The sequence below is a fragment of the Rhizobium sp. RU36D genome (genome assembly GCF_900176345.1).
Classification (GTDB): Bacteria; Pseudomonadota; Alphaproteobacteria; order Rhizobiales; family Rhizobiaceae; genus Allorhizobium.
Map to the genome: position 1 here is coordinate 113822 of NZ_FWXU01000002.1, position 56322 is coordinate 170143.

Consider the following 56322-nt stretch of genomic DNA (forward strand, 5'->3'; position numbering starts at 1 on the left):
CGGCGAGTTCTACTGGTACGATTCCTCCGAGGCCGCAGAGCATATTGCCCATCACGGGCTGGCAAGCGACCCGGTCTGCTGGATGCAGACGGGCTATCCGAGCGGCTATACCAGCACGCTCTTCGGCCGGCCGGTGATCTTTCGCGAGCTGGAATGCTCGGGCATGGGCGCGCCCCGCTGCTATGTGGTTGGCCAGAACGCCGGGGAATGGGGCGAGGATGCGCCGGAGCGGGCCTATCTCGGCCTGGAATGGCCGCGCTCGCGCCGCGTTGCACGCCGCACTTCCCCTAAAGAGACGAGGCCCGATGGGACAGCGGTCACCGGTGCGGGATTGCCAGGCGGCGAGCCGGTCGTCGGGGTGTCTGCAAGCTTCCTCAAGGCGCGGCTGATGGTGGAGAAGGTTGCCGATACGGAAGCGACCGTTCTTCTGGTTGGGGAGTCTGGTGTCGGCAAGGAGCTCTTCTCGCAGCAGCTTCATCGGCTGAGCCACCGTGCCGCCAAGCCCTTCGTGGCGATCAACTGCGCTGCCATTCCCGAAACGCTGGTCGAATCCGAGTTGTTCGGTGTCGAAAAGGGCGCGTTTACCGGCGCTGTCGCCTCGCGTCCCGGATATTTCGAGCGAGCGGCCGGCGGCACGCTGTTCCTCGACGAGGTGGCGTCGCTGGCCTATGCCGCACAGGGCAAGCTGCTGCGCGCCATCCAGGAGCGGGTGATCGAGCGGGTGGGTGGTTCGAAAACGATTGCGGCGGATGTGCGGGTAATCGCGGCGTCGAATGTCGATCTTGCCGATGAAGTGCGGGCAGGACGGTTTCGCCAGGACCTCTATTTCCGTCTCTGCGTGTTCCCCATCTCCATACCGCCGCTCCGCGAGCGTCGAGACGACATTCCCCTGCTTGCCGATCACTTCCTGCGGCTGTTTCGCGAGCGACACCGCCGCGATGTCATCGGGCTGACCCGCCGGGCCATGGATGCGCTTCTCGCCTACGACTTTCCGGGCAATATCCGAGAGCTTCAGAACCTCATCGAGCGCGGGGTGATCTTCGCCAATGCCGGCGGCTTTATCGACCTGCAACACCTGTTCACGGCCAACGAGCCGTTTCCAGCGCTGCACTCTTCGCTGACACGGGATGGACGTGTCTCCTTATCTTCACGTCCCTTGGCCGCCTCCCCTCAAGCCGGTTCGGATTTCCTGTCTTCCACGACGGAGCTTCGCAGTGCTGAAATCGAGCTCTATCGCCAGGCGCTGGCGGCCAGTCGCGGAAACATCGCGGCCGCTGCCCGAAGCCTCGGCCTTACCCGCGCGAAACTGGAATATCGCCTGCGGAAACATGGTCTCTGGACCTGATATGGCAGGATGAACCCGACCTGAATGGTCTCTTCAGCTTCTGTTCCAGCGGCGGTCTCTACAAGGGAGATGTTCAACCGCGGTCAAAGCCGCCTGAGGAGACAAAGTCATGAACCGCACGTCTTTCATCGCAATCGCACTCGGCACTGTCGCCACCATCATGGGTGCTGCGCCCGTCATGGCCAATGACGTGCGCATCGAGCAGTATGGCTGGTCGAACTCGGCAGGCGGCGCGCAGCGTGGCTATAGCAACCGGATCAGGACCTACCAGAACGGCAACTACAACCGGGTGACCGGACATCAATATGGCGATCGCAATCTGTCGGCTGTTGGCCAGGAAGGCTACAACAACTACGGCGCGACGACCCAGCGCGGCAATGGCAATGTCGCCGGCATCGGCCAGTTCGGCTCCAATCACACGACGATCCTGACCCAGGATGGCAATGGCAACATCGCCGCCGGCGTTCAGGTCGGCCGCGGCTGCGATGCCAATCTCAGCCAGGGCGGCAGCGGCAATGTCGCAGCCTTCGTCCAGGTCTGCGACTGAGCGACCTAGCCACTGACGCCGCACCGGTGAAGATCAAAATGGCAGCTTAAGGGGAGATCACCCATGCCAAATAGCGTCCGACATTCTCGCAGCCTCATGACACTTTTCGCGCTGTGCCTGCTTCCGGTCGGCGCCTTCACCGAAATGGCGACCGCCGCGCCCACGCAATCCTCCAAGCTGTGCGAAATCAAGGTCACGCCCCGCGCCGGCCTTGTCAGTCTCGAGGCGATCGTCCGTGCCGACAAGACCACCGACGGAAGCTATACGTTGCGCATCGACAAGACAGGCGGTGGCGGCAGCTCCAGCATCACCCAGGGTGGCGATTTCGAGGTGTCCGCCGGCAAGGCCGCCACGCTGGGCTCCGTGACCCTGGATTCGAGGGGGAGCAGCTACAAGGCCGTGCTTGAGGTGATCAGCGGCGGCAAAAGCCATCGCTGCACGAAACAGGTCAGCGACGACTGACAGTTTGCCAGCTATCTGACGCATGTTTTGGAGGGTGCCGGTTCGTTCCGGCGCCCTTTCGCGTTCAGGGTCGAGATCGCGGCCCGTGAATAGCAGATGAACGGTGAGTTCCGGCTGCGTTCAGGAGGACGATGCCATTATGCATCATCAGCCAAGGCAACCCGCCCTCAGGAGATCATCATGAAAAAGACCGTGTTCACGCTTATCAGCATCAGCCTTCTGGCCGGCAGCCTGGGGCAAGTCGTGATGGCTGTACCGGCCCAGGCGGGTGGCAGCATCTCGTTCAATGTCGCCCCGCGCTCGGGCGCGGAAGCCGATCTCCTGGCCACAGGCCTTCGTGCCTATTCGCTCTATCGCGATCTCAAGGGCGGCGATATCCGGCAGCTGGGCAACGGCAATTCCGCCGGCATCGCCCAGGGCGGACGCCGCAATCTCGGTTTCATCCGGCAACAGGGCGACGGACATTCCGCCACCTTGCAGCAGAACGGCAACGACAATGCCTATGGCATCTTCCAGTATGGCCGCAACACCGACAACAACGTCGTACAGCGGGGCAATAACGGCATCGGCGCCACCTTCAGCTATGGCTGGTAGAGGCGGCTGACCCATCCGCGCGTCGATGCATGGATTCTCGGGCAGTCTGATTGCCCGAGAATATCGCAACAACTCGCTCCCGGACTATTGGCGGAAGAGGTCTTTCTCGACGCCTGCCTTTTCGAACAGATAGTCGCGGCTTGCTTCCAGTTCGGAGCGCAGCTTGGTGATGTCATGGCCGATGAGGCTGCCCTGCCATTTCAGCACCTTGCCGGCGCAGATGACGGTGGAGACATTCGACCGCTCCATCAGCGTCACGACGGCGCCCGGCACGTGATTCAGCGGCGCGACGTTGAGCGCCGTCGCATCCAGCAGGATGATGTCGGCCTCCTTGCCCGGTGTCAGCGTGCCGGTCTTGTGGTCGAGCTTCAGCCCGCGTGCACCTTCGATCGTGGCGAAGCGGATGGCATCCATCGCCGAGAGCAGCTTCGGATAGTCCTCGCCGCGCAGCGCCTTTTCATTGGCAATCATACGCTGCAGGGTCACGGCAGAGCGCATCTGTGTGAACATGTCGGCCGTCATGGTGCATTCCACATCCGTCGACAAGGAGGGCTGGATACCGAGGTCGAGCGCCTTCTGCAGCGGCGGCTCGCCATGGCGCATCTGCATTTCGATCGGCACGGAGAGCGAGACATGGGCGCCTGCATCGGCCACCTTCTGCCAGGCCATGTCGCTCATGCCGGTCATGTGGATGAAGATGTTGTCGGGCCCAAACTTGCCGGCCATTGCCAGGCCATCAAACGTCGGCTGCATGCCGAAGGTGCCGACGACATGCAGCGCAATCGGAATGTTGAGTTCGCGGCCGATCGCCCAGGCCTCCTCATGGAAGGGCAGGTAGATTTCGCCGCCCATCACCATGGTCAGCAGTTGATCGTCGCTGGCAAAATGCTCTGTCTTGAGGCGACGTGCGTCGCCGGGATATTTGGCCGCATCGCCCCAGCCCTCGAAATAGCCGAACACGCCGCGCCGGCCGGCCGCCCGCAATGCCGAGACGGCCGCATCCGAATGCTCAGGCGAATGATGGATCTGGCTGACATCCATCACGGTCGTCACGCCGGCATCGATCTGCGAGATGCCGCCGAAGAGTTCGGATATGTAGACATCCTCCGGACGGTACAGCATCGAGAATTTCTGCAGCATCCATTCGTAGTAATTGGCGGTGCTTTCCGGCCGGCCGTCATTGATCAGGATGGCATCCGACAACAGGCTGCGCAGGGCGGTTTCAAACTGATGGTGGTGGGTATCGATAAAGCCGGGCATCACGATCATGCCGGACGCGTCGATCACCTGGGCATCGCCGGCGTCGATGGAGGCGCCGACCGAGAGGATCTTCGAGCCCTCGATCAGCACGTCGCCGACGGAAAAATTGCCGACGCTCGCATCCATGGACAGTACAGAGCCGCCCTTGATCAGGGTTCGGCGCCCGGCAGCGCCAATGCCTTCGGGCACCGGCGAGAAGACCGGCCGCGCTTTTCCCGCCAGTCCGCCACCCAGTTCCGCTGGTGCGCGCGTCCGGGGATCACAAAATCTGCACATGATATCCTCCCTTTTCGTATGTCGAAAAAATATTCGAATAAATTGCACGCCAAGCGGATACTCTAGGCGGACGTCTCCACCCCGCTCCGTCAGTTTCCGTTCAGAACAGCCGAAAGCGCAGGGGCCCGCGCCGAGGCGGCGGTGATGCGGCCGGCGGCGATGCGCAGATCCTGCAGCCGCTCGGCGACCATCTGGTCCGCGCTGACAAGGCCGGAATAACCGGAGGAGTTAACCGCCGCCGTGATGCGGCCATCGGCATTGCGGATCGGCACGGCAAGCGCGGTGATGCCATAGTCCAGCTGATCCACGGTTGTCGCATAGCCCGTTTCCCGCACCTTCCAGATCAGCCGGCGAAGTTCTTCCTTGGAAACGACCGTCCTTGATGTCAGCGCCTTGGGCTCCACCGACTCGAAATAGCGATCGAGTTCGGGGTCGCTGAGACCCGCCAGCAGCACCCGTCCCAGCGATGTCGCATGGGCGGGATAGCGGGCACCGACCACGGCGGTGGCGCGCCGCGCGCGCTGGGTGGAATGATGGGCGATATAGATGACATCGTGACCGTCAAGCATCGCCACGGATGCCGCGTCGCCATGCGCCTCGACGATCTGCCTGAGTTCCGGCAGCAGCAACTCGTCGATCCGGGCTGCGAAATAGAAGCCGGAGCCGAGCGTCATGACTTTCGGCCGGAGGTGATAACGCTTCCCGGAGAAGCCGACATAGCCGAGGGCCGACAGGGTGATCAGGCTGCGCCGGGCAGCGGCTGGCGACAGCCCCACCCGGCGGGCGATTTCGCTGAGCGTCATGTCGGAATGGGCGGCGTCGAAGCATTCGAGCACCGCGATACCCTTGGCCAGGGCCTCCACGAATTCCGCCGGGCGCGTCTCGTCGTCCACCATGATCCCCAGGTCCATCAAGGGCTTAGCCTTCGGGCGCGAGCACGAAGTCGAAGCGACATTTCGCATCCGGCCGGGTCTCCAGCGCGAAGGCGAATTCCTCGTTTTTCTTGACAGGTTCGAGTTTGGCGATCAACGATTTTCGCACACCGAAAACAGCGTCATTGTCGATATATTCGGTATTCTCGAAAAACAGTTCCGTGGTTATGGCCCGCATGCCGGGAGCGCGCACGATGTAATGCAGGTGCGCAGCACGCCAGGCATGGCGGTTGCCGGCGCGCAAGAGATCACCCACCGGGCCGTCATAAGGCACGGTATAGGGCTTGGGCAGCACGGTCGTGTAGTAGTATTCGCCCTTTTCATTGGCCGTCATCTTGCCGCGCAGGTCGAACTTGTCCTGGCCGGACGCCTGTTCCTGGATCGGATAGGTGCCGGTTCCGTCGGCCTGCCAGGTATCGACGATGGCGCCTGGCAAGGGGTTGCCGAGGCTGTCCCGCACGATGCCGTGGACCAGAAGGGATGTCCCGTCGCGGCCGCGGGCGAGATCGGCGCCGAGCTCGAGGATTGGTGCGTCATCGAGATAGAACGGCCCGAGATTGGAGCCTTCCGTGGCGCCACCGCGGGTGTTCAGCATATCCACCAGCGCGGAAAAGCCCAGCACGTCGGAGAGCAGGATGAACTCGTGGCGTTCGGGCGTGGAGATCTTTCCGCAGTCATACAGAAAGTTGAGAATGCCCATCCATTCCTGGTGGGTCATGTTCACTTCCCGCGTGTAGTCGTGCAGGTGGGTGATGAAGCCTTCAAGGAGGAATTTGAAGCGGCTTCCTTCCTCGGTCTTGAAGCTGTCCTTCACGGCGTCCGTGATGGTGAACTGGTTTATCTGGCGCATGCGCTCCTCCTCTTACCCCAAAACTCTGTCTCAAAAGCCGGGTTGACGCAAAGCTAAAACAGGTCCTATTATTCGGCAAGTGAATTTTTCTTCGCTGTGCGAAAAAATAGGACCTGATGATGCGGATTGGAAAACAGGACAATGCCTTTACGGCTATTGCCACCTCGGACGACCACTCGATCACCGTGCGCGGGCATGACCTGTGCCGCGACCTGATCGGCAAGATCGATTTCACCGACTATTTCTGGCTGCTGGTCTGCGGCACCAGGCCAACCGCAAAACAGACCGCCGCCATGAATGCCTGCCTGGTGGCCATTGCCGAACACGGGCTGGTGCCCTCGGTACAGGCCGCGCGCATGACGCTGGTGGCCGCACCCGAGGCATGGCAGGGCGCCATGGCGGCCGGCCTGCTCGGCATGGGCACCGTTGTTGCCGGCTCGTCCGAAGTTGCGGGCCGCTATCTGGCAGAGGTCGTCGCCGCCGGCGGTGACGAGAGGGCAGCGATCGCTTCGCTCGAAGCGCTGAAGGCCGCGCGGAAAAAGGTGCCGGGCCTTGGCCATCCGCAGCACACCGCCGGCGATCCGCGCGCAGACCGTCTGCTCGAAATTGCCGATGAGCTTGGCATTTCAGGCGCGCATATCGCCGCGCTTCGCCATCTGGGCGCCCATGCGCCCACCATCATGAACCGCCCGCTGCCGATCAACGTGTCCGGCGCCATCCCAGCCGTGATCCTGGACGCCGGCTGGCCGTTGGAGGCGCTGAAGGCCGTGCCGCTGCTGGCCCGCGCTGCCGGTCTCGCCGCCCATCTCTACGAGGAAAGCCAGCGGCCGATCGGTTTCATCATGTCCCATCAGGCCGACCAGGCCATCGCATATGACGGAAAGGCCGCAGAATGAAACCGCTGAAGTCCATCCGCGTCATAGAAATGGGGACCTATATCACCGGACCGGCGGCAGCCATGCAGCTTGCCGATCTCGGCGCCGATGTGATCAAGGTGGAGCGGCCGGGCGAGGGGGATCCCTTCCGCGCCTTCAAGGGCGGGCTCTATTCCCCGCATTTCCAGACCTATAACCGCAACAAGCGCTCCATCGCGCTCGATACCCGCAATGCCGACGATCTCGCGGTTTTCCTGGATCTGATCGCGTCAGCGGATGTCTTCATCCAGAATTTCCGTCCTGGTGTCGCCGAAAAGGTCGGTGCCGGAGAGGAGGATCTGCGTCGGCTCAATCCGCGCCTGATCTACTGCGCCATTTCGGGCTTCGGCACCTCGGGGCCGGCCCGCGACCGGCCGACCTATGACACCGTGGCCCAGGCGGCGAGCGGTTTCCTGCGGCTCGTCACCCCGCCCGAAAAGCCGAGGGTCATCGGCCCGGCGCTGGCCGATGCCGTGACGGGCCATTATGCGGCAACCGGCATTCTGGCGGCCCTGATCGAGCGCGGACAGACCGGCAAGGGCCGGCGGCTTGACATCTCCATGCTGGAGGCCATGAGCCACTTCAACCTGGATAGTTTCACCCACTATTACAGCGAGGGCGAGATCATGGGGCCGCTGTCGCGCCCCGTCGTCAGCCAGTCCTATACGTTTGAATGCGCTGACGGAAAATGGATCGCCTTTCATCTGTCCTCGCCGCCGAAATTCTGGGAGGCCTTGCTGGAGGCCACGGGCCAGCAGGCGCTGGCATCAGATCCGCGCTTTGCCGAGCGGCTGCAGCGCATCAACCATCAGGACGATCTGATCGCCATCCTCACGCCCGTCTTCCGCAGCGCCTCGCGCGCGGAATGGTGCGCGCGGCTTGAAGCCGCGGAAGTGCCCTATTCGCCGGCCTATGACAGCAACGAGGCCCTGGAAGATCCCCAGGCGCAGCACCTGCGGATTGCGGTGACCGTGCCCCATGCGACGCGGGGCGAGTTCACGACGGTTCGCGCACCCTACAATTTCGATGGCGAGGCAGACATGGACCTGTTGCCGCCGCCGACGCTGGACCAGCACGGACAGGAGATCCGGGCCGAACTCGCGCGCCGCAAGGCAGGTTGATCGGGTCTTCGACTTTTTGGGAGGAAAGACATGACCGAAGCGCCACAATCTCTGCCCGTGCCCGCCGTGATGGAGGCGAGCAAGGCCATGCTGCAGAAGCAGCTCTACGCCATCTTCACCACGCCGACAGGCGATATGGCGCCAATACTCCGGCATCTAGAGGAACATCTGGCCTTCCAGGTGAGCCTGGAGCGCGACGGCATCCTATTTGCGGCAGGGCCGATGTGGACCGATGACGAACAGGAATGGCGCGGCGACGGCATGGTCATCGTGCGCGCGCAAAGCCGTCAAGCGGCCGAAGAGATTGCCGCCCGCGACCCGATGCACCGGGCCGGTGCGCGAAAATTCACCGTCAGGCCGTGGATGATCAACGAGGGCAGCATGACGCTCAGGATCGATCTGTCCAGCCAGAAAATCAGCATGATTTGAACCACATCACATGTGTCAGGGAGAGAGAACATGAGATTTTTAGCCACTTTTTTGACGACCGCAGCCCTGGTGCTGCCCTTTAACGCCCTAGCCCAGGAAACGGTGAAGCTCACCGTCGCTTCCTCGCATCCGACCACGATCCCCTGGATCGGCATGATTCAGACCCATTTCATGAAGGAAGCGGAGCGGATCCTGGCGGTAAAGGGCGCCTACAAGATCGAATGGCAGGAGGCCTTTGGCGGTACGCTCTACAAGGCCAACGCCACGCTGACCTCCGTCGAGGAAGGCGTCACCGATATCGGCTGGGTGTTCTCCTATCTCGAAGGCGCCAAGATGCCGCTGAGCCAGGTCACGGCCTACACGCCCTTCTCCACCAACAACGTTCCCGCCCAGCTCCTGACGATGCGCGAGCTGTTCAACACGGTGCCGGAATTCAAGAAGGAATGGGAGCAGTATAATCTTGTCTTCCTCGGTGCCACCGGCTCCGACAGCTACGACATCTATACCAAGAAGCCGGTGACCAAGCTCGAAGACCTGCAGGGCATGAAGCTTTCGGCCCCCGGCACGCTCGGCACCTGGCTGCGCGGCACCGGCGCCAATGCCGTGGATGGCGCGCTCACCACCTTCTATACCGATATCCAGACCGGCGTGTCGGATGGCGTGGTGTCGCTGGCACTCGGCGCCCTGCCGGCCAAGCTCTACGAAGTCGCCCCCTATATCACCCGCGTGGACATGGGCGTCGTCTTCTCCGGCGGCCTTGCCATCAACAAGGATAGCTGGGACGGACTTCCGGAAGAGGTGCAGCAGGCGCTGCTCGCCGCCGGCGATTTCTATTCCAAGGCCCATGCCGAGGACCTGATGACGCGGCACGAGGTGGCGCTGAAGAAGATCGTGGAACTGGGAGCCAGCCAGAACCCGCCGGTCACCGTCACCCCGCTTGATCCTGCCGAACGCCAGCGCTGGGTCGACCAACTGCCCGATCTCGCCGGAGAATGGGTCGCCGCCGGCGAGAGCCGCGGCCTGCCGGCCAAGAGCTTCCTCAAGGCCTATATGGACGGTCTGCGCGCCCGCGGCGAAAAGCCGGCCCGCGCCTGGGACGAGACCAAGTGAACACGGGTCTTCCACACCAAGCCTCCGCCCATCCAGGGCGGAGGATCCTCAGGGCCTGGGCCATGCTGGTGGATGGGCTGGCGGCGCTCGGCACAGTCATGATCGGCGTGCTGATGGTCGTCATCTGCGCCGACGTGATCGCCCGAAACCTGATGGGCTCGTCGCTGCCGCTGATTTCCGAATTCGGCGCGTTGCTGCTTGTCATGATCGTCTATCTGCAGCTCGCCACGACGCTCCGGCATGATCGCATGCCGCGCTCGGATTTTCTGCTGATCGCGCTGGAGCGGGCTTCGCCCCGCCCGGCCCGCTTGCTCAGGGCGCTTTTCGATCTCGTCACCGCCATTGCGCTCGGCGTCATCGCCTGGTCGACCCTGGGCATCTTCGGCCGTGATCTTTCGGCCGGAGATTTCATCGGCATTACCGGGGTCGCGACCCTGCCCGTCTGGCCCTTCCGGGCCGTCATTCTCATCGCGATGACCGTCGCCTGCATCCAGGCGCTGCTGCAGGTCGCGATGGGTACAGAACCACATTCTGGGGAGCGGATGGAATGAGCGGCGTTGAAATCGGCATCCTGGCCGTCGCGGGCCTGATCGCGCTGATCCTGATGGGCCTGCCCATTGGCGTCGGCATGCTGGTCGTCTCTTTTGCCGGTGTCGCGGCCATCCGTGGTGATGCGGTCGCCTGGCGCATGGCGGGCTCTGTCGGCAATGATGCGCTTCGCGAATATCTCTATGCGGTCGTTCCGCTCTTTGTCCTGATGGGCCTGCTCGTCACCGCGTCAGGTGTCGGCAAGGATACGTTCGACGTGTTCCAGCAATTGCTCAGACGGGTGAAAGCCGGCCTCGGCGTCGCCACCGTCTTCGCCAATGCGGTCTTCGCCGCCATCACCGGCATTTCGGTGGCCTCGGCCTCTGTCTTCGCCCGCATTGCTGTGCCGGAAATGCGCCGCCATGGCTATACCCGGTCTTTTGCCACCGGCGTGGTGGCCGGCAGTTCGGTATTGGGCATGCTGATCCCGCCCTCGCTGCTGATGATCGTCTATGCCGTGCAGGCGGAAGAATCCGTCGGCCGCATGTTCCTGTCCGGCATCGGCCCCGGCATTCTGCTGGCCCTTCTCTTTGCCGTGACGATTGCGCTGCTGGCCTGGCTGAAGCCGGGTGCAGTGTTCGAAAAGACGGTTGCAGGACAAGAGACCGGCCCGCTCTACACCGTGCCGCAGATGGCATCCAAGGCCGTGCCGATCCTGATCCTCGTCTTCCTCGTGCTGGGCGGCCTCTATGGCGGGTTCCTCAACCCGACCGAAGCCGGCGCCGTCGGTGCGCTCGGTGCGCTGATGATCGCCCTGTCGCGGCGAACGCTGACCCCCGGATCGTTCTGGCGGCTGCTGCTGGAAACAGGCCAGATCACGGTCTCGGTGCTGTTCCTGATCCTGGCTGCGACCTTCTTCTCGCGCATGCTGGCCATGTCCGGCCTGCCGGCGGCGGTGGCGGAAGCGCTTCTATCCGGCCCGATCGGCCCCTTCGGCTTCCTGATCATTTATCTCGCACTGATCATCGCGCTGGGCTGCCTGATCGATTCCATCTCGATCATGCTGATTGTCCTGCCGATCGCCCTGCCGGTGGCAGAAGCGGCCGGCTTCGACCTGATTTGGTTCGGCGTCTTGACTGTTGTTGCAGTCGAGATCGGTCTGCTGACCCCGCCCTTCGGGCTGTCGGTCTTCACCATCAAGGCGGCCTTGAACGACCCGACGGTGAGCCTCGCGCATATCTTCCGCGGCACGCTGCCCTTTATCGCGGCCATGATCGTCTGCCTAGCGCTGATCATCCTGTTCCCCTCCATTGCGACCTTCCTGGCGAGGCTCTGACATGCATTTGCTCGGCATTTCCGGCAGCCTGAGGGCTGCCTCTTCCTCCACCGCGCTCCTGATGACGCTTGCCGAGCGTATGGCGCCTGAGATCACCATCGAGCGCGGGCTGATCGGCGACCTGCCGCTCTACAATGCCGATCATGATGGCGGGCCGGCAGTCGCACGGCTGAAGGCTCAGATCGCGGCCGCCCCCGGCCTCGTCTTCGTCACGCCGGAATACAACAATTCGGTTCCGGGCGTGCTGAAGAACGCCATCGACTGGTGCTCGCGGCCAGCCTACGAGTCCGTATTCAAGGGCAAGCCCTGCCTCGTGATCTCGGTCTCCGGCGGCGCGCTCGGCGGGGTCCGCGCCCAGGCTCATCTCAAATACATCCTGAACGGCATGCTGGCCGAGGTTCCGCCGACCATGGAAATCGTGGTGCCCCGCGCGCCCGCGTCCGTCAGCGAAGGGCGCTTCACCGACGAGACGGTGCTGGACTTTGCGGTGAAGGGTATCCGCGGTTTCGCGGCCCGCATCGGCGGCTGACTGATCGCCTTCCGTAAGCCGGTTTCTCTCGCGCCCCAGACGGCAATATCATGCCCGTTCGGCAAAGCTGCGGGATTGTTCCACGATCCGTTTGAATACAATCATACATAATGCTATGCGGCACCTTCGAAGCTCCTAAAGCAATCGAGGGGGGATATGGCTCAGGACAGCATGATCACCGGAAGCGTGGACGCCTTGCGGCAGCCAAAGCGCATATCGCTCTCGGAAGGGGTCGCCGATTCCATTGCCGAGGCCATTGCCACGCGCATCATCCAGCCGGGCGAGCGGGTGGTGGAAACCACCCTGGCGGAGAAACTCGGCGTCAGCCGCGTGCCGATCCGCGAAGCGCTCAAGGTGCTGCACGCGCAGGGCATTCTGAGTGGTGGCGGACACAGGGGCTATCGCATCGCCACATTCGATCCGAATGTGACCCAGCAGGTGATGGAATCCCGTCTTGCCCTGGAATCCATCCTGTTGCGCGACGCGATTGAAAACTGGCGCAGCGGTCTTGAGGATGTCGGCGCCCTGCAGGCCTCGATCGATGACATGCGCGCCTCCGCCAAGGCGGGCAATGTCAGGGCGTCTTTGCTGGCTGACCTGGAGTTCCACCGCACCATCAGGCTTGCGGCCCGCAACACGATTGCCGGCACGCTGTGGGACACCATTGCCCGCCATGTGATGATCGTCTTCAATCTCGACCGCTACCGCGACAATGATCTGAAGGCGATCCCCAAGCAGCATGAGGAGTTTCGCCAGTTCATCCTGGCCGAAATCGCAAAGCCCGCCTCGACATTCGCAGACATTGCGACGGCCCTTGAAGACCACATGCTGCTGATCGAGAGGACCAAGCGCCGCAACGGCAAGCCGTCCTGAACGGCTCTAAGCCGGGCCGACCCCTGCGCCGACATGGACGATGATTTCCACCTCGATCTTGACATGAGGGGAGCCGAGGCCGGCCACGATGACCCCGGTATGGGGCGGGCGGTGATCGCCGAAAAAGGCGAGCCGCTCCCGCGTCACGTCAGCTGAATCGGCGCGATCGACCAGGATGGTGTTGATCTTCACCACCTGCGTCGGCGCTGCGCCGATATGGGCGAGGATGCGCCCGATATTGCGATAGATCTGGGCCGCCTGGGCGCCGGCATCGTCGCCGCCCACCCAGTTCCCATCGACATCTCGCGCCACCTGGCCGGCGACGAAGGCAAATCCCCCTGCTATTGCCAGGTGTTCGTACCCGGCCACGCGGTTGACATCCGGCGGGCTGGTGAGAATGACGTCCGATGCCATGGGGCAAATCCTTTCTTTGCACTGGTCACCATAGTCATCTGAAAAAGTTTGTAATACAAGCATACAAAAACTACAGTGGCATGATGGATTGTAAGCGAGGGAGCGAAGTGCTGAGATTGAAGGGAATGGTGGCCGTGATAACAGGCGGTGCCAGCGGCATGGGGCGCGACACGGCGCTGCTATTTGCGCGCGAGGGCGCCGCTGTTGTCGTGGGCGATGTGAACGACGCGGCGGGCGGGGCCCTTGCCGGCGAAGTTGCCGCGGTGGGTGGCCAACTGGTCTATCAGCATTGCGACGTCGCCGTGGAACGGGATGTCGCTGGTCTTGTCGCCACGGCGGAAAGCCGGTTCGGCAGACTGGACACGATCTTCAACAATGCCGGCATCGAACAACCGGTCACGCCCTCGACGGACGTGTCGGAAGCGTTGTTCGATCGGGTGATCGATACCAATCTCAAGGGAACCTTCTTCGGCTGCAAGCATGCGCTGCCGGCCCTGCTGCGCAATGGTGGCGGCACGATCGTCAACAATTCCTCCGTCAGCGCCTTTGCCAATGTCGGCGGCAATCTCTCCTATGCGGCATCCAAAGGCGGCATCATGTCGATGACGCGGGTGATCGCCATCGAGTATGCCGATCGCAACATCCGCTGTAACGCGATCAATCCCGGTGTCATCGATACGGATATGAACCGGCGCAACAAGGCGCTCGCGGCGGATCCCGACGCGGTGGAACAGAAATGGCGATCGATCACGCCGATGGGCCGCATGGGCACGGGCAATGAGATCGGGGAGGCAGTGCTCTTCCTGGCATCGGCCCAATCCTCCTTCATAACGGGTATCGGCCTTGTCATCGATGGCGGAAGGATTGCGACGTGAGCGGTGTTCTGAATGGTAAAGTGACGGTCGTGACCGGCGCGGCACGGGGCCTCGGCCGCGCCATCGCCAAGGCCTATGCCGCGGAAGGCGCGGTGGTCCATGCGCTTGACGTGCTGGCCGAGGAAGTGGCGACGCTTGCTGCCGAACCCGGCGATATCAGGCCGGCGCGCATGGATCTCGCTGATGCTGCCGATGTCGAGCGGCAGATGGCGGCCATCGAGGCGCAATCCGGCCGGATCGACGTGCTGGTCAACAATGCCGGCATCATCTTTTTCAAGCCGGTCGAGGCGGTTTCGCTCGAAGACTGGGACCTGCTGATGAACATCAACCTGCGCGGCGCCTTCCTCTGCTGCAAGGCCGTGGCGCCGGGCATGAAGGCTAGGCGCTGCGGCGCGATCATCAATGTCTCCAGCAATGCCGGCATCAAGGGCGATACCGACGAGAGCACCTATTGCGCGTCGAAATTCGGCTTGGAGGGTCTTTCGCGGGCACTCGCCGTGGAGTTTGCGCCCTACAACGTCTCGGTCAACTCAATCACACCCGGGCATGCCATGCACACCGCCATGAGCGAGATCACTTATAGTGCCGAGATGCGCAAGATCTGGAAGGACCCGATCGAACTCACCCCGGCCTTTGTGCATCTGGCGCTGCAGGATGCCTCGGGGATTACCGACCAGCGCATCCGGGCCTGGGATATGGTGGTGGAACTGGGCAAGAGCGGGTAGGCGGCCGGACGGCTGGTCTGTTAACCAGCACCGGCCGAGCCGCGAATATCCGTCATTCCGGCGAATGCCGGAATCCAGCCACGGCGCGTCTGCGCCGTGAAAGGAGTCTTTCGCAATCAAGGACTTGATTGCGCTAGATGCCGGCTCGGAGGCCGGCATGACGGTTAGCGCTGTGCCGGCAGTACGACCGGACCCAGCCTCAGCGAAAGGTTTGGGGCAGTCCGAGGCGTGCAACTTCGGCGATGAGAGCGCGATGGACTTGCGCTCACTGCCCCATCCTTATCCGATGCTCTTTTCGACCCGGTGGGTGCCGCCCTTTTCGGACTTGGCCGTCACTGTGATCGTGCCCTTGCCTGCAATCCGCACCAGCCATTCCACCGGTTTTGCCGTGGTAGACCATTGCTGGCCCCAGGGCGACCAGGGATAGAGCCGCTCGTTGCGGCCGGCGAGGTGGCCGAGATTGGCGTGCAGCGGGTTCATCACCAGTTCGCCGCCATCGATGGAAATCGAGGCAAGGACCGGTTTTGCAACATTGTTTGCGATGGCCACGCTCGACAGATTGGTCGGCAGATAGCCGTGATTGCTGATTTCGGCGCGCACCTTATACAGTCCGGCGCCGAGCGGCTCGACCGTGAGGCTGTCGACCTTGACCCGCGGTGCGGCGGCGGCATGCTTGAGATTGAACAGCACATTGGTGCGGCAGATCTCTTCCAGCAGGAAGCCCGGCGGGTTGCGATAGGTCCAGATATTGACCATGCCGCCGATTTCCACCGGGCCAAGCTGCGGATGGTCGAAAGGTTTCCAGTCCCGCCAGCCCTTCTCCGCCATGTTGGCCTTCACATAGTCATAGACCTTCTGCTGCACCGCCTCGTTGCGCGGATAGAGGTTGTAATAGCCCTCCTTCGGCACGCCGGCGGTCCGCTCCAGGTCCCAGAGTTCGGTGCCGAAGCTGATGATGCCCATTTCCTCATAGGTCCAGTCCATCAGGCCCCCGCGCCGCACCTTGGTCTTGTCGGGCGTGAAGTCTTCGTAGATCGAGACGGTGGGGTAGCCGGTCAGCTCCGTGCCGACCTTGCCGATCTCCTTGTAGAGATTGATGTCGGCCGCACTCATGGCGCTATCCGGCTTGGTCATGGACGGACGCATAATGATGCCGCCATGGGTGTGATAGGCGCACATGCCGCAGATATTGGGATGGTCCAGGATCAGTTTGGCCATGGCCGCGGCTTCCGGTTCCGACAGCGGATGGGTACCGGCGCCATATTCCTGCGGTGACCAGTTGGTCGGGAAGTTGCGGTTCATGTTGCCGTCGAAGGGCTGCTCGATCGGCACGTTGACGCCATCAAAATTGCGGATCGAGCCCTCCGGATAGAGCCGATAATACTGGCCGCCCTCTTCGCCCGGCCGGCGCTGCACCATGATATCGGGATTGCTCTCGCTCTTCTTCCACTCGCCGCGGCTGTCGGGCACGCGCATCCACACCAGGAAGCCGTCGCCGTCGATATCCTCGGGGATCAGGCCTTCCAGGCGGTCGAAGCCGGGCTGGAAGCGGCCGTTGCCGCACCAGTTGAAATAGGGCGGTTGCAGGGAGAGTTCGGCGCCATCGGGATTGATGCGCGGCAGGATGTAGAACACCTGGCTATCCACCAGGCGGGTGACCTCCTCATCGCGGCCGTAATTGGTCAGGAGATGCCAGATGGCATAGAGCGCCGTGGCGCTGGTGGCATGTTCTTCGGCATGGATCTGCGCATCGATGTAATAGCCCGGCTTCTCCAGCGCCGGACCCGTCTTTGGATTGCCGATCTCCATCAGCCAGACGTCGCGGCCCTGAAAGCTCGTGCCGATCGAGGTCAGTGTGGCAAGCTCGGGATGAGCCGAGGCCAGCGCCTTCAGGCGCTCGGTCATCTCGTCATAGGTGTAGTAGCGGTCAAAGGCGATGTCGGGCATGCTCATGGCAGGGTCCATCCTGATGGCTTGAAGGGGCTTTGTCCGGGCATTGATCAGGGTGCGGTGCGGATGCAGGCGCTGAAATGTCCGGGTTCGATTTCGTTGAGGGTGGGCACCACCTGGGCACAGTCCGCAATCGCCATCGGGCAACGGGTGCGGAACACGCAGCCGCTCGGCGGGCTGATGGGGCTTGGAATATCCCCCTTGAGGATGATGCGGTTCTTCGGTGCATCCGGGTCGGGCTTCGGCACCGCGGAGAGTAGCGCCTGGGTATAGGGGTTGTTGGGGCGCGCATAGAGCGACCGGGTCGGGGCGATCTCCATGATGCGACCGAGATACATGACGATAACCCGGTCGCAGATATGCTCGACCACCGCCAGGTCATGGGCGATGAACAGCATGGTCAGGTTGAACTGGTCCTTCAGGTCGTCGAGAAGGTTGATCACCTGGGCCTGGATCGACACGTCGAGCGCCGAGACCGGTTCGTCGGCGACGATGAATTCCGGCTCCACGGCAAGCGCCCGGGCAATGCCGATGCGCTGGCGCTGGCCGCCGGAAAACTCATGCGGGAAGCGATCGAGATAGTCAGCGGAAAGGCCGACCTGTTCCAGCAGCGTGACCACGCGGTCCTCACGGTCCTGCGGGGTGCCGATCCGGTGCAGGGCCAGCGCATGCGACAGGATGGTGCGCACCTTTTCGCGCGGGTTGAGGCTGGCATAGGGGTCCTGGAACACGATCTGCATGCGCTTGCGGAAGCGCCGCATCTCATAGCGGGAGAGGATATTGATGTTGGCGCCGTCGAAATCGATCGTCCCGGAAGTCGGTTCCAGCAGCCGCAGGATGGTGCGGCCGACCGTGCTCTTGCCGGAACCGGATTCGCCGACCAGGCCGACCACTTCGCCGCGCTTGACCTCGAAGCTGACATCGTTGACGGCATGCACCGAGCGGACGACGCGGTTCAGGATACCGCCCCGCAGCGGGAAGATCTTCTTCAGGTCCTTGACGATCAGCAGGGCTTCCCGCCGCTGTTGCGTATCCAAGCCATCCATCACGAAGCCCTCCTGGTCACCAGTTCCAGTTCGCGCCAGCGGATGCACCGCACCGCGCGCCCCGTTTCCAGCCATTCCAGATCCGGCTCCCGCGCGGCGCATTGTTCCGTGGCAAAGGCGCATCGAGTCCGGAAGCGGCAGCCGCTCGGAAGCCGCGTCAGCGGCGGTACGTAGCCGGGAATGGTCTGCAGCCTTTCCTTCTTCTCCGCCGATCCGAGCCTTGGGATCGACTGCATCAGGCCGGCGGTATAGGGCATCAGCGGCTTGGCGAAGATTTCGCGCACGCTGCCGGTCTCGACCACCTGGCCAGCATACATCACCACCACCCGGTCAGCCATTTCGGCCACCACGCCGAGATCGTGGGTGATGAAGACGATCGCCATGCCGAGCTTCTGCTGCAGGTTGCGCATGATATCGAGGATCTGCGCCTGGATGGTCACGTCGAGCGCAGTCGTCGGCTCGTCGGCAATCAGGACGGCGGGTTCGCAGGACAGGGCCATGGCGATCATCGCCCGCTGCCGCATGCCGCCGGACATTTCATGCGGATAGCTGTTCGCCCGACGGTGCGGCTCGGGAATGCCGACCAGTTCCAGCATCTCGATGGCGCGGGCGCGGGCCTGGGTCTTGCGCAGTTTCTGGTGCTGGATCACCACCTCGGCGATCTGCCGGCCGATCGTGTGCACCGGATTGAGACTGGTCATCGGCTCCTGGAAGATCATGCCGATCTCATTGCCCCTGACGCCGCGCATTTCCCGTTCGGAAAGGGCGAGAAGGCTCTTGCCGCGCAGCTTGACATCGCCGGCGGAGATGAAGCCGGTCTTCTTCGGCAAGAGCCGCATGATCGACAGGCTGGTGACGGATTTTCCCGAGCCGCTCTCTCCGACGATGGCCAGCGTCTCGCCGCTGTTGACGGTGAAGCTCACGCCATCGACGGCGCGGATCACGCGTCCTTCTCCGCCCAGGAAGCTTGTTTGCAAATCGGTTACTTCCAGAAGCGGGGTGGCGCCGGCCGGCCGAGGCGCGTGGGGCGGGTTCGTTTCGATCATCGCTTCGCCGTCCTTTTCTGCTCTCATGCAACTGCTCGTGCTGGCGAAACGGGCGTGGGCTCGATGTAGCGGCCTCGCCCGGCAGCGCCGGTGATCTCGCCCGCCCGGTACACCGTCATGCCGCGCAGGATCGTTCTGTCGATCCGGCCCTGAAACTCCGCGCCATCATAGAGATGGGCAACATCGCGGGCATGGGTGAAAAGTCTTGAAGCCTCTATCTGCGTGCGGGCGGAAAGATCGACCAGCATCAGGTCGGCGTCGGCGCCAAGGCGGATCGAGCCCTTATCGGGGATGTTGAAGCGGCAGGCGGCATTGCCGGAAAGCAATTCGGTCATCCGCTTCAGGTCGATCCTGCCCTTGGCCACCGCATCCAGCATGGATGGCACCAGGATTTCGAGGCCCGGCGCTCCCGGCGGGGCATTGGGAAAATCACCCAGATGCGCCTGCTTTTCCGCATGGGCGAAGGAGGCGTGATCGGTGGTGACATGGGTGATCGTGCCATCGGCAAGCGCTGACCACAGCGCCTCCTGGTCGGCGTGATCGCGCACCGGCGGATTGATCTTGCCGAACACGCCGGCAGCCTGGATGTCTGAGACCGTGCGGATGAGATAATGCGGGCAGGTCTCTGCCGAGAAATCCGATGTGCCCTTGAAGCGCCGCAGCACCTCCACGGTCAGCGCGCTGGTGACATGGGCGATATGCAGCTTTGCACCGGCCTCCATGTTCAAGGTCAGGAGCTTGGCAACGGCCACTGCTTCGCAGACTGGCGGGCGCAGCGCGTTGTGGGTGGTGGCGAGCGACGGATTGAGGCCGCGGCCGCGCGCCTGGAAATACCGCAGCAGCGGTTCGCTCTCGGCATGGACCACGACCGGAAGTCCGGTCTTTGCCAGCGCCTGCAGCGTGGCGAGTTGCTGGCCCTCGTCGGGAATGGCAAGCCCGGCGAATTCGTCTTCCCGGCCCGCCGGGGCAGCTGTCGTGAAGATCTTGAAGGCGACGATGCCAGCATTGACGCTCGCTTCGATGGCATGTGGCGATAGATCGGCGGGCGCGGCATAGAGCGCAAAATCCACCAGCGCCGAGGCGGCGAAGTGATCCCGCCGCAGGATCACCCGCTCAGCCGTGTTGCAGCATGGCTTGGAAATGGGCATTTCGAACAGGGTGGTGATGCCGCCCGCCGCCGCTGCCCGCGTTTCGCTTTCCACCGTGCCGCGCTCCGGAAAGGCGGGCGCGCGCACATGGCAATGGATGTCGATGGCGCCCGAGAGGACGTGAAGCCCCCTCGCATCGATGATGTCCCGCGCCATCGCCGGCGTGCCGGGCGCCAGGAGGGCCGCGATCCTTCCATTTGTTATGGCAATGTCGAGCGGTGCGACCGATTGCGGCGTCACGACAGTGGCGTTGCGGATCAGCGTATCGAAACCTGCTTTCATTTGAGCCCCAGTTCCGTCAATGCCTTCGCCACGCCGTCAAGATTGGTCAGCTTCATGCTGGCATAGTTGGGAGCAAGAACGATGCCATCCCCCCCGGCACGGTAGGTGGCCATGACGCTGCGATAGGCGATGTCGGGTGTGCATTGCGCCTGGTCGGCACGAGTGCGGGGGGCGTCGACGCCGATCCCCATGAAGACCTTGGCCTTGCCGCTCACCCCGCGCACCGCATCGGCGCACTGGCCATACACATAGGTGTCCGGGTCCATGCCGGCCTGGATGACGCTTGAGTACGGCGCCTCCTTCAGGCCGAGAAGCTTGTAGAGAACGGCGGTGGCCTCGTCGGGCGAAAAATCCCGGAGGATCGTCTTCTGGAAGAAGCCGAGTTCCTTGGCGAAAACCTCGCCGGCCTGGTGCTGGTAGGTTATCGGCTTCACCCAGTCGGCATAGAGGGTCTGTTCTTCCCAGGGCCATTGCGCCTTGCGGAAGATGTTGAAATGGTTGCGGTTCCAGACGTTGAGGCCGAAGGGAAGACTCGGCTTGCACCATTTCACCAGACCGTAAAGCTCACGGTCGAGATCCTTGTTGCGCTCCAGCCAAAAGCGCTCCCAGATCAGCGCCTCGGGATTGGCGAGCAGCGTGCGCAGGAAGGTGATGAAGGCCCCGTCGGCAAAGCTCTTGCCGGCCTTGGCCTCCTGCATGAAGTCGTAGAGGTTGATGAGCGCCTTGCGGCAGGCCTCGACATCGATGCCGCGTTCCATCGCCTCGCGCCGCGCATGGGTGGAAAAGTCGCCGGGCGCATTGCCCTGGATCAACGTGTCCAGTGGCGAATTACGTTCGTTGCACCACATCACCCCGTCGATCGCGTGGTTGCGCACCTGGTCCTCGATCATCGACAGGATCCAGTTGCGATAGCCGGGATGGCTGGTGGAGGGATCGGAGCCGATGCGGCCGAAGATGTCGATCTCCATCGCCTGGGCGAGGTTCGGGATATCGACCGTGTTCACCGAGCCGTGGCCGGTATATTTGAAGAACGGCTCCATCAACTCGATATAGACCTTCATGCCGCGCGCATGGGCCGCCGGCAGGACCATCTTCAGGATGTCCTTGCCGTCGAATTGCGGATCGCGCGTGCGGTAGTCCTTCATGAAGGTGCCGCCGTAATAGGCAGGGTCCGGGTCGAAATAGGCGCCGCCGGTCATGGCGAAGGGTTCCGGCACCCCGTGGTCCGGCCAGCCGTCCAGCTGCCAGGAGATCGAGCGCCCGGTCTTGAGTCCGAGCCACGAGACGGTGCCGAGCATCAGCACATTGACGCCGACGCGGTTTTGCAGCGTGTCGAGGACGGTATCGACGCCCTCGTCCAGGAAGCTGATCGGGCTGATCTGGATGCCGACGAACTTGTCCTTCGGATCTGGTTTTCCGGTCATGCCGCGGCCTTTCCATGCTTGGCGATGAAGGATTTCATGCGGGCGACGGCCTCCTTGATGCGGGGCAGGGGCTGTAGGAAGGAGATGCGGATGTAGTCCGGGTTGGCATCACCGAACATGGTGCCGGGGAAGAGCATGACGCCCGCTTCGCGCAGCAGCTTCTCGCAGAATTCCGGCGTCGGCATGCCGGTGGAGGAGACATTGGTATAGACGTAGAAGGCGCCACCGGGATCGCCATAGGTCAGGCCCATTTCGTCCAGCGCCGGCAGCAGATAGGCACGGCGCGCCGCGTATTCTGATATCATCGCCTCGATCGGCTCCTGCGGGCCGGTGAGTGCTGCGAGCGCCGCATATTGGGAGACCGTGCAGGTGTTGATCGACAGCGTGTGTCTCACTTCCACGATCTTCGCCACATAATCGGACGGCGCTGCGAGATAGCCGACCCGCCAGCCGGTCATGGCATAGGTCTTGGAAAAGCCGTTCAGCGTGATGGTGCGGTCCTTCATGCCGGGCAGGCTGGCAATCGCCAGATGCTCGTGCCCGTCATAGATGATGCGGGCATAGATCTCGTCCGAGACGATGAGGAGGTTATGCCGGACCGCAAGATCGGCGATCTGGCGGATCACATCAGGCGGTGTCACGGCACCCGTGGGGTTGTTGGGCGAAACCAGCACGAACATCTTCGTGCGCGGGGTGATGCGCTTCTCGATCTCGGCGACGTCAAGCGCAAAATCATTGTGCTCGAAGGTCGGCACCGGGACCGGCACGCCGCCCGCGAGCCGCACGGCGGTGTCATAGGTGGTGAAGCGCGGTGAGGTGATCAGCACCTCGTCGCCGGCACCGATCAGCGTCAGCATGATCAGCGTGATGGATTCCTGAACGCCGGCCGTGACGACGATATCGGCAGCGCCATAGTCCAGGCCGTAATGCTGGTTCAGATCCGCCGCGATTGCCTGGCGTAGCGCCGGAATGCCGGTTGGCCCGGTATAATGGTGCTGGTTGTCGTTGATGGCGCGGATGGCGGCCTCAGTGATATGGGGCGGCGTATGGAAATCCGGGTCGCCCCGGCCCATGGCGATGACATCGGGAATGTCGGCGGCAATCGCCAGCATCTTGCTGCGGAAGGAACCGTCTTCCTCGGTGATGCGGTCGGTCAGGCAGTCTGTGACGAAACTCATGCTCAGTGCATCCGTTTTCCGGCGATGAAGGTCATGGCGATCTTTTCCAGCGCGAACAGATCGTGGTCGGGCTTGCCATCCACGACGATCAGGTCGGCCTCTTTGCCGGCTTCGACGGTGCCGATCAGGTGGTCCATCTTGGAGACGCGCGCGCCGCGGATGGTAATCGCGCGTAGCGCGTCCAGCCGGTCGGGGCAAACGCCGACCTCGACCATGAAATCGAGTTCCGGGGCAATCGAGCTGTGTTCCACGGCAGGGCTGCCGGCATCGGTGCCGAACACGATCGGCACACCGGCCTTGGAGGCGCGCACCAGCCCGCCGAAGCGGGACTTGTCTGCCACAGCCTTCTGCCGCTCCAGGATCTTCCATTCGGGAATGCCGAAGCGGCGGGCAATTTCGGGCTTCGATTGCATGACCAGCGCCGAGAAGGTGGTGACGACAGGCAGCTTCTTGTCGAGAAGGATCTGGATCGTCTCGTCGCTCATCGAGCCGCCATGTTCGATACAATCGACGCCGAACTCGGCCACCCGGCGGATGCAGGCGTCATAGGTGGCATGGGCTGTGACCGGCAGGCGGTTGCGGTGCGCCTCGTCGATCAGCGCCTCCAGTTCCGCATCGGTGAATTCCAGCGTGTCATGGCAGGCCATGATCTTGATGAGGTCGGCGCCGCCTTTGACCTGGTCGCGTACGGCCCGGCGCATCTCGTCGGCGCCGCTCGCCTCGCGGCAGACCCAATATGTATGGCCACCGGTCTGGATGATGGCTTCGCCCGAGACCTTGAGGCGTGGGCCGGGGAAAATGCCCTGCTCCACGGCCTGCTTGGTGAAGAGATTGGCATTGTGCACGCCGAGATCGCGCACCAGCGTGATGCCGGATTGCAGGCTGCGCAGCATGTTGCCGGCGGCCTTGTAGGCGCGGATCTCCGGGCTGTCATACATGGACTGGAACGACAGCTCATGGATGCCGTCCCAGGAGAGATGGGCGTGGGAATTGATCATGCCGGGCATGATCGTCTTGCCGCCGGTGTCGACCACCTCGGCCCCCTCGGGCATGGCGGCGAGCGCGGAACGGGGACCGACGGCGGCGATGCGGCCATCCTTCACCTCGACATAACCGTCCTCGATGATCTCATCGCCAACCGACGTGATGATGCGCCCCAACAGCACCCGGTGAGGGGCGGGGATATCGAACATCGGCTTGATGATCTTGGTATAGCGCCAGGCTGCTGGTTCGGGCATGGAGAAAACCTCTTGATGTCAGGAAAGCGTGATCACGCGTGTTTCGATGGGGTGGTCGGCCTGGAAGCGGCTCGGGATCTCGACGCCGGTCTCGGTCACGATCATGGTGTTGATGGTGCGGTAGCCGTCGCGGCCTGGCCGGTAGACGCCGGGCTCGTTGGAAAACACCATGCCGGTTGCGACCGCCGTCCGGTCGCCGGGCGCAAGCCAGGGCGCTTCATGCCCTTCGAGACCCATGCCATGACCGATGCGGTGGCGGATCGTGTCGGACAGTCCCGCCTGCCGGAGCGCGTCCAGTGCCGCGCGATTGACCTCCGCGCATTCGGCACCAGGGGTGAGGTTGGCAATGGCCGCGTCGTTGCAGGCCTGCATGGCCTGCATGATCCGGTGTTGCTCGGGGCTCATGTCTCCAATGACGAGCGTGATGCCGCTCTCGGCATGGTAGCCCCCCAAGCTGGCGCCGATGCCGGCGATCAGCGTCTCGCCGTGCTGCGGGCGACGCCTGCTGGTGGCGCCATGGGGCAGGGCGGCACGTGGTCCCGAATGTACCGAGGCGGTGATGCCGAGTTTCGTCCCGGCAAAGGTTTCGCCATGTTTTGAGACAAGGGCGGCGCGGGCAAAGCCGGTGCAGTCATCGAGCAGGTCAAGTTCCGTGCCGCCTGATGCAATGATCGTCCCGGCTTGGGATAGAAGACGTGTGAGACAGAGGTCGGCAAAGCGGGCCGCCTCCCGCACCAGTGCCAGCTCGGCCGGCGTCTTGATGAAACGCAGCGGCGCCGCCAGATCCTGCAGCCGCACCTCATTCATCATGGCCTGGAGCGGTGCAAGCAGCACGGCATCGAGCTGGTCGATCGCCAGCGAACGGACCCCTGCACGCTCTGCCATCCACAGCACGGGCGGGGTTTCTCCGGGAAATTCCTCGTAGCATTCGACCTCGACGCCCGGCACGGCCATGGCGTTTTCCCGCTCGAGATCCGGCACGAGCAGCAGCGGTTCGCCTTTCTGCCTTACCAGCAGGCCGATGGGGCGCTCGTTGACCGAAAACCGCCAGCCGCAGAGATATTGCACATTGGCCGGCATCAGGAAGAGCGCGCCCTCCAGCCGCCGCTCGGACAGCGTCTGTTGAACGGCGGCAACCGTCTGCCGATGAAAGTCCGGGCCGAGCGGTGCGAGCGCAGACGTCACAGCACATCCTCCCGGTATGGGCCGATGACGTCGATCTTGGCGGACACGCCGAGTTCACGACCGAGCGCCGTCAGGTCGGCCAGTACCTCGTCATCCAGCGGCACGCCGTTTGTCGATTTGCGCGCCACGCGCCGCGCCTCTTGCTCGCCGGGCAGCAGCACTTCCGAAAAGCCCGGTCGGGTCTTGCGGCTCTTCACCATCTCGGCAAAGGCATCCATGCGGGTCTTGAAGGTATCGAGCGGCATGAACCACTCGATGTCGATGGCGGTCAGCGCATGGGAGACATCGAGCTTGCCCTGGTCGGCATAGGGGGTGAGGCCAAAGCCGCCACCGCCGATAACGCCGGTCAGCACATCGGTCATGAAGGCGAGTCCGTAGCCCTTATATTCGCCGATGGCGAGCAGTGCGCCCTGCATGGCAGCATCAGGATCGTCGGTAATCTCACCTTCGGGCGTCAGCGCCCAGTCGAGCGGCATCTTCTTGCCCTCGCGCGAGCGCCACAGCATCATGCCCTTGCCGGCGGTGGTCAGGGCAAAGTCCATGACGACGGGAAAGCCAAGGCCTGTCGGCGCGGCAATGCCCCAGGGATTGGTGCCGACGGCGCCTTCGCGGGCACCCCAGGGCGCCATTTCCGGCCCGGCATTGGTATAGGCCATGCCGATGCAGCCGGCCGCCTCTGCCTGGCAGGCATGCACGGCGGACGAACCGTAATGGGTGGAATTGCGCACGATCACCTGGCCGATGCCGCAGGTCTTGGCCTTGGCGATGGCGAGCGTCATGGCGCGTGCGGCAGCGACCGTGCCGATGCCGTTATGGGCATCGACCAGCGCAAGTGCGGGACTTTCCTTGACGATCTCGAAGCGGGCGCGGGGATCGACCAGCTTTTGAGCGATCCGCTCGTGATAACGCCTGAGCCGCCGCACCCCCTGGCCATGGCCCGGATGGAAGCGCAGCTCGGAAAAGATCAGCGCGTCGGCGAAGATGCCCGCATCCTCAGGCGTGAGGCCCAGAACCTCAAAACTTTCGGTCATGAAGCGCGACAGGCTGGCCTTGTCGACGCTGGTCATCGAGATCGCCATGGTCACGGCTCCAGCGAGAGGAGGGTGGCGATATTGGCGTCGGCCGCAGAGAAGGAACCCAGCTCGCCCTTCGGCGCGGTCATGATGACGGTGAGGCCCGGACCATAGCCGGCGCGCGGGCCATCGGTCTGGCCGACGACGCCGATGCCGAGCGCGCCGCGCAGGTAGCCGTGATTGTAGCGGCTGTCGGTGTTTTCGATCGCCACGACATCGCCGAGCCGGAGATTGGAGAGGCCTGCTTTCTCGACCTCCGCGCGATCCGTGGTCTGGATATGCAGGCTGCCGCCCTCGCTTGTCAGGCCCGCACCCGCGCCGACGAGATGGGCGGGAACCGTTGCCACCACGCCGATCTTCAGCACGCCGCCCTCCACCCGCTTCGGCAAGGCCTTGAGCAAGGCTGGTGACAGGCCCTTGCAGGAGACGGCGTGATAGCCGCGGATTTCCATGCCGGTGCCGAGCGCGCGAATGATGATCTGGTCGCCCACCGCCATCTTGCGGCGGGTTTCGACCGGAAAATGCACGATCACCTGTTCGGAGAACCGTCCCGATTTGCCTGTCACCACGCCTTTGGCGCCCTGTGCCTGGCCGGTCATGACCACGGCGGTGTTGCCGAGGCAGGCAAACACGTTGAGGCCGCGGTTCTTCAGGTCGTCGGCGCCCTTGATGGAAATGCCGGGATGGATGCAATCCGCCGCCCAGCCGAAAGCCCGGTCGCCCACCGAGACGTTGTAGACGATGCCGCCGAAGGTCGGCAGAAGGAAGGGCTTGCCATCGGCGGCCAGCCGGTAGGGCTCGGCGGGCAGGCCCGGAAAGGTCGGATGGGCAATGATCCCACCGACCGAGACCGACACGAGATCGGTTTCATTGATATCGATGGTCATGCGCTGGCTCCGAGCGAAAAGTAGTTGGCGATATTGGCGGTGGGATCAATGTCGAAGGTGATGCCGCCCGTGGCGCAGGTCATCAGCGTCAGGATGCCGGGGCCATGGCCGGTCATGACGGAATCCCCGTGGATGCAGAGCGCGATGGAAACGGCGCCCTCCCGATAGGAGCGGCCGAAATGGTGGTCGGCATGGCGGATGGCGATGAGGTCGCCCAGCCGCATCTTGTCGATCCCAAGCTGCGCCATCAGCTGTCGGTCGCCGCTCATCAGGTCCTGGTCGACATATTCCGAATTCAGCTCGGCGCCGGAGCCCATGATCTCGATCGGCAATTCCATGGCGACCGGCAGGTGCAGGCTGCCATTGTCCAGGCGCCGCAACCGCAGGGAAGACAGCAGTCGCGGGCTGGTCTTCTTGAACTCGATCTCAGGGAAATCCGACAGCGCGATGCCGCGCCCCTTGGCCATGATCTGGATCTGGTCACCGATATTGAGCTTTTCGTTCACCTCGTCGGGAAAATCGACCAGCAGCCGGGCATGTTCGCCCGTGACGATGCCCCTTGCGCCCTTGGCGAGGCCGGAGGTCACCATCGCCTCGTTGCCGATGCAGGTGAGGTAATGCAGGGCAAAATCGGATTTCTCATCGGGATGGGCGATCGAGACGCCCGGCTCCACGTGATCGCCCGCCCAACCGAAGGCGCGGTCGCCGACGCGGGCATTGTAGGTCACGCCATACATGCCGGGCAGCATCACGCCGCGGCCATCGGGATGGTGGACATAGCCGCCGGGGCGCAGCGATGGCTGGCTGACATAGCCGCACACCGCCATCTCCACGAGGCTGTCCTCGTTGGTCTTCAGATCAAACACTTAGCGTTCCCCTGAGGCCGTTTTTCGGCTCTTAAAAAGTTCCCGTTCAGTCGCTTGACAGGTGGTGAAATTCCGGATCAGTATTTGTCCACCGATTGTCGACTGTATACAAATAAACAGAATGCATATAGTTTTTTAGACGTCAAGCGCCCAGTTGGCAACGGTTAGAGAATTGAAAAAACCAGAGGGGTGCGGAGCGATAGCTTCGTAAGATCAATGAGTTATTCTGATTTCCTGGAAGCGATGGGTAAGGTGAACGACCTGCTGAACGCAGAGTCGATCCTGAAGTGGGACGCCAGGACAATGATGCCTCCAGGCGGGGCGGTGACGCGCGGCAAGCAGGTTTCGACGCTCGCGGTGATGGCCCGCGACGTCCTTGTATCGGACGACACGCGTCGCAAACTCGACAGCGCTGCCAAGGAGATGGCGGGCAAGCCCGACGATGCCGTGGAGCAGGTGATGATCACCCAGGCCCGGGAGGCGATCGACTATCACCTCGCCATTCCCGCAAGCCTGTTGCAGCGGCGCACCGAGCTCGGCTCGATCGGCCAGGTGGTCTGGGCCAAGGCCCGGGCGGAGAACGATTTTGCCGCTTTCGCCCCGATCCTGGAGCAGACGGTGGCGTTGAACCGCGAAATGGCCGAGGTCATCGGCTATTCCGAGCATCCCTATGACGCGCTGATGTTTCGCTTCGAACCTGGCGAGACCGTGGCGACACTGAAGCCGCTGTTCCAGCGCCTTCGGGATGGTTTGCTGCCGCTTGTGCGGGCCATCGGCGAAAAGCCACAGCCGCGTTTCGATTTCCTCGAGCGGCATTATCCCGTGGACAAGCAGCACCAGTTCGCCCTGAAGATGGCCGAGACCGTCGGCTACGACCTCAATCGCGGGCGCCTCGACACCACGGTCCACCCGTTCGAAGTTTCGTTCACCCGCAATGACGTGCGGATTACCACGCGCTTCAATCCGAATTACATGCCTGCCAGCCTGTTCGGCGCGCTGCATGAGGCGGGCCACGGCCTCTATGAGCAGGGTGTGGACGATGCCTATACCCGCACCCCGCTGGCGACGGATCTCGTCGGCCTTTATGCGGTGGGTGGGGTCAGCTTCGGCGCCCATGAAAGCCAGTCACGCCTCTGGGAAAACCATGTCGGCCGCGCCAGGGCCTTCTGGAACATCCACTTCCCCGCCGCCCAGGCGTTTTATCCCGAGCAGTTGGGCGACGTGACGGCGGAGGAATTCTACCGCGCCATCAACCGCTGCCGTCCCGGCCTGATCCGCGTCGAGGCGGATGAACTGACCTATGATTTCCACGTGATGCTGCGCACGGATATCGAGGCGGCGCTAATCGACGGTTCGTTGAAGGTCAAGGACCTGCCCGAGGCCTGGAACGCCAAGATCAAGGAATATCTCGGCGTCGACGTGCCGAATGACACGCTGGGCGTATTGCAGGACGTGCACTGGTCCTCGGGCCAGATCGGCACCTTCTGCAACTATACTATCGGCAATGTCATGGCCGGTCAGCTGTTCGAGACGGCAAGCCGCGATCCTGTGATTGCGCAGGGTCTGTCGTCAGGCAATTACGAGCCGCTGCGGGCCTTCATGGTCGAGCATGTGCATCGGCATGGCCGCCGGTATTCCCGCGATACGCTGCTGGTCAAGGCGACGGGCCGCGCGCTCGATCCCGAACCCTACATCGCCCATCTCACCGCCAAATATACCGAACTCTACGGGCTTTAGGAGGGAGCGAACATGGAACCGAACGAACTTGCGAGCCGCCTCGCCGATCGCGTCAAGCTCCGGGAAGAGCATGTCATCACCCGCATGGCCGATATTGCCGAAAAGCTGACGGATGTGATCCGTCTCGGCCGCGGCGACCCGGATCTCGATACGCCTGCCCATATCGTCAAGGCAGGGCAGGAGGCGCTTGGCCGCGGCGAGACCCATTACGGCCATCCGCTGGGCTTGCCGGCCCTGCGCAAGGCCATTGCCGAGAATATCAAGGCCTATGGCGGCGCCGATTATGCCATCGACGAAGTGGTGGTGACGCCGGGCGGGCAACAGGCGATGTTCATCATCGCGCTGGCTTTGCTCAATCCCGGCGACGAGATCATCGTGCCTTGCCCCGGCTACAATCCCTATAGCCAGGCGGCCGAACTCTGTTCGGCAGAGGTGGTGCCGGTGCGCATGAGCATGGACACCAATTTCACCCTGACGGCCGCGATGATCGAGCCGCATATCACGCCGCGCAGCAAGGTGCTGGTGCTGATCAACCCCAACAATCCGACAGGCACGGTGACCCCGCCCGACGAGGTGGAGCGCATCGCCAAGCTTGCCATCAAGCACGACCTGATCGTCATTTCCGATGAGATCTACGCGCGCCTTGTCTATGGCAACCAGCGCATCCAGCCGGTGGCTGCCCTGCCCGGCATGCGCGACCGCACCATCACGCTCTCGGGCTTCTCCAAGGCCTATGCCATGACCGGCTGGCGCGTCGGCTATTTCGCCGGACCCAAGGCGCTGATCACGGCCATGGCGGAGATCAACCATGCCTTTGCCATCTCCACTGCCTCCGTGAGCCAGCATGCGGCACTGGCCGCGATGACCGGCCCGCAGGACTGCGTGGAGGAGATGCGGCTGATCTATGACGAGCGGCGCAAGGCGCTGTGCGAAGGGCTCGACCGCATCGGCATTCCCTATGCCGAGCCGCAGGGCGCCTTCTACGTCTATGCCAATTTTTCCGTCGTGGGCATCCCGGCCAGCACCTTCTGCGAGCGGCTGCTCGCCGAGGGACGTGTGATGATCTATCCCGGCCGCATCTATGGCGACTACACCGACGATTTCGTGCGGATGTCGCTGACCCAGCCGGTGGATCGCATCCGCGAGGCCATGTCCCGCATCCAAACCGTCGTCAATGCCATCCGGTCCGAGCGCGCAGCGCCGGCCGCCTGAGGAGAGTGTTCATGTCCGTCAAGTCAGACAATCCCAACGTCAAGTCGATCAAGCACATGGCCTTTGCCGTGCGCGACGCCAAGGCCGCGCTGGAAAACTACGCCAAGTTTCTGGACGTTCCCGCCGACACGGCGCTGATCGACTATCCCAAGTCGAAGAACCGCGTGGCGCTCTTCAATCTCGGCGGCATCGAATACCAGCTCTGCCAGTCGCTGGAAGAAGGTGGGCGCTTCGACGCCTGGATCAAGGAGCGCGGCGCCGAGGGCCTGCACCACATCTGCTACGAGGTCGAAAACATCGACCAGGCGCTGGACCATGCCAAGGAACAGGGTGCGGAACTGAGGATCTGCAAGGCCTGCGGCGTCTTCGGCTCCCATCCGCATCCGGAAGGTTATGTCGCCTTCCTCGACAATGATGCCGGCGGCATCGAGATCGAATTCATGCAGGTCTACACGCCGGAAGAGCTTGAGAAATACAACCAGTACAAGGGTATCTGAGCATGTCGGAGGCAAAGACAATCACGGTCGGCACGGCAACCGCAAAGCCCGGCGAAGTGGTGCGCGGGGTCATCCCCGTCACCGAGCTTGCCGGCGGTTCGAAGGTTGAAATCCCATTGGTCATCGTCAATGGCGTCAAGCCCGGCCCGGTCTTCTGGGTTGACGGGGCGATCCATGGCGACGAGCCGGAAGGTCCGCTTGCCTGCGCCATCGCGCTGAAGGAGGTCGATCCGCAGCAGCTCGCCGGCACGCTCGTCATGGTCCCCGTGATGAATGTGATGGCGTTTGAAAACGCCAATCGCGGCAACCCGCTCGATACCTTCTCCTTCGACATGAACCGCATCTATCCGGGCCGGCCCAACGGCTACCTGTCGGAGCGGGTCGCCTGGGCGCATTCGGAATGGATGAGCAAGGTGGCCGATTTCGAGATTTCCATCCATTCGGGTGGCGCGCATTCCTTCCTCGACAAGGCGATCTTCGTCGACGAGACGCCGGCCTCGGTGGAACTGGCCATGGCCATGGGCGAAGGCTGGGGCTGCATCATGTCCAACTTCCTGCCCAAGGGTTCGCCGATGGCGCAGATGAAGGAGATCGGCAAGACCGGCATCACCGTGGAGCTTGGCGGCCGCTCGGCCACCTCGCCGGAGCGCTTCGCCTATGTAGCGCGGGAACTGGCCAATTCGATCATCAATATCCTCCGGCACTACAAGATGTATCCGGGCACGCCGACCTATCCGAAGGACGCTACCAAGGGCCAGCAGGAGGCGCTGTTGGCGCCGGCCTCCGGCATCTTCGTGCCGACGCCCGGCGTTGATTTCCTGAAGCCTATGAAGAAGGGGCAATCGATCGCCAAGATCGTCAACATCTTCGGCGACGAGGTGGCGGAACTGGTGGCGCCTGCCGATGGCATGTTCTTCGGTCTTCGCGCCCTGCCCAATGTCAACACCGGCGACTGGTGCTGCTTCTTCAACAAGGTCGAGGGAGCGCGCGTCTGGCCGGCGTGAGCCTGTCCGGTGCCTGGGGGCAACATGCGAGACTTCATCGGATATGCCAATCGACCTCCCCAATTTCGCTGGCCGGGTGACAACGGCCTCGCGGTCAATATCGTCCTGAACTACGAGGAGGGGTCGGAATATCAGATCGGTGAAGGCGACGGTCGTTCGGAAAAGGCGCTGATCGAGATCAGCCAGCCCCGGGTTCCGGCCGGCGAGCGGGATCTCGCCGCCGAGAGTATGTATGAATATGGAAGCCGCGTCGGCTTCTGGCGGCTGCATCGCATGTTTGTCGAGCGCGACCTGCCGCTGACGGTGTTTGCCGCCGCCCAGGCGCTGGAGCGCAATCCGGAGGTGGCAGCCGCCATCGCCCGGACCGACTGGGACATCGCCTGCCATGGCTGGCGATGGGTGGAGCATTACCTGCTGGACGAGGAAACCGAGCGGCGGCACATCGCCCAGGCCTATAACAGCGTTGTGGCGACGATCGGCCGGGCGCCGGCCGGATGGTATTCCCGCTACAGCCGTAGCATGGCGACCCGCCGGCTGGTGGTGGAACATGGCGGCTATGCCTATGACAGCGACGCCTATAATGACGACGTGCCCTATTGGGTGACGGTTGGCGGCAGGCCGCATGTCGTCGTGCCCTATTCGCTGGTCACCAATGACGCGAAATTCGTGCAGGGCGGCTGGGTGACCGGCCGCAGCTATGCGGAATTTCTGATCGAATCCTTCGACATGCTGCTGAAGGAAAGTCGCACACAGCCGCGCCTGATGTCGATTGGCCTGCATCCGCGCGTCATCGGCCATCCCGGACGAGCCTCGGGCCTGGAACGGTTTCTCGATCACGTGGCGAAATCGAAGGGCGCCTGGATGGCTCGGCGGCAGGACATTGCCAGCCACTGGGCGGCGAGCATACCCTTCGATGCGGTGACGGCAAAGGAGAGCACATGAGAGAGCTTCTCCTCAACCCGCTGCCGGACGATGAAGCTTTCGCCGCCTTCGGTGCGCTGATTGCGCCGCCGCAGATGGTGGGCGAACGGCGGTTTTTCTCCAGCTGGCTCGGATCGGAACACGAGGCGTGCAGCCCGGTGCTGCACACCAACCATGTGTCGCCAAGCATGCTGCCAGTGCCGCTCGACAGCCTGGAAAAGCATCCCCATGCGGCGCAGGCCTTCATCCCGCTCGATGTGTCCCGCTATGTCGTCACCGTCGCGCCTTCCGATCCCCAGGGCGAGCCACTGGTCGATGAGATCAGGGCCTTCGTCGTGCCTGGCAATCGCGGCGTGATCTATCGCCGGGATGTGTGGCACGGCAGCGCCCGAGTGCTGGATCGCGCCGGCAGTTTTGCCGTGCTGATGTGGCGCGGTGCCGCCGATGACGACGTGTTCTTTCCCATCGAGCCGGTGATGCTGGCGGAGCATGAAGCGGAGAAGCTGTCATGAACGAGCCCCAAGGCGATCTGGCGCGGATCGAAAGCGTGCCCCTCAGGATCTTCGTTGCCGATGCCCTGCGCGCGCATATCGTCGAGGGTAAGCTCAGGCCCGGCGCGCCGATCGTCGAGGCCGCGCTGGCCGAGCAATTGAAGGTATCGCGAGCACCCGTGCGGGAGGCGATCCAGATCCTGGAAGCGGACGGGCTGATCGACAACCTTCCCTACAAGGGCAAGCGGGTGAAGCCGCTGACCACCAAGTCCGTCGAGGAGGTCTATAGCGTCCGCGAGCAGTTCGAAGCCTTTGCCGTCAGGCGGATCATTGACAGCCGCGTCGATGTGCATCCGCTGAACGAGCATGTCGAGGCGATGTTTGCCGCCGCGCAGGAGGGCGACATCTCCGCGCTGATCGCTGCCGATGCGGCCTTTCACCGGACCATCATCCAGCTGGCGCAGCATGATCTGCTGCTGAACCTCTGGGATCATCTGTCGCTGCGCATCCGCCAGATCATGGCGCTCAGGAACCAGGCCAATGCCGACCTGAACGCGGTGGCCGCGAACCATCCGCCCATCGTCCAGGCGCTGCTGGACTATGATCTCGACACCGCCCTGGCCCTGATCTCGCAGCATAGCCGCTCCGCCTCGGAGCTTGATCTTGCCTCCCTGGAGTTCAAGCCATGACGCGGGACTCGGTCTTGATAACAGGGGGCGGCGGCTTTGTCGGATCGCATCTGGCCCGCGGGTTCCATGACCTGGGCTATGCGGTCACCGCCATGGATCTGAGCTTTGATGCCGAGACCCGCGCGCGGCTTGCGGGCGTTCGGCTGATCGAGGCTGAGCTTGCGCCTGGAACGCTCAAGGCGGCGCTGGCGGGTGGCTGCACGATGGTCATTCACGCCGCGGCGCTGACCTCGCCGCCCGAGATGACCGGCCTGACGCTGTTCGGCCATGTCAGGCGCAATGTCGATCTTCTCGTGGATTGCCTCGACCAGGCGAATGCCCATGGCGTTTCCTGCTTCGTGTTCCTGTCTTCCTCGGGCGTGTTTTCCTTCGATGAGGCCGAGGAACTGGACGAGGGCGTCACGCCATCGGGCAGTTCGGCCTATTCCGTGGCCAAGCGGGCAGGCGAGGCGATCTGCGCGGCCTTTGCCGGTTCGCTCGTGCTGCGGCTGGGACCGCTTTACGGACCGGACGAACGCAGCCGCCCCAGCCGCGTCCAGGTGTCGCCGATCCGGCGTTGGCTGGATTGCGTCGAAGACGGTCGGCCGATCCTCGTGGAAAGCCCGCTTTCTCGGCGTGACTGGACCTTCCTGCCCGACCTCGCACGCGCCATTGATCTACTCCGGCGTCAGGGCGCCAGCGGCCTGTTGCACCTGACCTCAGGCGAGATCGTCGCCGATCTCGATCTGGCACGGCGTATTGCGGCGCTGCGGCCGGGCACCACAGTAACCCCTGCAGAACGGCCCGAACCGAGGCGCGTGCCGATGCGCTCTCGCAGAACCGAACTTAGCGATTTTGCCTGGACGCCGCTCGCCCAAGGTCTTGCCCTCGTCGCGGGGGGCCGGCCATGAACCGCTTGCGTTTCATCATCGTCGGCCTCGGCGCCCGGGCGCAATACTGGATCAAGGTCATCAGCGCCAATCCGGACTGCGAGATCGTCGGTCTCATCGACCCGCTCGAGGCCAACCGGCAGCGCGCCGCCGAGCAATGCCCAGGTGCCGCCGTTAGCGACAGCCTCGACCTCATCGGTAGCGTCGGCGCCGACGCCGTGCTGCTCTGCACGCCGCCTGGCGGTCGCCAGGCGCAGATGGAGGCCTGCTGCAAGGCGGGCCTGCCAATCCTTGCTGAGAAGCCGCTGGCCGACAGCGTGCCCCAGGCGCGGGACTATGTGGCGATGGCGGAAGAGGCCGGGGTGCCGCTGATGGTCGTCCTGAACTTCCGCTACCTGCCGGTGACGCGGCAGACGTTGAACCTGTTTGCCGGCGAGATCGGAAAGCCGAGCTTCTCGCGCTTTACCTATGAGCGCTGGCGGGACGGCCACCAGCCGCATCTCAACAAATATCCGCTGACCATGCAGCATCCGATGTTGTGGGAGCAGTCGATCCACCATTTTGACCTGATGCGTTTCGTCTACGGCGCGGAGCCGGTCTCGGTCTATTCCCGGACCTTCAACCCGCCCTGGTCGATGTATGCGGATGACGCCAATGTCAGCGCTCTGATCACATTCGATAACGGCATCGTCACGCAATATCAGGGCACATGGCAGAGCAACTGGGCCGTGCCTGGCTTCGAGTGGCGCCATGAATGTGCGACCGGGGTCGTCATCCAGAAGGACCAGTTCGGATCGCTGGGCTTTGCCTCACGCGCGGATACCGCTCTGACCGAGGTGCCGCTGCCGCCCTACCGGCAGTGGATCGACGATGCGGCAACGCTTCTTGAAAGTTTCGTCGCGGCCTTGAGGGGCGAGAGCCCGCTCGAATGCTCGGGCCGCGATCACCTGAATTCGCTCCAAATGGTGGAAGCCTGCATCAAGTCCTCCCGGACAGGCGAAGCCATACAGATTGCCGATCTCCAGACGTGAATGGAGCGATCGATCGGACCACAAAGATGAAGTCAATAATAACCACAGAGGGCAAGGAACTTCAGATATGGGAAAGAACAGTCTCTTGATTGCCGGCATGGCCGCCCTGATGGCGTCCTCCGGTCTTGCATTGGCCGCACCGCCGGAGGATACCCTGGTCATGGGCATCTCTGCCGATGCCTCCACCTTCGATCCGGCCGCCATCAGCAGCCGTGACAATTCCAACATCGCCAAGCACATCTTCGGCACCCTGTACGAAGTGAACGCATCGGGCGAGATCGTGCCGCAGATGGCGGAATCCTACACCGCAGCGGCTGACGGGTTGTCCTACACCTACAAGCTCAAGCCCGGCCTGACCTGCGAGGACGGAGAGGCCTTCACCGCCGAGGATGTCGCCTATTCCTTCAATCGTGCGGCCAATCCGGAAAACAAGTTCACCGGCAACACCCCCGGCTTCGTCTATTCCTCCATCCAGTTCAAGGGCGCCGAAGCGGTGTCCGACCTGGAGGTGAAGATCAACCTGGGACGCAAGAACCCGGTCTCCTTCGGCCTGATCGCCGAAGTCTATCTCCACTGCAAGGATAGCTATGAGAAGATGAGCCTGCAGGATGCCGCGGCAAAGCCGGTATCGTCGGGTTCCTATCGCCTTGTTTCCTGGGAGCGCGGGTCGAAGATCACTCTTGAAAAGCGCCATGATCCCGGCACCTTCAAAAACATCGTCTGGCGCATCATTCCCGAGGCATCGACCCGTTCGGCCGAACTGATCGCCGGCAATGTCGATATCATCACCAATGTCGCACCCGACCAGCTTGAGCCGATCAACGCGTCCGGTGCGGCCGAGGTCAAGAGCGTGCAGGGCACCCGCCGCATCTATGTCGGCTTCAACCTGCGCGAGGATTTCGCCAAGACGCCGGAAGGGGCAGCGATCCAGAAGACCGAAGTCCGCAAGGCGCTGCAATATGCCGTCGATGTGCCGGCGATCTGCAAGCAGCTGCTGAATTTCGAATGCAGCCGCGCCACCGGCCTCGTTAATCCGCCGAACGCCAATCCGACACTCAAGCCCTATGCCTATGATCCCGATATGGCCGAAAAGCTGCTGGACGAGGCGGGCTATCCCCGCGGCGCCGACGGCACCCGTTTCACCATCAAGATGCAGGCACCGCGCGGCCGCTATCTGAACGACGCCAATGTCGCGCTCGCCATCGGCCAGTATCTGAGCGATGTCGGTGTCAAGACCGAGGTCGAGCTTCTGGAATGGGCGTCGGTCTATGTGCCGCTGATCTCCAAGCACGATGCCGGCCCCTTGTTCTTCCTGGGCACCGGTGGTGCGACCTGGTCGGCGCTCTACGACATGACGGATCTTTCGACCCCGACCGCCGGCACCAACTATACCTCCTGGAGCAATCCGGCATGGTTCGAGGGCTGGAACAAGATCTCGGCGGCGGCGACGCCCGAGGAGCAGCGCAAGGTCATCGATGAGATGCTGGAGGTCTTCTACAACGACCCGCCGTGGCTGATGCTGTATTTCCAGCCTGACTTCTATGGTGTTTCCAAGCGCGTGGCCTTCACGCCCCGCCGCGACGAGAAGGTCTATCTCTTCGACGCCAAGCTCAACAAGTGATCCCTTGATGCATGATCGTCACCCGCAGCCAGCCTGCGGGTGACGCATACCCGATCGCGATCGGGCAAGAATTCAAAGACAAAAACGTCTTGAAGGGGAACTGACACATGCACACTCGATCCCGCATGCTCATGACGGGCTGCGCGCTGCTGCTGGGCTGCGCCATCACGGCCCAGGCCGCACCGTCGCCCGATACCATCGTGGTGGGCCTGAGCGCCGATGCCTCCACCTTCGATCCCGCACAGATCTCCAGCCGCGACAACGCCAATATCGCCAAGCATATCTTCGGCACGCTCTACACCGTGAGCTTCGAGGGCGAGGTGAAGCCGTCGCTGGCCGACAAGACCGAGGTGAGCGCCGACGGCCTCTCCTATGTCATCACCATCAAGCCGAACCTCACCTGCGACAATGGCGAGGCGCTGACCGCCGAGGACGTGGCCTATTCCTTCAACCGGCCGGCGGACAAATCCAAGAAGTTCACCGGCAATACGCCGGGCTTCGTCTATACCACGCTGGGCTTCAAGTCCGCCGAGGTCGTCGATGACCTCAACGTGCGCATCAACCTCTCTGCCAAGACGACTTTGGCGCTGGGCATGATGGCGCAGGTGTATATCCACTGCAAGGACGCCTATGAGGCGATGACGCTGGAGCAGGCGGCGGTAACGCCGGTCGGTTCCGGCTCCTACAAGCTCGCCTCCTGGCAGCGCGGCTCGCAGGTGGTACTGGAAAAGGTGAAGGAGCCCGGCCGTTTCCAGAAGATCATCTGGCGCGTCATCCCGGAAGCATCGACGCGAACGGCCGAACTGATCGCCGGGAATGTCGACCTGATCACCAATGTCTCGCCGGACCAGGTCGGCACCATCGATGCCTCCGGCTCCGCAACCGTTGCCAAGGTCAGCGGCACGCGACGCATGCAGGTCGGTTTCAACCTGGGCGAAGGCGTCGCCGGCATGCCGGGAGCCGCCGAAATCCAGAACCCGAAGGTGCGTTTCGCCCTGCAATATGCGGTCGATGTTCCCGGCATCTGCAGCCAGCTCCTGGGCACGACCTGCGAGCGGGCGACGAGCCTGGTCAACCCGCCCAACGGCAATCCGGACCTGAAGCCGGTGCCCTATGATCCCGAGATGGCGGAAAAGCTGCTGGATGAAGCGGGGTATCCCCGCGGGGCCGATGGTATCAGGTTCAAGATCCGCCTTCAGGGGCCGAAGGGTCGCTATCTCAACGACGCCAACGTGGTGCAGGCCATCGGCCAGTATCTCTCGGATGTCGGCGTTCAGACCGAGGTGGAACTCCTGGAATGGGCGTCGGTCTATTCGCCGCTGCTGCGCACCAAGAAGATGGGGCCGCTGTTCTTCCTGGGGCAGGGCGGCGTGACCTGGAACCCGCTCTACGACATGAGCCTGTTCTCTACGCCGGAGGCTGCGACCAACTACCAGAGCTGGAAGGATCCGCGCTGGTTCGATGATTTCAAGCTGGCCCTTGCCGCACCCACTGTCGAGGAAGCCCGGCCGATCATCAATCGCATGCTGAAGCTGTTCTACGAGGAAGGTCCCTGGCTGCAGCTCTATTTCCAGCCGGACTTCTACGGCGTTTCAAACCGCATCGACTGGAAACCGCGTCGCGACGAAGAAATCGAGCTCTTCGCAGCCTCGCTGAAATAGCGCGATGGCACTGCGCGGCTGATATCGCTGCGCAGTGCCTTCCCATCGAGATCAGACAGGACGTGGTATGTGGACTTTCATCATCCGCCGTTTGCTCCAGAGCATCATCGTGATCTTGGGCGTAACGGCGATCAGCTTCGTGGCGCTGCAGATCGGCGGGGATCCGACCTATCTCTACGTGTCGGAACGGGCGACTGCGGAAGAGATTGAGCAGACGCGCATAGCGCTCGGCTTCGATCGCCCGCTTTACGAGCAGTATTTCACCTTCGTGGGACGCTTGTTGCAGGGCGATTTCGGAACTTCGCTCTCCTACAAGCGGCCCGCGATCGAGGCCGTGCTGGAGGCCCTGCCCGCAACGATCGAGCTGACGCTCTTCGCGATGCTGTTCGCTATCGTCCTGGCGATCCCGCTTGGCGTCTTTGCAGCGCTCTATCGCGGGTCCTCGCTCGACGGGTCGATCATGACCATGGGCATGCTGGGCCAGTCGATCCCCAGCTTCTGGCTCGGCATCATGATGATCATGTTCTTCGGCCTCTACCTGCGCTGGCTGCCGATCTCAGGTCATGTGCCGTTTCTGGTGCCGCTGCTGCAGGGCAATGTGGTGGAGGCATTCACGCAACTTCCCCAGGCACTCTATTATCTCATCATGCCCGGCGTGGCCGTCGGCTTCTATTCGCTATCACGCAATGCCCGGCTGGTGCGATCGTCGATGCTCGAGGTCTTGGGGCAGGATTTCGTGCGCACCGCCCGCTCCAAGGGTATTCCCGAATCCGCTGTCATCATCCACCACGCCCTGCGCAATGCCTGGCTGCCTGTCGTGACCATGGTGGGGCTCGAATTCGGCTTCCTGCTTGGCGGCGTGGTGGTGGTGGAGATGATCTTCTCCTGGCCCGGCATCGGCAGGCTGGTGTTCAATGCGATCAACCAACGCGATATTCCCGTGGTGCAGGCCTGCGTCATCATGCTCTCGGTGATCTTCATCAGCCTCAACCTGATCGTCGACCTCATCTATGTGCGGATCGATCCGCGCGTGAAACTGTAAGGATCCGATCCATGGCTTCAGCAACCCAAAGCCTGCAGGCACCGGCCGCGAGCTATCGACGTCGTGAGGTCAGGCGCGCCTGGCGCAGCATGATCGAGGCCAAGTGGCCGCTGCTGGCGGTCTTCATCCTGTTCTGCGTTCTCTTCGCGGCCGTGTTCGGGCCCAATGTGGCGCCGCTTGATCCGAACCGGCAGAATATCATGCTGCGGCTTGCCAGTCCGCTGACCGAGGGGCGGGGCAATACCCTGTTCCTGCTCGGCACCGACGGGTTGGGGCGCGACGTGTTTTCGCGGCTGCTCTATGGCGCGCGCGTCTCGCTGCTGGTCGGCATCAGCGCCATCCTCGTCGGTGGCACCATTGGTGTCGTCGCCGGCCTGGTCTCCGGCTATTTCGGCGGCTGGATCGATGACATCATCATGCGGCTCGGCGATATCCAGTTGGCCTTTCCCTTCATCCTGTTCGCCATCATGTTCCTGGTCATCCTGGGGCCGGGGCTTGCCAATATCATCCTGGTGCTCGGCGTGGGGCAGTGGGTCACCTATGCCCGCATCGTGCGGGCGCAGACATTGTCACTGCGCGAGAAGGAATATGTCGAGGCGGCGCGCGCGCTCGGAGACAGCACGTTTTCCGTCATCTTCCGCACGATCCTGCCCAATATCATGGCGCCGCTGACGGTCATCGCCTCGTTCAACGTCGCCAGCGTCATCCTCTCGGAGGCATCGCTGTCCTTCCTTGGCCTCGGCGTTCCGCCCTCGGTGCCCACCTGGGGGTCGATGCTGGCGGAGAGCCGCGATCAACTGCTCGCCAACAAATGGTGGCTCGCCTTCTATCCCGGCATCGCCATCGTCATGACGGTGCTTTCCTTCAATATTCTCGGCGACTGGCTACGGGACTTCCTCGATCCGCGCCTCAAGACAACAGGCTGAACAAGGACTGATGACATGAAAGTCGGTATTATCGGGGCGAGTTTTGCCCGGGCCGCCTATTTGCCGGCGCTTGCCCATGTGGAGGGCGCCGACGTGGTGGCCATTGCGGCGAACCGGATGGAAAGCGCCCGTGACGCCGCCGGCGCCTTCAACATCCCCCATGCCTATGACGACTGGCGGAACATGCTCGCCAGCCATCGCTTCGATCTGGTGCTGATCTCCACGCCAACCGATACCCACGCGCCGATGACGCTGGCCGCGCTTGACGCGGGCGCCCATGTTCTGTGCGAAAAGCCGACGGCGATGGATGCGGGCGAGGCCAAGGCGATGCTGGACAAGGCGGAGGCTTTGGGGCGGCTGCACATGATCGATCACGAACTGCGTTTCAACCCCAACCGCATGCGCGTGGCGGAGCTGATTACCGACGGCGCGCTCGGCGAGATCCGCCATGTCAATATCGCCAATATCGGCTCGTCCTGGGCCGATCCGGCCGGGCGTCCGCTGGGAGACTGGTGGTCGCTGGCGGAAAAGGGCGGCGGGCGGCTGGGCGCGAACGGCAGCCATCAGGTAGATATGCTGCGCTGGTGGCTCGGCCCGGTGGCCGCCGTCATGGGGCAGGCGCTGACCATGGTGCCGCAGCGGATCGACAAGCGGACCGGTGAAGCATGGACGGCGACCGCTGATGATGTGGCCTATTTCACCCTGCAGATGCAGTCCGGCGCGCTGGCGCAGGTCTTCATGAGCGGTGTGGCGGCCCACAACATGGGCAATGTCACACAGGTCTTCGGCTCCAAGGGCACCCTGCTGCTCGACAACGAGACCGAGAAGCTGATGTTTGCGCGGGCGGGGCAATCCTTTGAGGATATCACGGTCGAAGACCCCAATGCGCGCCTTCCGGGCCTCAACAAGGGCATCTGGAATGTCTCTGTCGTGGCCGCGCTGCGCGAGATGGCATCCGCCATCCGGGATGGTCGCCGGCTCGCAGCAGGCGCCACCTTCTTCGATGGACTGGCCAACCAGCAGGTGCTCGATGCCGTACGCCTGTCCACCACCGCACGCCAGTGGATAGATTTGCCGGCGGATCGAGCATTCTCCAACTGACCGACCAAGCATCAACGAAAGAAGCATCCCAATGACATTCGGAACCGAGGCGAAAGGCGTCTATGCGATCGCCACCACGCCCTTTCACGACGACGGAACCATCGATTTCAACTCGATCGACCGGCTGACGGATTTTTACCAGGACAGCGGCTGCACGGGCGTGACAATCCTCGGCATTATGGGCGAGGCGCCGAAGCTTGAGCCCGATGAAAGCCGCGCGATCATCAGGCGCGTGCTGGACCGCGCCAAGATCCCCGTGATCGTCGGCGTCTCGGCGCCGGGCTTTGCCGCCATGCGCTCGCTGGCGCGCGACGCCATGGACATGGGAGCGGCGGGCGTGATGATTGCGCCGACTCCATCGCTGCGCACCGACGACCAGATCACAGGCTATTTCGCCCAGGCGGTCGAGGCTGTCGGCAGCGATGTGCCCTGGGTGCTGCAGGATTATCCGCTGACGCTGACCGTGGTGATGTCGGCTAGCGTGGTGGCGCGGATCATCAATGATCACGCTTCCTGCCTGATGCTGAAGCACGAGGACTGGCCGGGTCTGGAAAAGATCTCACGGCTGCGGGCGATGGAGGCCAAGGGCGACCTGCGCAAGGTGTCGATCCTCTGCGGCAATGGCGGAATGTTCTTGGATTTCGAGCCGGAACGCGGCGCGGATGGCGCCATGACAGGCTACGGCTTCCCCGACATGCTGACCGAACTGATTTCGCTATCCGCCGCCGGCAAGCGCGACGAGGCCCATGACCTGTTCGACGCGCACCTGCCGCTGATCCGCTACGAACAGCAACTCGGCATCGGTCTTGCGGTGCGCAAGCACGTGCTCAAGCGCCGCGGCGTGATCGCCTCCGACGCCCAGCGCAAACCCGCACAAATGCTGACTGCGACCGCACGGGCGGAGGTCGACTACCTGCTGTCGCGTCTGGCCAGGCATGACAAGCGGGCGGATCTGAGCTGACGCCTAACGCCTTCGCCACGGGGTCAAGCTTCGCTACGGCCGAGCTTTCTTACCTCTCGCCTCTTGGAACCGTCCCGCGCCAGATGAGCCGGCCTGGCAGCGGGCGGTCGCGGCCGAGGTCGTAGGGTTGGCGGGGTTCGTCGAGGTTGAGGAGGCTCAAGGTCTCCTCGACCATTGCGGGCAGGGGTTGCTGAACCGTGGTCAGTTTGTAGGGTTCGCGGGCGGCTTCCGGGATGCCGTCGAAGCCGGCGACCATCACGTCGTCGGGGACCCGCAGCCCATGGTGGCCGCGCAGCGCATCGATCGCGCCCATGGCCATGATGTCGGCAATGCCGAAGACGGCGTCCGGCATCGGCTTGCCGGTCGCCATATGCGCATCGATCGCGCGCATCCCTCCTTCGTAGCTTGAGCCACCGGGATAATCGAGGATGGCATCGCGGCGGATGCCCGCTTCCAGCAGGCGTTCCAGGAAGCCGCGAACACGGTCCTGGCTGGTCGTGCCCCTCGGGTCGCCGGTCACCATCAGGAAGGATCTCGCGCCCGTCTGCAGCAAGGTCTCGGCGATCAAGCGCCCACCACCGACATTGTCGCAGCGCACGCCATAGACGCCGCTATGGGGGACATAGCGGTTGAACAGCACGATGGGGATGCCGCGATCATGACACAGGTTCATCATCCGGGTCGATAATTGCGCCGAGGTCAGGATGACGGCCTCGACCTGGTATTGCAGCACCCGCATGATGGCTTCATCGGCCGGGATGTCGTCCGAAAGGGTGAAGGTCAGCGTCTGCCGGCCCCGCTTCTGCAGTTCCTGGCTGAACAGCTGCAGCGTCGCGACATAAAAGGGGTTTTCGAGGGTGCCGAGGATCACCGCCACCATCTTCGAGCGGCTTTTGGTCAGGCTGCTGGCGATGGAATTGGGAACATAATTCAGCTTCCGCGCCGCCTCCAGGATCTTCAGTCGGGTGCTCTCCCGGATGCTGGAGCCTGGCGTGAAGGCACGCGACACCGCAGACTGAGAGACGCCGGCCAATGCCGCAACATCAAATGATGTGGCCCGGATCGGTTCGTCCGTCATCCTCGTTTTCCTCCGTTCCGTTCTTCCGTCGATTTGGTGCATCACGTCGGTTCTGCCGATGATGCCAAACACTCCTAGCATGGTGCGTGCGGGGTCCCGCAGAAAATTTCTCCTGTTCTTGCATAGGAATGCAAAATGTAGTCGTCTGGTAGAGGTGTTTACCTAAAGGCGTTGGCCGCTGCCATGGTTTCGCATGTTGCATACGTATGCAAAGATGCTATGGTTTCCGCAGTGAGAGACGGTCGCGTGGGCGGCCGTCGCTTTATGTCGTTGTCTTGAGCAGGCAGCTTCGCGCGCTGGGGAGGTATGGTGATGGGAATGAACGGGACGCCGAAGACCCTCTATGAAAAGGTCTGGGCAGAGCATGTGGTCAAATCCTACGAGGATGGGACCTGTCTCCTGTATGTCGACCGGCATCTGGTGCAGGAGGTTTCCAGCCCGCAGGCATTCGCGGGTCTGGATGCCGCGGGGCGGCGGATCCGGCGGATCGACGCCCATGTGTCGGTGGCGGATCATGCCGTTCCGACACGGGATCGAGCCGCATCGCTGCGGGATGGCCTTGCCGCCCGGCAGGTCGAGCGCCTGGTTCAAAACACTGGGAAATATGGGATGCCCTATATCCCGATGCGGGACCGGCGGCATGGCATCGTGCATGTCATCGGCCCGGAACTCGGCTTCACACTTCCGGGCGCGGTGCTGGTCTGCGGCGACAGCCACACCTGCACCCACGGTGCCTTCGGTGCCATCGCCTTCGGGATCGGCGCCAGCGAATGCGAATGTGTCTTTGTCACCCAGACGCTGCGGCAGCGTCAGCAGAAGACCATGCGCATTCTGCTGGAGGGCCAGCGTCCCGAAGGCGTGGAGGTCAAGGACCTGATCCTTGCCGTGATCGCCCGTATCGGCGTTGGTGGCGGCGTCGGCTACGCCATAGAATATGCGGGTTCTGCCGTGCGTGACCTGTCGATGGAGCAGCGCATGACGCTCTGCAATATGTCGATCGAAGCCGGCAGCCGCATCGGCATGGTCGCGCCTGACGAGAAGACCTTCGACTATCTTCGCGGACGCCCGCTCGCCCCTGCGGGTGAGGAGTGGGATCGTGCCGTCGCGGCATGGCGTGGCCTTGCCAGCGATGCCGATGCCACCTTCGACCGGGAGGTGATGATCGACGTGACGACTTTGGCGCCTTTTGTCTCCTGGGGCACGACTCCGGAGGAATGTTCCCCCATCACCGGCCGGGTTCCGGATCCGGCGGCGGAGGCGGACGACGCGCGTCGCGCCCGCCTGCAGCGCAGCCTGGACTATATGGCGCTGACCCCCGGCATGGCGCTGACGGATGTGCGGATCGACCGTGTCTTCATCGGCTCCTGCACCAATGGACGCATTGAGGATCTGCGGCTGGCAGCCGCCGTGGTCGATGGCCGCCGGGTCGCAGGCCATGTCTCGGCCATCGTCGTCCCCGGCTCGGCCGGCGTGCGCGAGCAGGCGGAGAAGGAGGGGCTGGACCGCATCTTCCTGGATGCGGGCTTCGAGTGGCGCTCCTCCGGTTGCTCCATGTGCGTTGCCATGAACGACGATCGGCTGTCGGAGGGCGAGCGCTGCGCCTCGACCTCCAACCGCAACTTCGAAGGGCGGCAGGGCAAGGGAGGGCGAACCCACCTGATGAGCCCGCCCATGGCTGCCGCTGCCGCGATCAGCGGCCACCTGGCGGATGTGCGCACGTTTGGTATCGGGGCATGAGTATGAAGCCTTTCACAACAATAGAAAGTGTCGCCGCCTATATCGATGAGGATGCCATCGATACGGATATCATCTTTCCGGCCCGCTTCCTGCTGCTCCTGGACAAGGTGGGGCTGGCGAAGCACGCCTTTCACGAACGGCGCCATTCGCCCGATCTGGCCCAACCCTTTATCCTGGACCGTCCGCCCTTCGATGCGGCCGAAATTCTGGTGGCACGCAGGGATTTCGGCACGGGCTCGAGCCGCGAGCAGGCAGTCTGGTGCCTTGTCGATTTCGGCATACGATGCATCATAGCCGAAAGCTTCGGCGAGATCTTTTTCGCCAATTGCTTCAAGAACGGTGTGTTGCCGATCGTGAAGTCGGGCGAGGAGCTGAAACGGATTCGCGACGCGGCCGGCAAGGCGCAAAAGATCAGGGTAGACCTGGTCGAACGCTTGATCCGCTTCGAGAATGGCGACGCCATCAGCTTTGAGGTGGATGAGTATCGTCGCGATGCCCTCTTGAATGGCCTTGATGAGATCGGCTCGATCCTGCGGGACGATGGCGAGGATATCGCCCGCTTCGAGGAGCGCCAGCGCCGGCAGTCACCCTGGTTGTACTTGACCCCGCAGAAGCTATCCACTTTTGATGACCTCGGGAAAGAGAAGATTCTTGACTAGAGGTCCAGGCGTCCGCGCCGCGGTGACCATGGGATGACGATAAGCAGGAGGAGTCCACATGACCGGTTTTCAGTTCAACACCACCAAGTCCCTGATATGCCGGCCCGGGTCGGCGGCGGACCTGGCCAACAGTCTTGGCCAGGCACTGGGCGGGCGGCTGCTGGTGGTGACGGATCCGGGCATCCGATCCCTGGGACTGATGGACGCGGCGCTGGCATCGCTCAGCGCGGCCGGGCTTGAGGCTCATGTGTTCGATCGGGTCGAGGCGGACCCGTCTCGGTCGACCCTGATGGCGGCCGTGACCGCCGGGCACGATTTCGGTGCCACCGGGGTAATCGGCTTCGGAGGCGGATCTTCGCTCGATGTGGCAAAGCTCGCCGCTTTGCTTCTCGGGTCGGACCAGCCACTGGACGAGGCCTGGGGCGTGGGCAATGCGAAAGGGCCGCGCCTGCCATTGGCTTTGGTGCCGACAACCGCCGGCACGGGCTCCGAGGTCACGCCGGTCTCCATCATCACGGTGGAGGGTGACGAAAAGCGCGGCGTCTCCAGCCCGGTCATCCTGCCTGACATTGCCGTGCTCGATGCGGATTTGACGCTCGGCCTGCCCCCGGCGATCACGGCCGCGACAGGCGTGGACGCGATGGTCCACGCCATCGAGGCCTTCACCTCCAGGAGCCCGAACAACAATCCGCTGTCGCGCATGCTGGCCCGGGAAGCGTTGCGACTGCTGGGGGCCAACATCGAAACGGTCTGCAAGGACGGCAAGAACCGGCAGGCGCGCGAGGCGATGCTGCTCGGCTCGATGCTGGCGGGACAGGCCTTTGCCAACTCCCCCGTTGCGGCCGTGCATGCCCTGGCCTACCCGGTCGGCGGCATTTTCCACATTCCGCATGGGCTTTCCAACGCGCTGGTCCTGCCGCATGTGCTGCGTTTCAACGCGCAAGTGGAGCCTGGCCTCTATGACGAGATCGCGGCCGACGCCTTTCCAGCCCTTGGCGAAACCGGCCAAGGCCGCACGACGGCCTTTATCGATGCGCTCGTCGACCTGTCCGCGCGCCTTGGCCTTCCGCCCCGCCTGCGGGATGCCGGCATCCCGGAGGATGCCCTGCCCCGCATGGCGGCGGATGCGATGAAGCAGCAACGCCTGCTGGTCAACAATCCCCGGCCCGTCTCCGAAGCTGACGCCTTGGACATCTATCGCGCGGCGTGGTGAGAACGGTCGGTCATCAACCCTTTTCCAGCGGCAGGATCACAACGTCCCGCCCTCCTACACCCAGTTCCTCAGCTTCGCGGTCTGTGCTGACGTCAACATGATTGGATAGGGAAAATAGCTGACATCATGGGTGTCGATGTACTCGATATGCACCCAGTCGGGCTGCAAGCCCTTGTCGAGATACATTTCTGGGTTCGAAGATGGAGCGAATCGAACATCCGCGCAAACCCGGCAGCCCCGCAAGGCGCATCTATGTCGCCTCCCGGATCATCGAGCGCCGCTCCACCGGTCCCTGCCGGAGTGACGGGCTCGTCGGCGCCAGCAGTCGGTAAGCAATGCTTGCAGGGTCTACGGCCTGCCTGCCATTTTCCTCATGAAATCCGGGGAGATGTGGTTGATGATCTTGAGATATTCTAAAGTTGCTGCGCAGATATGGGCGTAGAGATTGCAGGCGCATGTCGGATTCGGCAGGCGGCGCGCATGCGCCGATGGCATTGGACAACCGGCCGCTGAAGGATATCGAGACAGGTAGGGGCATGCTGGAAGATCAGGAGACCGTTGGTCCGTTCGAACACAAGACCGACTGGCCGTATTACTGGATCACGCGGGTCAGCGCCCGCTATATCAGCGAGATGGAAAAGCTGCTGAAGCCGGCGGGGCTTGATGTTCCGCGCTGGCGCGTGCTGCATTGCCTGCGCGAACACGGCGCGCTCGGTGTGTCGGAAATATCCGAATATTGCATCCTCAAGCTCAACACCACGACCAAGATCGTGCAGCGCATGACGCTGGATGAGCTGGTGACGACCCGCAGCAGCCCCATGGACGGGCGGGTGACGGAGGTTCACCTGACCCGCAAGGGCGAAGAGGCCGCCGTGCGGGCCGCACAATTTGCGCAGACCATCTTCGACAGGACGTTTTCGGATTTCGAGCAGGACGAGATTGCCCAGATCAACGGTCTTTTGAAGCGGGTATTCGAGAAGCTCGGTTGATTGATTGGCGCGGGCTGGCCCGCGCCTTTAGGCCCGATCTCCCGGCCTGCGTTCAGAGCTGCGGGATCGCCAATGCCCGTCCCATGCGGGCTTCGATGCGCATATAGCGCCACAGCCTGTATTCGCCGACCTCGATGGTGCGGAAGAGATTGCAGGCGGCCTGGACCGTTTCTCGGTCAGGGCAATCGGCCATCACATAGCAGGTCCATGGAAAGCCCGACGGCGAGGTGCCGACCATGGTCTCGTCATCATCAAGCGTGCCGAGCACGGTGACGCCGGGAAGGGCGGCGACGCCGCCAAGAAATTGCGAAAATCCCTGCCAGACAGGGCCGATATCCTTGAACGGAAGGTCGAAGAAGTTCTGATGCACGGCGATGCAGAACAGGGTGCGGATCGGCTTCTTTTCAGTCATGGTTCGTTCCCTCTTGTTGGCTTTGGCAGGCACTTTCGGCCCGTCTCTCTGGTGTGGAAAAGGCCGCTTCCCGTCTCCGGCGCGTCCCGCTCCACGGCAAAACGCTAGAAGAAATTACGGTAAAAGTATAGTAATTTGATTGGCGGTCTCACGGAGAGGCGCCGCAGCCAAACCGTTGCCATTTGGCGATTTCACGCCTGTCGATCAAACGGCGATTGACCATCCGCAAAATTTACGGTAAAAGTACCGTAATAAACAAGGGAACGAAGCCGGCCTCCACAGGCGGCGATACAATGGTCATCACGAGCGGACATCGGCGCGCAAGCGGCGAGGCAGTATCCTTTTGACCTCAATCGGGAGACGTCCATGGCAGAGCCGCGACTTGCAATGCGCCAGCCAACCCCGCTCGAACTTCCCGATCTCCTCGCCGAGATCAGGGCGCGTCGGGGTGAGTTCGAGAAGCTGACCTATGTTCCCCTCGACATGGTGGAAAAGCTGCAGGCGATCGGCGTCTACCGCGCCTTCGTGCCGCGCTCCCTTGGCGGCGACGAGCTGTCGCCCATGCAATTCCTTGCCCTGATTGAGCAGATCGCCACGGCAGATGCGTCGACCGGCTGGGTTGCGAGCTTCGGCGTTTCCTCCACCTATCTGGCCGCGCTGCCGCCGGAAACCTTTGCCGCCATATATGGCGCAAACCCGGACACAGTATTTGCCGGCTCCATCTTTCCACCACAGCTGGCGCAAAAAACCGCCGGCGGTTTCAAGGTCAGCGGCCGCTGGCCCTATTGCTCCGGCTGCATGGGCGCCTCGCTGATCGGCGCGGGCATCAAGACGGAGGATGCCTCGTCGGGCGGTGGCCTGCCGCGCATGGCCGTCATGCCGCGCAAACGGGTTGCGATCAAACACACCTGGGATACCGCAGGGCTCACTGCCACCGGCAGCCATGACATCGTCGTGGAAGACGTGGAGGTGCCGGAGGCCTGGACCTTCGTCCGCGGATCACCATCGAACCGCACCGAGCCGGTGTTCCGCTATCCCTCGATGGCGCTGGCCGCACAGGTGTTGGCGGTCGTCGGGCTGGGATCGGCCCGCGAGGCGCTGGACTGGATCAAGTCGGAAGCCTCCGACAAGCCATCCATCACAGGGGCTCCGGCCGTTGGAGCCAGACCCTATATCCAGGCCGAGCTGGGCAAGGCCGAAGCGAGGCTGCGGGCTGCGCGGGCGTTGTTCTACGACACCGTAGAGGAAGGCTGGGACACGGTCGTGGCCGGCGACGAAATTCCTCGGGAATTGCGGGTGCGGCTGCGCCTTGCCGCGACCAATGCGGCTTCGGAATCGGCAGCGGTGGCGCAATCGGCCTTCTATATGGGCGGAACCTCGGCCATCACGCGCGGCCATGTGCTGGTGCGCTGCATGCTGGATACGGCCTCGGTGGCGCAACACGCTTTCCTCGGCCTGGGAACCTGGACATCGGCCGGAGCCGGCATGCTGGGCGCCCCAACGCCCGCCGGATATCCCTGAACGCACGCACGGTCCACCCTCAAACCTCAAGAGGAGTTTGACATGGCATTGGCTTCTACCGGCGGACAGACCGCTATCGTGACAGGATCGGCCGCCGGGGTCGGGGCGGAGATCGCTCGCGCGCTTCATGCGGCTGGTTTCCGGGTGGTCCTGACCGATCTCGACGAGGCCGGTTGTTCAAAACTGGCAAGCGCGCTTGACCCCAGCCTCGAAACGACGCTAGCCGCAAGGCTTGACGTCACCAAGCCGGATGATTTCCAGGAGGTGCTGGGCAAAGCCGTCTCCCGCTGGGGCTCGGTGGAGGTGCTGGTCAACAATGCCGCGCTGACGCGGGCGCGGCCGGTTCTCGACATCGAAACCGACGAGTTCAATGAGATCATGGCAGTCAATGCCGGCGGCACTTTTTCCGGCTGCCGCATCATCGGCCGCTATTTCAAGGAGCGCGGCTATGGGCGGATCCTGAACATGGCCTCATTGGCGGGACAGAACGGCGGCACGGCGACGGGCGCGCATTATGCCGCCTCCAAGGGCGCCATTCTCAGCCTGACCAAGGTGTTTGCGCGGGATCTCGGGCCATTCGGGGTGACGGTCAACGCCATCTCGCCGGGGCCGATGGATACGCCGCAGGTGCGCGCCATCGTGCCGGAGGCGGCTCTGCCGGGGCTGATTGCCGGCATACCCGTGGGGCATCTCGGCGATGCAACCTTCGTGGCCGAGGTGGTGGCGTTCCTGTCTTCGCCGAAATCGGGCTTCGTCAACGGCGCCTGCTGGGATGTGAACGGCGGTCTTTACATGCGCTGACATGGCTCGAAGCCATGGGAACAGCGAGCGAGGTAGACACATGGACGACAAGACCCTGGCATTCAGGGAGGGGATGAGCCGCCTGGCAGCTGCCGTCAACCTCATCACCACTGACGGACCGGAGGGTCGTCACGGCATGACGGCATCGGCCGTCTGCTCCATTACCGACGATCCGCCGACGCTTCTGGTCTGCGTGAACCGTACGAACCGCTCGCATGACCTGTTCAATGGCAATGGCGCCATCTGCGTCAACGTGCTGGGCGGCCAGCACAAGGATATCGCCAATGCCTTCGCCGGTCGCGGCGGTACGGAGCGTTTTGGTGCGGGACACTGGACCACGCTTTCGACCGGCGCCCCGGTTCTGGAGGATGCGGTGGCCTCCTTCGATTGTCGGATCGTCGAGCGTGTCAGTGTCGGCACCCATTCGGTGTTCTACGCGCGGGTGGAGGCGGTGAAACTGGGTGCGACCTCGCCGGAATCCCTAGTTTGGTTCGCGCGCGCTTACCATCTTCTGCCGGCTCAAACGCCCGTCGGGACCGCGTGAAATTGTAATGCTTGACCGCTTCTCAAAAAGCGGTATCTTTACCGTAATGTAAGCCTAAGATCGTTTCTTGATTGAAGAAACAAAACGAAATCACAGGGATAGAACCGGCTTCGGGAAGGGAGCCTTTGACCCCCGCGATACTTATAAACAGCCACGAGGACAGTTTTCAGACCTTTACCAACAGCTGAATTAGGCACCGCAAAATTGCAGGCACAATGCAAGCGGCAACCAAACAAAGGGAACAGACATGAGCATTCGCAGAAGCATCCTCCGGTGCTGCGGCACCGCTGTATTGACCTTTTTTGCCTTGACCCATCCATCGGTCGCGCAGGACGTTCCGACGATCCGCGTCGGCTGGACCATGCCGGCCGAGGACTCCAAATACTGGCTGCGCCAGCGGCCCGAGCAGTTCCCGCACCTGGGCAAGGACTACAAGATCGAGTGGGTCCAGTTCCAGGGAACGGCACCGATGGTGCAGGCCATGATCGCCGGCGCGCTGGATTGCTCCACCCAGGGTCCGCTCAGCCTCGCCAACGGCCATATCGATGGCGGCCTTGAAAGCTATGTCGTGGCCGAGCATCTGGGCACGGCGCCCGGCAGCTTCGCGCCCTATTGGGCTGTGCTGGAAGACAGCCCGATCAAGACGGCGGCCGACCTCAAGGACAAGACCGTTAGCATCAACGTGCTGGGTTCCGGCCTTTATGGCCAGCTGGCGCTGTACCTCAAGAATGGCGGTCTGAACCCGGAGCGCGACATTCGCCTGGTCGAGGTCGGCTTCTCCATGTCGGAAGATGCGCTGCGCTCCAAGCGCGTCGATGCCGCGATCATGAACCAGCCCTTTGCAGCAAAGGCGGAAGGCGCGGGCGGGATCCGCAAGCTCTTCTCGGTGTCCGACGTCATTCCCAAGAGCATCATGATCCTGGAAGCCTGCAGCAAGGCCTTCGTAGACAGCAAGCCGGAACTGGCCACGCTCTATGTCAAGGACCTGACGACGGCGATGGAAAAGGCGGTTGCCAATCGCGAGGAGACGATCCGCGTCGCCTCCGAAGTGACGAAGGCCCCGATTCCGGTGCTGGAGGGCTTCTACCTGACGGACAAGGATTTCACCCGCAATCCGGGTGCCGAGCCTAATTTCGACGTGCTGCAGCAGATGTTCGATCTCTATCAGGAGACGGGCATGATCAGCCAGAAGGTGGATGCGTCCGCCTTCCATCACGCCAAGATCGTCGCGCCGCTACGATAGGCAGGCCCAACTTGGACCCGCCTTAGCGCGGGTCCATCTTTTCACGACTTGCGACAGTCATCAGCGGCATGAGGCTCTGCCTCGTGGTGCCTTGCATGACGCGTGTGGAGATCTTCTACGTGATCATCATCGACAATCTTGCCAAATGGTTTTCAACGGCCGGCGGCGCGCGGCACGAAGCTCTTCGAAACATCAATCTGGAGATCGGCGCAGGGGAATTCGTGTCCATCATCGGGCCGTCCGGCTGCGGCAAGTCGACCCTGCTCTACATCGTCGGCGGTTTCGAGCGCGCGACCGAAGGGGCGGTACGCATTCACGGAAAACCGATCACCGGCCCCGGCCGCGATCGTGGCCCCGTGTTCCAGGAGTTTGCCCTCTTCGCCTGGAAGACCGTGCTGGAAAACGTCGCCTATGGCTTACGGCTGCAGGGCAAGACCAAGCAGGAGGCCGAGGATCGCGCCAGGGGCTTCCTGAAGATGGTCGGACTGGAGCGGTTCGCCGGCTTCTATCCCAAGGAACTCTCCGGCGGTATGAAGCAGCGCGTCGCCATCGCCCGCACGCTCGCCTATGGCCCGGAAATCCTGCTGATGGACGAACCATTCGGGGCGCTGGATGCTCGCACCCGCAACCATCTGCAACGCGACCTCCTGAAGATCTGGGAGGAAGACCGCAAGACCGTGTTGTTCGTGACCCATAGCGTCGAGGAGGCGGTGTTCCTGTCGGATCGCGTTGTGGTGATGGGAACCGGGCCAGGGCATATCGCCAAGGTCATTCCCATCGAGCTGGAGCGCCCGCGCAATCGTTCCGAGCTGATGATGGACCTGAAATACCAGGGATACATCGCCGAGATCGAAGGCATGATTGATGCCGTGGAGGCGTCTGCCGCATGAGACAGGTGGTTCCCGCCCTTGCCGCCGTCGCACTGGTGTTGGCGATCTGGGAGATCGGCCATCGGACGCTTGGCCTTGCCGGCCTGCCAAGCCCGATCACGGCAATCGGCGCGCTGCCGGAAATCCTCAGCGAGCCGTCCTCCCTCAACGACATCTTCCAATCACTCCGACGCATGGCGATCGCCTATGTACTGGCCGGCATTTTCGGCATCTCGGTGGGCCTTGTCATGGGCCGCAGCCAGCTTTTTGCCCGGCTGCTGAACCCGCTCTTCATGATCATCTATCCCGTGCCCAAGGGGGCACTGATGCCGATCTTGATGATCTGGCTTGGCGTGGGCGATGCCTCGAAGATCCTTGTGATTTTCCTCGGCATCAGCCTGCCGGTCATCATGCATACCTGGCAGGGCTCCGCTTCCGTCAACAAGACGGTGCTGTGGAGCGCCTCGGCTATGGGCATGAGCCGCCACCAGCAGCTGTTCCGCATCGTGCTGCCATCTGCCCTGCCGGAGATCTTCATCGGCCTGCGCACCGGGCTGATCCTGGCGCTGATCACCATGGTCGTAAGCGAGATCGTGGCCCGCAGCGACGGCATCGGTAACCTGCTGTTTAATGCCATGGACATGGCGCTCTATGATCGCATGTACGCCACCATCATCCTGATCGCCGCCATGGGCTATCTGCTGGATGTCGGCTTCGAGCGGGTGCGCACCCATTTCCTCAAGTGGTCGGATACCGCCTCGCCAATGGGAGTGACCGCAGCATGAAGTCTCGATTGGTCTCCCTTTCCTATGGCATCATTCCGGTTGCCGCACTCATCCTGATCTGGGCCGCCGTCGCGGCATCGGGCGTGGCGCCCCGGGCGCTACTGCCATCGCCGATGGCTGTATTCCTGCGCACCATCGACAGGCTCGGGGATCCCTATTTCCTCGGCGATATCGGCACGACGCTGTTTCGCCTGGTCAGCGGATTTGCAATTGGCCTTTTCGTGGGGCTCTCGCTTGCCCTGCTCGCGACGGTCAGCCAATCGGC

At 62.9% G+C, this 56322-nt stretch carries 58 protein-coding genes and 1 pseudogene (2 of these 59 only partly in view); 41 read left to right on the forward strand and 18 right to left on the reverse strand.

From position 1 onward, the window contains the following. The 4 genes from B9A97_RS03465 to B9A97_RS03480 form a co-directional block, all read left to right on the forward strand. A protein-coding gene (locus tag B9A97_RS03465; protein WP_084363815.1) for a sigma-54-dependent Fis family transcriptional regulator crosses the window boundary here: on the forward strand, positions 1–1345 show its 3' portion. It extends 443 nt beyond the left edge of the window; only the last 1345 of its 1788 coding nucleotides appear in the window; the start codon falls outside the window, past its left edge; its stop codon occupies positions 1343–1345. Positions 1346–1454: 109 nt separating this feature from the next. Next, positions 1455–1892 (forward strand): curlin, encoded by a 438-nt coding sequence (locus B9A97_RS03470; protein WP_084363608.1) that lies wholly within the window; start codon positions 1455–1457, stop codon positions 1890–1892. A gap of 63 nt (positions 1893–1955) precedes the next feature. Further along, on the forward strand, positions 1956–2354 hold the full coding sequence (gene csgH / locus B9A97_RS03475) for a curli-like amyloid fiber formation chaperone CsgH (RefSeq protein ID WP_084363609.1): 399 nt from the start codon (positions 1956–1958) through the stop codon (positions 2352–2354). Positions 2355–2534: 180 nt separating this feature from the next. Then, positions 2535–2948, forward strand: coding sequence for a curlin (locus B9A97_RS03480; RefSeq protein WP_084363610.1), 414 nt, complete (start codon positions 2535–2537; stop codon positions 2946–2948). An 84-nt stretch (positions 2949–3032) separates the two neighbouring features. On the opposite strand, the gene B9A97_RS03485 is transcribed toward B9A97_RS03480, so the two are convergent. The 3 genes from B9A97_RS03485 to B9A97_RS03495 form a co-directional block, all read right to left on the reverse strand. Then, complete coding sequence (locus tag B9A97_RS03485; RefSeq protein WP_084363611.1) at positions 3033–4484, reverse strand: amidohydrolase family protein; 1452 nt, start codon at positions 4482–4484, stop codon at positions 3033–3035. Positions 4485–4573: 89 nt separating this feature from the next. Further along, the gene (locus B9A97_RS03490; protein ID WP_244564116.1) at positions 4574–5395 is read right to left on the reverse strand and encodes an IclR family transcriptional regulator domain-containing protein; all 822 of its coding nucleotides are present in this window, start codon (positions 5393–5395) and stop codon (positions 4574–4576) included. A gap of 7 nt (positions 5396–5402) precedes the next feature. Next, on the reverse strand, positions 5403–6266 hold the full coding sequence (locus tag B9A97_RS03495; protein WP_084363612.1) for a dioxygenase family protein: 864 nt from the start codon (positions 6264–6266) through the stop codon (positions 5403–5405). A 119-nt stretch (positions 6267–6385) separates the two neighbouring features. Here B9A97_RS03495 and B9A97_RS03500 point away from each other — a divergent pair, with 119 nt between their 5' ends. The 8 genes from B9A97_RS03500 (at position 6386) to B9A97_RS03535 (ending at position 13106) form a co-directional block, all read left to right on the forward strand. After that, positions 6386–7162: a citryl-CoA lyase gene (locus B9A97_RS03500; RefSeq protein ID WP_084363817.1), complete on the forward strand. Its 777-nt coding sequence runs from the start codon at positions 6386–6388 to the stop codon at positions 7160–7162. Next, positions 7159–8301 carry a CaiB/BaiF CoA transferase family protein gene (locus tag B9A97_RS03505; protein WP_084363613.1) on the forward strand — a complete coding sequence of 381 codons (1143 nt, stop codon included), beginning with the start codon at positions 7159–7161 and terminating at the stop codon, positions 8299–8301. The genes B9A97_RS03500 and B9A97_RS03505 overlap by 4 nt, the downstream gene beginning before the upstream one ends. Before the next feature lie 30 nt (positions 8302–8331). Next, entirely contained in the window at positions 8332–8730 is a 399-nt protein-coding gene (locus B9A97_RS03510) for a YciI family protein (protein ID WP_084363614.1), read from the forward strand. A gap of 30 nt (positions 8731–8760) precedes the next feature. After that, on the forward strand, positions 8761–9840 hold the full coding sequence (locus B9A97_RS03515) for a C4-dicarboxylate TRAP transporter substrate-binding protein (protein WP_084363615.1): 1080 nt from the start codon (positions 8761–8763) through the stop codon (positions 9838–9840). Further along, the gene (locus tag B9A97_RS03520) at positions 9837–10391 is read left to right on the forward strand and encodes a TRAP transporter small permease subunit (RefSeq protein ID WP_244564117.1); all 555 of its coding nucleotides are present in this window, start codon (positions 9837–9839) and stop codon (positions 10389–10391) included. The genes B9A97_RS03515 and B9A97_RS03520 overlap by 4 nt, the downstream gene beginning before the upstream one ends. Further along, on the forward strand, positions 10388–11704 hold the full coding sequence (locus tag B9A97_RS03525; RefSeq protein WP_084363617.1) for a TRAP transporter large permease: 1317 nt from the start codon (positions 10388–10390) through the stop codon (positions 11702–11704). Before B9A97_RS03520 ends, B9A97_RS03525 begins: the two co-directional genes overlap by 4 nt. Before the next feature lies 1 nt (position 11705). Beyond that, the gene (locus B9A97_RS03530; RefSeq protein WP_084363618.1) at positions 11706–12233 is read left to right on the forward strand and encodes an NADPH-dependent FMN reductase; all 528 of its coding nucleotides are present in this window, start codon (positions 11706–11708) and stop codon (positions 12231–12233) included. A 156-nt stretch (positions 12234–12389) separates the two neighbouring features. Next, a complete protein-coding gene (locus B9A97_RS03535) occupies positions 12390–13106 on the forward strand; it encodes a GntR family transcriptional regulator (RefSeq protein ID WP_084363619.1) in 717 nt (238 codons plus the stop codon). Positions 13107–13112: 6 nt separating this feature from the next. Here the strand turns inward: B9A97_RS03535 and B9A97_RS03540 are convergent, their stop codons facing one another. Beyond that, positions 13113–13520, reverse strand: a complete 408-nt coding sequence (locus B9A97_RS03540; protein ID WP_143530313.1) for a RidA family protein — start codon at positions 13518–13520, stop codon at positions 13113–13115. 107 nt (positions 13521–13627) lie between these two features. Between B9A97_RS03540 and B9A97_RS03545 the strand changes: the two genes are divergently transcribed. Next, positions 13628–14395 (forward strand): SDR family NAD(P)-dependent oxidoreductase, encoded by a 768-nt coding sequence (locus B9A97_RS03545; RefSeq protein ID WP_179145208.1) that lies wholly within the window; start codon positions 13628–13630, stop codon positions 14393–14395. Then, positions 14392–15120 (forward strand): SDR family NAD(P)-dependent oxidoreductase, encoded by a 729-nt coding sequence (locus B9A97_RS03550; RefSeq protein WP_179145209.1) that lies wholly within the window; start codon positions 14392–14394, stop codon positions 15118–15120. The genes B9A97_RS03545 and B9A97_RS03550 overlap by 4 nt, the downstream gene beginning before the upstream one ends. A 279-nt stretch (positions 15121–15399) precedes the next feature. On the opposite strand, the gene B9A97_RS03555 is transcribed toward B9A97_RS03550, so the two are convergent. From B9A97_RS03555 to B9A97_RS03605, 11 genes are read right to left on the reverse strand one after another with little or no spacing between them, the layout of a single operon-like run. Continuing rightward, complete coding sequence (locus B9A97_RS03555) at positions 15400–17073, reverse strand: M14 family metallopeptidase (RefSeq protein ID WP_084363622.1); 1674 nt, start codon at positions 17071–17073, stop codon at positions 15400–15402. A 47-nt stretch (positions 17074–17120) separates the two neighbouring features. After that, positions 17121–18116: an ABC transporter ATP-binding protein gene (locus B9A97_RS03560; RefSeq protein WP_084363623.1), complete on the reverse strand. Its 996-nt coding sequence runs from the start codon at positions 18114–18116 to the stop codon at positions 17121–17123. Beyond that, positions 18116–19162, reverse strand: coding sequence for an ABC transporter ATP-binding protein (locus B9A97_RS03565; RefSeq protein ID WP_084363820.1), 1047 nt, complete (start codon positions 19160–19162; stop codon positions 18116–18118). Before B9A97_RS03565 ends, B9A97_RS03560 begins: the two co-directional genes overlap by 1 nt. A 23-nt stretch (positions 19163–19185) precedes the next feature. Continuing rightward, positions 19186–20592 (reverse strand): dihydroorotase, encoded by a 1407-nt coding sequence (locus tag B9A97_RS03570; RefSeq protein WP_084363624.1) that lies wholly within the window; start codon positions 20590–20592, stop codon positions 19186–19188. Continuing rightward, positions 20589–22016: an alpha-amylase family protein gene (locus B9A97_RS03575; RefSeq protein WP_084363625.1), complete on the reverse strand. Its 1428-nt coding sequence runs from the start codon at positions 22014–22016 to the stop codon at positions 20589–20591. The genes B9A97_RS03570 and B9A97_RS03575 overlap by 4 nt, the downstream gene beginning before the upstream one ends. Continuing rightward, complete coding sequence (locus B9A97_RS03580; protein WP_084363626.1) at positions 22013–23194, reverse strand: pyridoxal phosphate-dependent aminotransferase; 1182 nt, start codon at positions 23192–23194, stop codon at positions 22013–22015. Before B9A97_RS03580 ends, B9A97_RS03575 begins: the two co-directional genes overlap by 4 nt. A gap of 2 nt (positions 23195–23196) precedes the next feature. Beyond that, a complete protein-coding gene (locus B9A97_RS03585; protein WP_084363627.1) occupies positions 23197–24432 on the reverse strand; it encodes an amidohydrolase family protein in 1236 nt (411 codons plus the stop codon). A gap of 18 nt (positions 24433–24450) precedes the next feature. After that, positions 24451–25617 (reverse strand): M24 family metallopeptidase, encoded by a 1167-nt coding sequence (locus B9A97_RS03590; protein ID WP_244564118.1) that lies wholly within the window; start codon positions 25615–25617, stop codon positions 24451–24453. Continuing rightward, complete coding sequence (locus B9A97_RS03595) at positions 25614–26696, reverse strand: Ldh family oxidoreductase (RefSeq protein WP_084363628.1); 1083 nt, start codon at positions 26694–26696, stop codon at positions 25614–25616. Before B9A97_RS03595 ends, B9A97_RS03590 begins: the two co-directional genes overlap by 4 nt. Before the next feature lie 2 nt (positions 26697–26698). Next, the gene (locus B9A97_RS03600) at positions 26699–27577 is read right to left on the reverse strand and encodes a DUF4438 family protein (RefSeq protein WP_084363629.1); all 879 of its coding nucleotides are present in this window, start codon (positions 27575–27577) and stop codon (positions 26699–26701) included. Then, entirely contained in the window at positions 27574–28443 is an 870-nt protein-coding gene (locus tag B9A97_RS03605; protein WP_244564119.1) for a DUF4438 domain-containing protein, read from the reverse strand. Before B9A97_RS03605 ends, B9A97_RS03600 begins: the two co-directional genes overlap by 4 nt. A 216-nt stretch (positions 28444–28659) precedes the next feature. Between B9A97_RS03605 and B9A97_RS03610 the strand changes: the two genes are divergently transcribed. From B9A97_RS03610 to B9A97_RS03680, 15 genes are all read left to right on the forward strand, one after another. Then, positions 28660–30180, forward strand: coding sequence for a carboxypeptidase M32 (locus B9A97_RS03610; protein WP_084363630.1), 1521 nt, complete (start codon positions 28660–28662; stop codon positions 30178–30180). A gap of 12 nt (positions 30181–30192) precedes the next feature. Further along, complete coding sequence (locus B9A97_RS03615) at positions 30193–31392, forward strand: pyridoxal phosphate-dependent aminotransferase (RefSeq protein WP_084363631.1); 1200 nt, start codon at positions 30193–30195, stop codon at positions 31390–31392. A gap of 11 nt (positions 31393–31403) precedes the next feature. After that, complete coding sequence (locus B9A97_RS03620) at positions 31404–31889, forward strand: VOC family protein (protein ID WP_084363632.1); 486 nt, start codon at positions 31404–31406, stop codon at positions 31887–31889. 2 nt (positions 31890–31891) lie between these two features. Further along, a complete protein-coding gene (locus B9A97_RS03625; protein ID WP_084363633.1) occupies positions 31892–32893 on the forward strand; it encodes a succinylglutamate desuccinylase/aspartoacylase family protein in 1002 nt (333 codons plus the stop codon). A 24-nt stretch (positions 32894–32917) separates the two neighbouring features. Next, positions 32918–33835: a polysaccharide deacetylase family protein gene (locus B9A97_RS03630; RefSeq protein WP_084363634.1), complete on the forward strand. Its 918-nt coding sequence runs from the start codon at positions 32918–32920 to the stop codon at positions 33833–33835. After that, entirely contained in the window at positions 33832–34326 is a 495-nt protein-coding gene (locus tag B9A97_RS03635) for an ureidoglycolate lyase (RefSeq protein ID WP_084363635.1), read from the forward strand. The genes B9A97_RS03630 and B9A97_RS03635 overlap by 4 nt, the downstream gene beginning before the upstream one ends. Next, entirely contained in the window at positions 34323–34994 is a 672-nt protein-coding gene (locus B9A97_RS03640; protein ID WP_084363636.1) for a GntR family transcriptional regulator, read from the forward strand. Before B9A97_RS03635 ends, B9A97_RS03640 begins: the two co-directional genes overlap by 4 nt. After that, positions 34991–35884: an NAD-dependent epimerase/dehydratase family protein gene (locus B9A97_RS03645; protein WP_084363637.1), complete on the forward strand. Its 894-nt coding sequence runs from the start codon at positions 34991–34993 to the stop codon at positions 35882–35884. Before B9A97_RS03640 ends, B9A97_RS03645 begins: the two co-directional genes overlap by 4 nt. Further along, positions 35881–36894, forward strand: coding sequence for a Gfo/Idh/MocA family protein (locus B9A97_RS03650; protein ID WP_084363638.1), 1014 nt, complete (start codon positions 35881–35883; stop codon positions 36892–36894). Before B9A97_RS03645 ends, B9A97_RS03650 begins: the two co-directional genes overlap by 4 nt. A gap of 67 nt (positions 36895–36961) precedes the next feature. Continuing rightward, positions 36962–38515, forward strand: coding sequence for an ABC transporter substrate-binding protein (locus B9A97_RS03655; RefSeq protein ID WP_179145210.1), 1554 nt, complete (start codon positions 36962–36964; stop codon positions 38513–38515). 107 nt (positions 38516–38622) lie between these two features. Next, the gene (locus tag B9A97_RS03660) at positions 38623–40176 is read left to right on the forward strand and encodes an ABC transporter substrate-binding protein (RefSeq protein WP_084363639.1); all 1554 of its coding nucleotides are present in this window, start codon (positions 38623–38625) and stop codon (positions 40174–40176) included. A gap of 67 nt (positions 40177–40243) precedes the next feature. Further along, positions 40244–41218, forward strand: coding sequence for an ABC transporter permease (locus B9A97_RS03665; protein ID WP_084363640.1), 975 nt, complete (start codon positions 40244–40246; stop codon positions 41216–41218). 11 nt (positions 41219–41229) lie between these two features. Continuing rightward, positions 41230–42144, forward strand: a complete 915-nt coding sequence (locus B9A97_RS03670; protein WP_084363641.1) for an ABC transporter permease — start codon at positions 41230–41232, stop codon at positions 42142–42144. Between the two features lie 15 nt (positions 42145–42159). Continuing rightward, positions 42160–43245, forward strand: coding sequence for a Gfo/Idh/MocA family protein (locus tag B9A97_RS03675; RefSeq protein WP_084363642.1), 1086 nt, complete (start codon positions 42160–42162; stop codon positions 43243–43245). 31 nt (positions 43246–43276) lie between these two features. Then, positions 43277–44206 (forward strand): dihydrodipicolinate synthase family protein, encoded by a 930-nt coding sequence (locus tag B9A97_RS03680; protein WP_084363643.1) that lies wholly within the window; start codon positions 43277–43279, stop codon positions 44204–44206. A gap of 49 nt (positions 44207–44255) precedes the next feature. Here B9A97_RS03680 and B9A97_RS03685 read toward each other — a convergent pair whose 3' ends face one another. After that, entirely contained in the window at positions 44256–45284 is a 1029-nt protein-coding gene (locus tag B9A97_RS03685; RefSeq protein ID WP_084363644.1) for a LacI family DNA-binding transcriptional regulator, read from the reverse strand. Between the two features lie 318 nt (positions 45285–45602). Here B9A97_RS03685 and leuC point away from each other — a divergent pair, with 318 nt between their 5' ends. From leuC to B9A97_RS03700, 3 genes are read left to right on the forward strand one after another with little or no spacing between them, the layout of a single operon-like run. Continuing rightward, positions 45603–47021, forward strand: a complete 1419-nt coding sequence (gene leuC, locus B9A97_RS03690; RefSeq protein WP_084363825.1) for a 3-isopropylmalate dehydratase large subunit — start codon at positions 45603–45605, stop codon at positions 47019–47021. A gap of 2 nt (positions 47022–47023) precedes the next feature. Continuing rightward, positions 47024–47680, forward strand: coding sequence for a 3-isopropylmalate dehydratase small subunit (gene leuD, locus B9A97_RS03695; RefSeq protein ID WP_084363645.1), 657 nt, complete (start codon positions 47024–47026; stop codon positions 47678–47680). A 58-nt stretch (positions 47681–47738) separates the two neighbouring features. Continuing rightward, entirely contained in the window at positions 47739–48893 is a 1155-nt protein-coding gene (locus tag B9A97_RS03700) for an iron-containing alcohol dehydrogenase (protein WP_084363646.1), read from the forward strand. 54 nt (positions 48894–48947) lie between these two features. Here B9A97_RS03700 and B9A97_RS30330 read toward each other — a convergent pair whose 3' ends face one another. After that, positions 48948–49079, reverse strand: coding sequence for a hypothetical protein (locus B9A97_RS30330; RefSeq protein ID WP_280164068.1), 132 nt, complete (start codon positions 49077–49079; stop codon positions 48948–48950). A 14-nt stretch (positions 49080–49093) separates the two neighbouring features. On the opposite strand from B9A97_RS30330, the pseudogene B9A97_RS30095 reads away from it, so the two are divergent. Together B9A97_RS30095 and B9A97_RS03705 are read left to right on the forward strand one after the other, a co-directional pair. After that, positions 49094–49225, forward strand: a pseudogene (locus B9A97_RS30095) (LacI family transcriptional regulator); the annotation flags it as partial. A gap of 123 nt (positions 49226–49348) precedes the next feature. Next, a complete protein-coding gene (locus B9A97_RS03705) occupies positions 49349–49882 on the forward strand; it encodes a MarR family winged helix-turn-helix transcriptional regulator (RefSeq protein WP_210189674.1) in 534 nt (177 codons plus the stop codon). A gap of 52 nt (positions 49883–49934) precedes the next feature. Here the strand turns inward: B9A97_RS03705 and B9A97_RS03710 are convergent, their stop codons facing one another. Continuing rightward, positions 49935–50294, reverse strand: coding sequence for a hypothetical protein (locus B9A97_RS03710; RefSeq protein ID WP_084363647.1), 360 nt, complete (start codon positions 50292–50294; stop codon positions 49935–49937). Between the two features lie 366 nt (positions 50295–50660). On the opposite strand from B9A97_RS03710, the gene B9A97_RS03715 reads away from it, so the two are divergent. The 7 genes from B9A97_RS03715 to B9A97_RS03745 form a co-directional block, all read left to right on the forward strand. After that, positions 50661–51815 carry an acyl-CoA dehydrogenase family protein gene (locus B9A97_RS03715; protein ID WP_084363648.1) on the forward strand — a complete coding sequence of 385 codons (1155 nt, stop codon included), beginning with the start codon at positions 50661–50663 and terminating at the stop codon, positions 51813–51815. A 42-nt stretch (positions 51816–51857) separates the two neighbouring features. Then, complete coding sequence (locus tag B9A97_RS03720; protein ID WP_084363649.1) at positions 51858–52616, forward strand: SDR family NAD(P)-dependent oxidoreductase; 759 nt, start codon at positions 51858–51860, stop codon at positions 52614–52616. Between the two features lie 40 nt (positions 52617–52656). Continuing rightward, positions 52657–53160 (forward strand): flavin reductase, encoded by a 504-nt coding sequence (locus tag B9A97_RS03725; RefSeq protein WP_179145211.1) that lies wholly within the window; start codon positions 52657–52659, stop codon positions 53158–53160. Positions 53161–53407: 247 nt separating this feature from the next. Then, complete coding sequence (locus B9A97_RS03730) at positions 53408–54403, forward strand: ABC transporter substrate-binding protein (protein WP_084363650.1); 996 nt, start codon at positions 53408–53410, stop codon at positions 54401–54403. Positions 54404–54498: 95 nt separating this feature from the next. Beyond that, a complete protein-coding gene (locus B9A97_RS03735; protein WP_084363651.1) occupies positions 54499–55293 on the forward strand; it encodes an ABC transporter ATP-binding protein in 795 nt (264 codons plus the stop codon). Then, a complete protein-coding gene (locus B9A97_RS03740; RefSeq protein ID WP_084363652.1) occupies positions 55290–56057 on the forward strand; it encodes an ABC transporter permease in 768 nt (255 codons plus the stop codon). Before B9A97_RS03735 ends, B9A97_RS03740 begins: the two co-directional genes overlap by 4 nt. Then, positions 56054–56322, forward strand: partial view of an ABC transporter permease gene (locus tag B9A97_RS03745; RefSeq protein ID WP_084363653.1) — the 5' end (the start) only. The gene runs 490 nt beyond the window's last position; only the first 269 of its 759 coding nucleotides appear in the window; it begins with the start codon at positions 56054–56056; its stop codon lies off the right edge, out of view. Before B9A97_RS03740 ends, B9A97_RS03745 begins: the two co-directional genes overlap by 4 nt.

Coding starts and splice junctions, on each gene's coding strand:
- B9A97_RS03660 (WP_084363639.1), top strand. CDS start 38,623: ATGCACACTCGATCCCGCATGCTCATGACGGGCTGCGCGCTGCTGCTG.
- B9A97_RS03560 (WP_084363623.1), bottom strand. CDS start 18,116: ATGGATGGCTTGGATACGCAACAGCGGCGGGAAGCCCTGCTGATCGTC.
- B9A97_RS03625 (WP_084363633.1), top strand. CDS start 31,892: ATGTCGGAGGCAAAGACAATCACGGTCGGCACGGCAACCGCAAAGCCC.
- B9A97_RS03670 (WP_084363641.1), top strand. CDS start 41,230: ATGGCTTCAGCAACCCAAAGCCTGCAGGCACCGGCCGCGAGCTATCGA.
- B9A97_RS03740 (WP_084363652.1), top strand. CDS start 55,290: ATGAGACAGGTGGTTCCCGCCCTTGCCGCCGTCGCACTGGTGTTGGCG.
- B9A97_RS03600 (WP_084363629.1), bottom strand. CDS start 27,577: ATGACCATCGATATCAATGAAACCGATCTCGTGTCGGTCTCGGTCGGT.
- B9A97_RS03535 (WP_084363619.1), top strand. CDS start 12,390: ATGGCTCAGGACAGCATGATCACCGGAAGCGTGGACGCCTTGCGGCAG.
- B9A97_RS03555 (WP_084363622.1), bottom strand. CDS start 17,073: ATGAGCATGCCCGACATCGCCTTTGACCGCTACTACACCTATGACGAG.
- B9A97_RS03715 (WP_084363648.1), top strand. CDS start 50,661: ATGGCAGAGCCGCGACTTGCAATGCGCCAGCCAACCCCGCTCGAACTT.
- B9A97_RS03635 (WP_084363635.1), top strand. CDS start 33,832: ATGAGAGAGCTTCTCCTCAACCCGCTGCCGGACGATGAAGCTTTCGCC.
- csgH (WP_084363609.1), top strand. CDS start 1,956: ATGCCAAATAGCGTCCGACATTCTCGCAGCCTCATGACACTTTTCGCG.
- leuD (WP_084363645.1), top strand. CDS start 47,024: ATGAAGCCTTTCACAACAATAGAAAGTGTCGCCGCCTATATCGATGAG.
- B9A97_RS03515 (WP_084363615.1), top strand. CDS start 8,761: ATGAGATTTTTAGCCACTTTTTTGACGACCGCAGCCCTGGTGCTGCCC.
- B9A97_RS03525 (WP_084363617.1), top strand. CDS start 10,388: ATGAGCGGCGTTGAAATCGGCATCCTGGCCGTCGCGGGCCTGATCGCG.
- B9A97_RS03720 (WP_084363649.1), top strand. CDS start 51,858: ATGGCATTGGCTTCTACCGGCGGACAGACCGCTATCGTGACAGGATCG.
- B9A97_RS03505 (WP_084363613.1), top strand. CDS start 7,159: ATGAAACCGCTGAAGTCCATCCGCGTCATAGAAATGGGGACCTATATC.
- B9A97_RS30330 (WP_280164068.1), bottom strand. CDS start 49,079: ATGTATCTCGACAAGGGCTTGCAGCCCGACTGGGTGCATATCGAGTAC.
- B9A97_RS03700 (WP_084363646.1), top strand. CDS start 47,739: ATGACCGGTTTTCAGTTCAACACCACCAAGTCCCTGATATGCCGGCCC.
- B9A97_RS03610 (WP_084363630.1), top strand. CDS start 28,660: ATGAGTTATTCTGATTTCCTGGAAGCGATGGGTAAGGTGAACGACCTG.
- B9A97_RS03480 (WP_084363610.1), top strand. CDS start 2,535: ATGAAAAAGACCGTGTTCACGCTTATCAGCATCAGCCTTCTGGCCGGC.
- B9A97_RS03500 (WP_084363817.1), top strand. CDS start 6,386: ATGCGGATTGGAAAACAGGACAATGCCTTTACGGCTATTGCCACCTCG.
- B9A97_RS03510 (WP_084363614.1), top strand. CDS start 8,332: ATGACCGAAGCGCCACAATCTCTGCCCGTGCCCGCCGTGATGGAGGCG.
- B9A97_RS03725 (WP_179145211.1), top strand. CDS start 52,657: ATGGACGACAAGACCCTGGCATTCAGGGAGGGGATGAGCCGCCTGGCA.
- B9A97_RS03705 (WP_210189674.1), top strand. CDS start 49,349: ATGTCGGATTCGGCAGGCGGCGCGCATGCGCCGATGGCATTGGACAAC.
- leuC (WP_084363825.1), top strand. CDS start 45,603: ATGAACGGGACGCCGAAGACCCTCTATGAAAAGGTCTGGGCAGAGCAT.
- B9A97_RS03540 (WP_143530313.1), bottom strand. CDS start 13,520: ATGGCATCGGACGTCATTCTCACCAGCCCGCCGGATGTCAACCGCGTG.
- B9A97_RS03655 (WP_179145210.1), top strand. CDS start 36,962: ATGGGAAAGAACAGTCTCTTGATTGCCGGCATGGCCGCCCTGATGGCG.
- B9A97_RS03730 (WP_084363650.1), top strand. CDS start 53,408: ATGAGCATTCGCAGAAGCATCCTCCGGTGCTGCGGCACCGCTGTATTG.
- B9A97_RS03620 (WP_084363632.1), top strand. CDS start 31,404: ATGTCCGTCAAGTCAGACAATCCCAACGTCAAGTCGATCAAGCACATG.
- B9A97_RS03675 (WP_084363642.1), top strand. CDS start 42,160: ATGAAAGTCGGTATTATCGGGGCGAGTTTTGCCCGGGCCGCCTATTTG.
- B9A97_RS03735 (WP_084363651.1), top strand. CDS start 54,499: ATGACGCGTGTGGAGATCTTCTACGTGATCATCATCGACAATCTTGCC.
- B9A97_RS03575 (WP_084363625.1), bottom strand. CDS start 22,016: ATGACCGGAAAACCAGATCCGAAGGACAAGTTCGTCGGCATCCAGATC.
- B9A97_RS03490 (WP_244564116.1), bottom strand. CDS start 5,395: ATGGACCTGGGGATCATGGTGGACGACGAGACGCGCCCGGCGGAATTC.
- B9A97_RS03630 (WP_084363634.1), top strand. CDS start 32,918: ATGCGAGACTTCATCGGATATGCCAATCGACCTCCCCAATTTCGCTGG.
- B9A97_RS03530 (WP_084363618.1), top strand. CDS start 11,706: ATGCATTTGCTCGGCATTTCCGGCAGCCTGAGGGCTGCCTCTTCCTCC.
- B9A97_RS03585 (WP_084363627.1), bottom strand. CDS start 24,432: ATGCCCGAACCAGCAGCCTGGCGCTATACCAAGATCATCAAGCCGATG.
- B9A97_RS03710 (WP_084363647.1), bottom strand. CDS start 50,294: ATGACTGAAAAGAAGCCGATCCGCACCCTGTTCTGCATCGCCGTGCAT.
- B9A97_RS03615 (WP_084363631.1), top strand. CDS start 30,193: ATGGAACCGAACGAACTTGCGAGCCGCCTCGCCGATCGCGTCAAGCTC.
- B9A97_RS03495 (WP_084363612.1), bottom strand. CDS start 6,266: ATGCGCCAGATAAACCAGTTCACCATCACGGACGCCGTGAAGGACAGC.
- B9A97_RS03640 (WP_084363636.1), top strand. CDS start 34,323: ATGAACGAGCCCCAAGGCGATCTGGCGCGGATCGAAAGCGTGCCCCTC.
- B9A97_RS03485 (WP_084363611.1), bottom strand. CDS start 4,484: ATGTGCAGATTTTGTGATCCCCGGACGCGCGCACCAGCGGAACTGGGT.
- B9A97_RS03570 (WP_084363624.1), bottom strand. CDS start 20,592: ATGAAAGCAGGTTTCGATACGCTGATCCGCAACGCCACTGTCGTGACG.
- B9A97_RS03470 (WP_084363608.1), top strand. CDS start 1,455: ATGAACCGCACGTCTTTCATCGCAATCGCACTCGGCACTGTCGCCACC.
- B9A97_RS03595 (WP_084363628.1), bottom strand. CDS start 26,696: ATGGCGATCTCGATGACCAGCGTCGACAAGGCCAGCCTGTCGCGCTTC.
- B9A97_RS03685 (WP_084363644.1), bottom strand. CDS start 45,284: ATGACGGACGAACCGATCCGGGCCACATCATTTGATGTTGCGGCATTG.
- B9A97_RS03680 (WP_084363643.1), top strand. CDS start 43,277: ATGACATTCGGAACCGAGGCGAAAGGCGTCTATGCGATCGCCACCACG.
- B9A97_RS03650 (WP_084363638.1), top strand. CDS start 35,881: ATGAACCGCTTGCGTTTCATCATCGTCGGCCTCGGCGCCCGGGCGCAA.
- B9A97_RS03580 (WP_084363626.1), bottom strand. CDS start 23,194: ATGAGTTTCGTCACAGACTGCCTGACCGACCGCATCACCGAGGAAGAC.
- B9A97_RS03645 (WP_084363637.1), top strand. CDS start 34,991: ATGACGCGGGACTCGGTCTTGATAACAGGGGGCGGCGGCTTTGTCGGA.
- B9A97_RS03665 (WP_084363640.1), top strand. CDS start 40,244: ATGTGGACTTTCATCATCCGCCGTTTGCTCCAGAGCATCATCGTGATC.
- B9A97_RS03565 (WP_084363820.1), bottom strand. CDS start 19,162: ATGATCGAAACGAACCCGCCCCACGCGCCTCGGCCGGCCGGCGCCACC.